This is a genomic window from Streptomyces lacrimifluminis (assembly GCF_014646095.1).
Classification (GTDB): Bacteria; Actinomycetota; Actinomycetes; order Streptomycetales; family Streptomycetaceae; genus Streptomyces; species Streptomyces lacrimifluminis.
Map to the genome: position 1 here is coordinate 1 of NZ_BMMU01000015.1, position 56281 is coordinate 56281.

Annotated in this window: 58 protein-coding genes and 2 pseudogenes; 27 read left to right on the plus strand and 33 right to left on the minus strand. The window is 69.2% G+C overall.

Features of this window, described 5'->3' with window-relative positions:
* Positions 1-137 precede the first annotated feature (137 nt).
* The 5 genes from IEY89_RS22105 to IEY89_RS22125 all read left to right on the plus strand — a co-directional run bounded on the left by IEY89_RS22105 (position 138) and on the right by IEY89_RS22125 (position 4071).
* On the plus strand, positions 138-506 hold the full coding sequence (locus IEY89_RS22105) for an STAS domain-containing protein (protein ID WP_189149205.1): 369 nt from the start codon (positions 138-140) through the stop codon (positions 504-506).
* Positions 507-950: 444 nt separating this feature from the next.
* Positions 951-1976: an ArsR/SmtB family transcription factor gene (locus IEY89_RS22110; RefSeq protein WP_189149206.1), complete on the plus strand. Its 1026-nt coding sequence runs from the start codon at positions 951-953 to the stop codon at positions 1974-1976.
* A gap of 124 nt (positions 1977-2100) precedes the next feature.
* Complete coding sequence (locus tag IEY89_RS22115; protein WP_189149207.1) at positions 2101-2598, plus strand: hypothetical protein; 498 nt, start codon at positions 2101-2103, stop codon at positions 2596-2598.
* 104 nt (positions 2599-2702) lie between these two features.
* Positions 2703-3251 (plus strand): hypothetical protein, encoded by a 549-nt coding sequence (locus IEY89_RS22120; RefSeq protein ID WP_189149208.1) that lies wholly within the window; start codon positions 2703-2705, stop codon positions 3249-3251.
* A 400-nt stretch (positions 3252-3651) separates the two neighbouring features.
* Entirely contained in the window at positions 3652-4071 is a 420-nt protein-coding gene (locus IEY89_RS22125; protein WP_189149209.1) for a VOC family protein, read from the plus strand.
* A gap of 359 nt (positions 4072-4430) precedes the next feature.
* On the opposite strand, the gene IEY89_RS22130 is transcribed toward IEY89_RS22125, so the two are convergent.
* The 3 genes from IEY89_RS22130 to IEY89_RS22140 form a co-directional block, all read right to left on the minus strand.
* Positions 4431-5291: a DUF1963 domain-containing protein gene (locus tag IEY89_RS22130; protein ID WP_189149210.1), complete on the minus strand. Its 861-nt coding sequence runs from the start codon at positions 5289-5291 to the stop codon at positions 4431-4433.
* Positions 5292-5456: 165 nt separating this feature from the next.
* Positions 5457-6101 (minus strand): dihydrofolate reductase family protein, encoded by a 645-nt coding sequence (locus IEY89_RS22135; RefSeq protein ID WP_189149211.1) that lies wholly within the window; start codon positions 6099-6101, stop codon positions 5457-5459.
* A 274-nt stretch (positions 6102-6375) separates the two neighbouring features.
* Entirely contained in the window at positions 6376-7245 is an 870-nt protein-coding gene (locus IEY89_RS22140; RefSeq protein ID WP_189149212.1) for a UbiA family prenyltransferase, read from the minus strand.
* 146 nt (positions 7246-7391) lie between these two features.
* On the opposite strand from IEY89_RS22140, the gene IEY89_RS22145 reads away from it, so the two are divergent.
* The 4 genes from IEY89_RS22145 to IEY89_RS22160 all read left to right on the plus strand — a co-directional run bounded on the left by IEY89_RS22145 (position 7392) and on the right by IEY89_RS22160 (position 11298).
* Positions 7392-8477, plus strand: a complete 1086-nt coding sequence (locus IEY89_RS22145) for a type III polyketide synthase (protein WP_189149213.1) — start codon at positions 7392-7394, stop codon at positions 8475-8477.
* Positions 8478-8513: 36 nt separating this feature from the next.
* Positions 8514-9053 (plus strand): isoprenylcysteine carboxyl methyltransferase family protein, encoded by a 540-nt coding sequence (locus IEY89_RS22150; RefSeq protein WP_189149214.1) that lies wholly within the window; start codon positions 8514-8516, stop codon positions 9051-9053.
* Positions 9050-10063: an NAD(P)/FAD-dependent oxidoreductase gene (locus IEY89_RS22155; protein WP_189149215.1), complete on the plus strand. Its 1014-nt coding sequence runs from the start codon at positions 9050-9052 to the stop codon at positions 10061-10063. The genes IEY89_RS22150 and IEY89_RS22155 overlap by 4 nt, the downstream gene beginning before the upstream one ends.
* 194 nt (positions 10064-10257) lie before the next feature.
* Entirely contained in the window at positions 10258-11298 is a 1041-nt protein-coding gene (locus tag IEY89_RS22160) for a LacI family DNA-binding transcriptional regulator (RefSeq protein ID WP_229695363.1), read from the plus strand.
* Between the two features lie 76 nt (positions 11299-11374).
* Here IEY89_RS22160 and IEY89_RS22165 read toward each other — a convergent pair whose 3' ends face one another.
* Positions 11375-12859: a ricin-type beta-trefoil lectin domain protein gene (locus tag IEY89_RS22165; protein WP_189149217.1), complete on the minus strand. Its 1485-nt coding sequence runs from the start codon at positions 12857-12859 to the stop codon at positions 11375-11377.
* Between the two features lie 534 nt (positions 12860-13393).
* On the opposite strand from IEY89_RS22165, the gene IEY89_RS22170 reads away from it, so the two are divergent.
* On the plus strand, positions 13394-13885 hold the full coding sequence (locus IEY89_RS22170) for a hypothetical protein (protein WP_189149218.1): 492 nt from the start codon (positions 13394-13396) through the stop codon (positions 13883-13885).
* 52 nt (positions 13886-13937) lie between these two features.
* Positions 13938-14348 (plus strand): annotated as a pseudogene (locus IEY89_RS40820) (TetR/AcrR family transcriptional regulator); the annotation flags it as partial.
* A 439-nt stretch (positions 14349-14787) separates the two neighbouring features.
* On the opposite strand, the gene IEY89_RS22180 reads toward IEY89_RS40820, so the two are convergent.
* From IEY89_RS22180 to IEY89_RS22205, 6 genes are all read right to left on the minus strand, one after another.
* Positions 14788-15600 (minus strand): transthyretin-like family protein, encoded by an 813-nt coding sequence (locus IEY89_RS22180; protein ID WP_189149220.1) that lies wholly within the window; start codon positions 15598-15600, stop codon positions 14788-14790.
* A gap of 540 nt (positions 15601-16140) precedes the next feature.
* Positions 16141-17340: a PP2C family protein-serine/threonine phosphatase gene (locus tag IEY89_RS22185; protein ID WP_189149221.1), complete on the minus strand. Its 1200-nt coding sequence runs from the start codon at positions 17338-17340 to the stop codon at positions 16141-16143.
* Positions 17341-17908: 568 nt separating this feature from the next.
* On the minus strand, positions 17909-19072 hold the full coding sequence (locus IEY89_RS22190) for an oxygenase MpaB family protein (protein WP_189149222.1): 1164 nt from the start codon (positions 19070-19072) through the stop codon (positions 17909-17911).
* Between the two features lie 26 nt (positions 19073-19098).
* Positions 19099-20151, minus strand: a complete 1053-nt coding sequence (locus IEY89_RS22195) for a polyprenyl synthetase family protein (RefSeq protein ID WP_189149223.1) — start codon at positions 20149-20151, stop codon at positions 19099-19101.
* Positions 20148-20426, minus strand: coding sequence for a polyprenyl synthetase (locus IEY89_RS22200; protein ID WP_189149224.1), 279 nt, complete (start codon positions 20424-20426; stop codon positions 20148-20150). Before IEY89_RS22200 ends, IEY89_RS22195 begins: the two co-directional genes overlap by 4 nt.
* 497 nt (positions 20427-20923) lie before the next feature.
* On the minus strand, positions 20924-21427 hold the full coding sequence (locus IEY89_RS22205; protein ID WP_189149225.1) for a MarR family winged helix-turn-helix transcriptional regulator: 504 nt from the start codon (positions 21425-21427) through the stop codon (positions 20924-20926).
* 142 nt (positions 21428-21569) lie between these two features.
* On the opposite strand from IEY89_RS22205, the gene IEY89_RS22210 reads away from it, so the two are divergent.
* Complete coding sequence (locus IEY89_RS22210; RefSeq protein WP_189149226.1) at positions 21570-22157, plus strand: NADPH-dependent F420 reductase; 588 nt, start codon at positions 21570-21572, stop codon at positions 22155-22157.
* A gap of 190 nt (positions 22158-22347) precedes the next feature.
* Here IEY89_RS22210 and IEY89_RS22215 read toward each other — a convergent pair whose 3' ends face one another.
* On the minus strand, positions 22348-22518 hold the full coding sequence (locus IEY89_RS22215) for a hypothetical protein (RefSeq protein ID WP_189149227.1): 171 nt from the start codon (positions 22516-22518) through the stop codon (positions 22348-22350).
* A 450-nt stretch (positions 22519-22968) separates the two neighbouring features.
* Between IEY89_RS22215 and IEY89_RS22220 the strand changes: the two genes are divergently transcribed.
* Positions 22969-23310, plus strand: a complete 342-nt coding sequence (locus IEY89_RS22220; RefSeq protein WP_373287275.1) for a hypothetical protein — start codon at positions 22969-22971, stop codon at positions 23308-23310.
* Between the two features lie 199 nt (positions 23311-23509).
* A complete protein-coding gene (locus IEY89_RS22225; protein WP_189149228.1) occupies positions 23510-23881 on the plus strand; it encodes an ArsR/SmtB family transcription factor in 372 nt (123 codons plus the stop codon).
* Positions 23882-24013: 132 nt separating this feature from the next.
* On the opposite strand, the gene IEY89_RS22230 is transcribed toward IEY89_RS22225, so the two are convergent.
* The 3 genes from IEY89_RS22230 to IEY89_RS22240 all read right to left on the minus strand — a co-directional run bounded on the left by IEY89_RS22230 (position 24014) and on the right by IEY89_RS22240 (position 27764).
* Positions 24014-25648, minus strand: a complete 1635-nt coding sequence (locus IEY89_RS22230) for an alpha/beta hydrolase (RefSeq protein WP_189149229.1) — start codon at positions 25646-25648, stop codon at positions 24014-24016.
* Between the two features lie 784 nt (positions 25649-26432).
* Positions 26433-27389, minus strand: a complete 957-nt coding sequence (gene ppk2 / locus IEY89_RS22235) for a polyphosphate kinase 2 (protein WP_189149230.1) — start codon at positions 27387-27389, stop codon at positions 26433-26435.
* 132 nt (positions 27390-27521) lie between these two features.
* Positions 27522-27764, minus strand: coding sequence for a DUF6411 family protein (locus IEY89_RS22240; RefSeq protein WP_189149231.1), 243 nt, complete (start codon positions 27762-27764; stop codon positions 27522-27524).
* Positions 27765-28015: 251 nt separating this feature from the next.
* Between IEY89_RS22240 and IEY89_RS22245 the strand changes: the two genes are divergently transcribed.
* From IEY89_RS22245 to IEY89_RS22260, 4 genes are all read left to right on the plus strand, one after another.
* Positions 28016-28573 (plus strand): hypothetical protein, encoded by a 558-nt coding sequence (locus IEY89_RS22245; protein ID WP_189149232.1) that lies wholly within the window; start codon positions 28016-28018, stop codon positions 28571-28573.
* 61 nt (positions 28574-28634) lie between these two features.
* Positions 28635-29174: a hypothetical protein gene (locus IEY89_RS22250; RefSeq protein WP_189149233.1), complete on the plus strand. Its 540-nt coding sequence runs from the start codon at positions 28635-28637 to the stop codon at positions 29172-29174.
* Between the two features lie 115 nt (positions 29175-29289).
* Positions 29290-30174 (plus strand): nuclear transport factor 2 family protein, encoded by an 885-nt coding sequence (locus tag IEY89_RS22255; protein ID WP_189149234.1) that lies wholly within the window; start codon positions 29290-29292, stop codon positions 30172-30174.
* Positions 30175-30235: 61 nt separating this feature from the next.
* Entirely contained in the window at positions 30236-30856 is a 621-nt protein-coding gene (locus IEY89_RS22260; RefSeq protein WP_189149235.1) for an NADPH-dependent FMN reductase, read from the plus strand.
* 590 nt (positions 30857-31446) lie between these two features.
* Here the strand turns inward: IEY89_RS22260 and IEY89_RS22265 are convergent.
* Positions 31447-32148, minus strand: coding sequence for a TetR/AcrR family transcriptional regulator (locus tag IEY89_RS22265; RefSeq protein WP_189149236.1), 702 nt, complete (start codon positions 32146-32148; stop codon positions 31447-31449).
* Between the two features lie 141 nt (positions 32149-32289).
* Between IEY89_RS22265 and IEY89_RS22270 the strand changes: the two genes are divergently transcribed.
* The 6 genes from IEY89_RS22270 (at position 32290) to IEY89_RS22295 (ending at position 39440) form a co-directional block, all read left to right on the plus strand.
* On the plus strand, positions 32290-33534 hold the full coding sequence (locus IEY89_RS22270) for an acyl-CoA dehydrogenase family protein (protein ID WP_189149237.1): 1245 nt from the start codon (positions 32290-32292) through the stop codon (positions 33532-33534).
* Positions 33535-33564: 30 nt separating this feature from the next.
* Positions 33565-34146: a flavin reductase family protein gene (locus IEY89_RS22275; RefSeq protein ID WP_189149238.1), complete on the plus strand. Its 582-nt coding sequence runs from the start codon at positions 33565-33567 to the stop codon at positions 34144-34146.
* Between the two features lie 134 nt (positions 34147-34280).
* Positions 34281-35639 (plus strand): acyl-CoA dehydrogenase family protein, encoded by a 1359-nt coding sequence (locus tag IEY89_RS22280; protein ID WP_189149239.1) that lies wholly within the window; start codon positions 34281-34283, stop codon positions 35637-35639.
* Entirely contained in the window at positions 35636-36151 is a 516-nt protein-coding gene (locus IEY89_RS22285) for a nuclear transport factor 2 family protein (protein WP_189149240.1), read from the plus strand. Before IEY89_RS22280 ends, IEY89_RS22285 begins: the two co-directional genes overlap by 4 nt.
* A gap of 263 nt (positions 36152-36414) precedes the next feature.
* Positions 36415-37746 carry an acyl-CoA dehydrogenase family protein gene (locus IEY89_RS22290; protein ID WP_229695364.1) on the plus strand — a complete coding sequence of 444 codons (1332 nt, stop codon included), beginning with the start codon at positions 36415-36417 and terminating at the stop codon, positions 37744-37746.
* A 362-nt stretch (positions 37747-38108) separates the two neighbouring features.
* The gene (locus IEY89_RS22295) at positions 38109-39440 is read left to right on the plus strand and encodes an MFS transporter (protein WP_189149241.1); all 1332 of its coding nucleotides are present in this window, start codon (positions 38109-38111) and stop codon (positions 39438-39440) included.
* A 441-nt stretch (positions 39441-39881) separates the two neighbouring features.
* On the opposite strand, the gene IEY89_RS41705 is transcribed toward IEY89_RS22295, so the two are convergent.
* The 8 genes and pseudogenes from IEY89_RS41705 to IEY89_RS22335 all read right to left on the minus strand — a co-directional run bounded on the left by IEY89_RS41705 (position 39882) and on the right by IEY89_RS22335 (position 44315).
* Entirely contained in the window at positions 39882-40151 is a 270-nt protein-coding gene (locus tag IEY89_RS41705) for a gas vesicle protein K (RefSeq protein ID WP_308437461.1), read from the minus strand.
* A 143-nt stretch (positions 40152-40294) separates the two neighbouring features.
* Positions 40295-40480, minus strand: coding sequence for a gas vesicle protein (locus IEY89_RS22305; RefSeq protein ID WP_189149243.1), 186 nt, complete (start codon positions 40478-40480; stop codon positions 40295-40297).
* Entirely contained in the window at positions 40477-41322 is an 846-nt protein-coding gene (locus IEY89_RS22310; protein WP_189149244.1) for a GvpL/GvpF family gas vesicle protein, read from the minus strand. Before IEY89_RS22310 ends, IEY89_RS22305 begins: the two co-directional genes overlap by 4 nt.
* Positions 41312-41677 (minus strand): gas vesicle protein, encoded by a 366-nt coding sequence (locus IEY89_RS22315; protein ID WP_189149245.1) that lies wholly within the window; start codon positions 41675-41677, stop codon positions 41312-41314. Before IEY89_RS22315 ends, IEY89_RS22310 begins: the two co-directional genes overlap by 11 nt.
* Positions 41674-41961, minus strand: coding sequence for a gas vesicle protein GvpG (locus tag IEY89_RS22320; RefSeq protein ID WP_189149246.1), 288 nt, complete (start codon positions 41959-41961; stop codon positions 41674-41676). The genes IEY89_RS22315 and IEY89_RS22320 overlap by 4 nt, the downstream gene beginning before the upstream one ends.
* Before the next feature lie 65 nt (positions 41962-42026).
* A complete protein-coding gene (locus tag IEY89_RS22325; RefSeq protein WP_189149247.1) occupies positions 42027-42740 on the minus strand; it encodes a GvpL/GvpF family gas vesicle protein in 714 nt (237 codons plus the stop codon).
* Between the two features lie 785 nt (positions 42741-43525).
* Positions 43526-43751 (minus strand): annotated as a pseudogene (gvpJ, locus tag IEY89_RS22330) (gas vesicle protein GvpJ); the annotation flags it as partial.
* A gap of 237 nt (positions 43752-43988) precedes the next feature.
* Complete coding sequence (locus IEY89_RS22335; protein WP_189149248.1) at positions 43989-44315, minus strand: gas vesicle protein GvpO; 327 nt, start codon at positions 44313-44315, stop codon at positions 43989-43991.
* Positions 44316-44888: 573 nt separating this feature from the next.
* On the opposite strand from IEY89_RS22335, the gene IEY89_RS22340 reads away from it, so the two are divergent.
* Genes IEY89_RS22340 through IEY89_RS22350 form a run of 3 tightly spaced genes read left to right on the plus strand, consistent with a single transcriptional unit; the run spans position 44889 to position 47114 of the window.
* Entirely contained in the window at positions 44889-45404 is a 516-nt protein-coding gene (locus IEY89_RS22340) for a flavin reductase family protein (RefSeq protein ID WP_189149249.1), read from the plus strand.
* Positions 45401-46336 (plus strand): fumarylacetoacetate hydrolase family protein, encoded by a 936-nt coding sequence (locus IEY89_RS22345; RefSeq protein ID WP_189149250.1) that lies wholly within the window; start codon positions 45401-45403, stop codon positions 46334-46336. Before IEY89_RS22340 ends, IEY89_RS22345 begins: the two co-directional genes overlap by 4 nt.
* Position 46337: 1 nt before the next feature.
* Positions 46338-47114 (plus strand): cupin domain-containing protein, encoded by a 777-nt coding sequence (locus IEY89_RS22350; RefSeq protein WP_189149251.1) that lies wholly within the window; start codon positions 46338-46340, stop codon positions 47112-47114.
* A 38-nt stretch (positions 47115-47152) separates the two neighbouring features.
* On the opposite strand, the gene IEY89_RS22355 is transcribed toward IEY89_RS22350, so the two are convergent.
* The 10 genes from IEY89_RS22355 to IEY89_RS22400 form a co-directional block, all read right to left on the minus strand.
* Positions 47153-48043, minus strand: a complete 891-nt coding sequence (locus tag IEY89_RS22355) for an IclR family transcriptional regulator (RefSeq protein WP_189149252.1) — start codon at positions 48041-48043, stop codon at positions 47153-47155.
* Positions 48044-48191: 148 nt separating this feature from the next.
* A complete protein-coding gene (locus IEY89_RS22360) occupies positions 48192-48845 on the minus strand; it encodes a 3-oxoacid CoA-transferase subunit B (protein WP_373287276.1) in 654 nt (217 codons plus the stop codon).
* The gene (locus IEY89_RS22365) at positions 48842-49576 is read right to left on the minus strand and encodes a CoA transferase subunit A (RefSeq protein WP_189149253.1); all 735 of its coding nucleotides are present in this window, start codon (positions 49574-49576) and stop codon (positions 48842-48844) included. Before IEY89_RS22365 ends, IEY89_RS22360 begins: the two co-directional genes overlap by 4 nt.
* Before the next feature lie 28 nt (positions 49577-49604).
* Positions 49605-50312, minus strand: coding sequence for an SDR family NAD(P)-dependent oxidoreductase (locus IEY89_RS22370; RefSeq protein ID WP_189149254.1), 708 nt, complete (start codon positions 50310-50312; stop codon positions 49605-49607).
* Positions 50305-50721, minus strand: coding sequence for an SRPBCC family protein (locus IEY89_RS22375; protein ID WP_189149255.1), 417 nt, complete (start codon positions 50719-50721; stop codon positions 50305-50307). The genes IEY89_RS22370 and IEY89_RS22375 overlap by 8 nt, the downstream gene beginning before the upstream one ends.
* A gap of 61 nt (positions 50722-50782) precedes the next feature.
* Positions 50783-51433 carry an NADPH-dependent F420 reductase gene (locus IEY89_RS22380; protein ID WP_189149256.1) on the minus strand — a complete coding sequence of 217 codons (651 nt, stop codon included), beginning with the start codon at positions 51431-51433 and terminating at the stop codon, positions 50783-50785.
* Positions 51430-52188, minus strand: coding sequence for an ABC transporter ATP-binding protein (locus IEY89_RS22385; RefSeq protein WP_189149257.1), 759 nt, complete (start codon positions 52186-52188; stop codon positions 51430-51432). Before IEY89_RS22385 ends, IEY89_RS22380 begins: the two co-directional genes overlap by 4 nt.
* Positions 52185-52961, minus strand: a complete 777-nt coding sequence (locus IEY89_RS22390) for an ABC transporter ATP-binding protein (RefSeq protein WP_189149258.1) — start codon at positions 52959-52961, stop codon at positions 52185-52187. Before IEY89_RS22390 ends, IEY89_RS22385 begins: the two co-directional genes overlap by 4 nt.
* A 2-nt stretch (positions 52962-52963) precedes the next feature.
* Positions 52964-54952, minus strand: a complete 1989-nt coding sequence (locus IEY89_RS22395) for an ABC transporter permease (protein ID WP_189149259.1) — start codon at positions 54950-54952, stop codon at positions 52964-52966.
* Positions 54953-54981: 29 nt separating this feature from the next.
* Positions 54982-56229 (minus strand): acyl-CoA dehydrogenase family protein, encoded by a 1248-nt coding sequence (locus tag IEY89_RS22400; protein WP_189149260.1) that lies wholly within the window; start codon positions 56227-56229, stop codon positions 54982-54984.
* Positions 56230-56281 lie beyond the last annotated feature (52 nt).

The window sequence follows — 56281 nt, forward strand, 5'->3', positions numbered from 1 at the left end:
GCTCCCGTAGCCACGGCGCTGTCGCTCGCCCCTTGAGGATTACGGGACAACCCTTAGTGTGCATTCCACCATGGCGGTGGGGCAGAATCATCCGCGTACGTCCTGCCCCGGCAGGCCTTAGCACAGTTGAGGAGACGGTGGCTGACAACCAGAAGGCCCACCAGCCCGACCGGCTGTCCGTCGAGCGCGAAGTGGTCGACGGTGTCCGTGTCGTGATCGTGCGGGGCGAGATCGACCACGACGTCAAGGACGTCCTCAGCGAGGCCCTGCTGTCCGCGGACGGCACGGTGCTGCCGCAGCGGATCGTGGCGGACCTCAGCGGTGTGACCTTCATGGACTCCAGCGGCATCAACGTCCTTGTCGCCGCCTTTCAGCAGGTGAGCGCGGCGCAGGGCTGGCTGCGTATAGCCGGCGCCCAGGAATCCGTCCTGCGTGTCCTGACGCTGGTCGGCGTCGACACCTTCATCCCGTGCCACCCCACCATCGAGCAGGCCATGAACACCTGACCGCTTCACTGGGCTGGTCCGTGGCCTACGCTCGACGCAGCCCGGTTCCTGGCCCCCGAAGCGGTCGCGGAGGGTCGCCGTCCTGAATGACGACGGACACCGGTGGATGGCCGAGGACCCCGCACCCGCCGCCGAGATCCTCACAGTTCCTTCGCATCGGCAGAGCCCAACTGGCCGACACCCCGACCGTGTTGGACGTCGCGGCGGCACCAGCAGACGCGGTAGGCGCCTGATGATGAACCTCTCTCAGCGGGTGCAAGGGGGCGGGGGAGCTGCGCAACGGTGTATCCGACGGCGGTCGAGAGGCCGGAGGAACCGGCGCGGCCCCGTGAAACCAGTGAGGTCCGGGTGGCCGAATGCCGTCTTGCCGGAACCCGTGGGCTCGGCCACTGTCGTGAGGCACGGCCCGCCCACCCGGTGACCGACCACCATCGGAGACTCCCCATGCTGCGGGTGCACTTCACCGCCGAAGACCTCGTACGCGTTCGCGTCGCCGCCGCCCCCGACCCGCTGTGGGAACTCACGAACAGCGTCCAGGTTCTGGCCACCGACGAGAGCGCCCTCGCGTACGGGGAGTGGCGACGGCTCGTCCGGCCGGGCCGGGGCCCTGCCGACGTGCTGCTCGCCGGGCTGATGCCGTCGCGCGGCTACGCACCGGACTTCCTCACCCCCGCCCTGAGCGGCTCCCCCGCCCTGGACAGCGCGATCGACACGGTCCTCAGCACGCCTCGGACAGTCCTGCGTGACGATCTGGTCAGCCTGGCCGCCTCCACCGAGCGATCACGCCCGCTGCCGGCCGCGACCCGCGCCCTGGCCGACGGTGACGCGAACGCCCTGCGCTGCCTCGGCACCGCACTGCACGCCTACCACCGGCGGGCACTCGCTCCGCACTGGCCGCACATCCGGGCGCAGGTGAGCGCAGATGTCGCCGTACGCACCCGGGCAGTCCTCGACGGCGGCGCCGACGGGCTCCTCGCGAGCTTCGCTCCCCTGTTGCGCTGGCGGTCACCCGTACTGGAGGCCGAGTACCCGGTCGACCGCGACATACGGCTCGGCGGGCGCGGGCTGTTGCTCCAGCCGTCCTTCTTCTGCCACCACAAGCCCGTCATGCTCGCCGAGCTGCGGGCCGACCTGACACCGGTCCTGGTCCATCCGATCCAGCACACCCCCGGCTGGGCGGGGGCGCGCGGTGCGGGTGGTGCGGGCGGACAGGGAGCGGAGTTGGGCGCGCTGCTCGGGCGGACCAGGGCGGCGATCCTGGAGGACGTCGTGACCGGCCGTACGACGGGTGAACTCGCGCGGCGGTTCGGGATCTCCGGGGCGGCGGCGAGCCAGCACACGGCGGTACTTCGCCGGGCAGGCCTACTGCTGAGCATGCGCCGGAACAAGTACGTGGTGCACACCATCACGCCCACGGGCCTGGCCCTGCTCGCCGGCGTCCCCAGCGTCCGCCCGGCCCCTGACGGCTGAGACGTCGTTTAAGCCATGCCTTCAAGGTGTGGTGACGGTGGGGCGGCGGCCGACAGCCTGGTCATGCGGGGCCGCACCAGGGCCCGCGAGCTCCGTACGCCACATCCCGAGGGGGAACCACACCATGCCCAGCAAACGCTCCGCGCTCGCCACGCTCGGCGCCCTGGTCTGCCTGCTGACAGCCATGTTCGCCACGACGCCGGCCCAGGCGGCCGTGCCCGCGGGCGACGGCCCGGCCGGGCGGGTTCTGGTCCTGCCTCCGGCGCCCTCCGGCGCCTCGGCGGTGTCCGCCAGGTCCGCAGCCGCCAGCACACCCACGTCCTCTCCGGCCGTGCGTACGTCGCACATTCGGCCGGGAGCCACCTACACCTGCGCCAGCGGCAACCTCTGCGCCGTCGTCTGGGACCCGACCACGTCCGACTACAAGGTCTTCTTCTTCTACTCCTGCAACAGGTACTCCCTGTCCGGCTGGAACGGCACCGGCACCTACTTCGACGCCCAGACCGGCGGCGTGACCTCGTACTTCTACGGCCAGAGCGGCAACGTACTGAAGTCGTTCACCCCGGACTCCACCAACCACAGCTACAACTGGACGCCCGTCTGGTCCATCCGCAACTGCTGACCGCACGATGACGCGGGCCCCGGTGCCACCGCGCGAGCGGAGAGCCGGGGCCTTCGTACTTGTATGGCGGGCCAGGTCTTTTCGTACGGTGCACAATCAACCCTGTGGACCAGGGACTTGCGGCGGTGCTCGGGGCAACAGTGGGCGTTCTCGGCACGGTCTCCGCATCGGCGATATCCGGTTGGTCGGCCCGCCAACAGGTGCAGAGCCAGGCGAAGATCGAGCATGCCCAGTGGCGCAGACAGACACGCCGCGATGCCTACAGTGCTTTTCTGGCGCCGGCCAACGAGGCGCGCACCACACTGAAGATCGCCGCACGCGCGCTGATCGGCGACAACCCGGACCTACCGGAAGCCGATCGCAGACTCCAGGTCGCCCAGGAACAGCTGGCTGTCGTGCAGGCGGCCTGGGCCGGCCTGGCGGTGGAGGGACCCGAACCGGTGGAACAAGCAGCCCACAGTGTTCGCACAGGGCTCCACTCGATGCGCACGACTCTTCTCGCATGGCGCGACTCCATGGGCGCCCCGGACCTCAACGTCACCTTCGTGGAACGCCACGCCGTCGAGGCGACCAGAATCTCTGAACGCATCGGCAGATTCACCGCAGCAGCACGGACTGCCCTGGACGATACGGAATCGCCATCAGGGGTCTAGCCGCGGCTCTCCGCGTTCAGTTGGGGCTCTGCCGGGAGTCGTCTGCGAAGGTCGGCCTCCTTTCCTGGGGGGCGCAACCACTCCCACGGAGGTCGCGGCGGCCGACAAGTGGACGGTCGAGAGGTTCGACACCAGCTACGTCGAGCACCGCATCCCTCTCGCCCCGCGCGGAGGGTTCCCCGACCGCGGCACGCTCCCCATCGCCGGGGACGACGACACGGCCGACAAGTCCGTCATCATCCTGCTCGATCGTCTCAGCCGCGACCTGCCAGGTGTGGATCCGATACGGGTGCTCATCACCCGATCCCGGCCCCTCCCCCGGTATCCACCTGCGGATCCGCCGTGCCGGAGCCCGCTCCGAACGCGGCCACCTCGTCGAGCGCGCCGAAGCGGTGACCGCGTGAGCCGACCGACGCACGGCACGCTGCATCACGTCGAGCTGTGGGTTCCTGACCTCCACCGCGCGGTCGCCTCGCTCGGCTGGCTGCTGGAGATGCTGGGCTACGCCCTCTTCCAGAGCTGGGACGGTGGCCGCAGTTGGCGGCTCGGTCCGACCTACCTGGTCGTCGAGCAGTCCCCGGCCCTCACCGCCGAACAGCATGACCGCTGCCGCCCAGGACTGAACCACCTGGCGTTCCACGTCGAAGATGCCGCCACCGTCGAAGAGTTGGCTGCCGACGCCCCTGCGCACGGCTGGCACCTGATGTTCCCCGAGCAGCACCCCTACGCCGGCGGCAGACAGCACCACGCCGCCTACCTGGAGAACGACGACGGCTTCGAGGTCGAACTGGTCGCGATCAAGTCACCCGAACGAAACTGAGATCAACCGATCCGCAGGTCTTCACGATCACCCCGCGGTCGCCCCGTCTGGACAAGGCGGCGCTCGCCGTCATCAAGGCGACCCCGGTATCCGGACCAAGGGTGCCGGCGGACGTCAGTGTGGTGAGCTTCGACGACACCTCCGCAGCCGCGATCTCCGCTCCGACCGGCGGCCGACAAGCCCCTGGACGTCCGCCGGGAGGACTTGCTACCCCCGCTTCTGGTCCGAGCCTCCGCCGCCCCACCTGCCGCCGGTCGCGAGGGCGGGGAGCAGTCAGCCACGCCCGGTCGCCCGCGAGCCAGGGGCGACCCAGGAAGCCCTGGCCCCAAGGGGCACCGCAGAAGCCGCCCAGGCACCTATCAGGGGTTCCAGAAGACCGAGGTGAACGCGTGGTCGAAGCGCCGCGCGGACAGGTCCTCGCGTTGGATCACCCAGTGGACGGTGGCGCTCTCCCAGCCCTGTACGTCCATGCCCGCATACCAGTCGGCCAGGAGCACCCAGTCCGAGACGTCACCCGAGACCGGCCTGTCCCACCGGCCCGCCTCGGCCGCCTTCACCGCACGGGACACGGCAATGGCGAGGGGGTCGGTGTATATGGCCTCCTCCCAGGCGTAGCCCCCGATCTGCAACGGCCCCTCGGGAGCGATGGCGTCATGGGTGCTCTCCCAGACCTCGACGAGTTCCTCGGAGCGGGGATGCCCGGGAAGCGGCCCGCTCCCGGGTCCCCCGGGAAATTCCACCGCGTGGTGGTAGGGCAGCGACACACTGGCCGTCGCCTGTAGCGGGCCCTGGGGAAACTCCTTGAACATCGCCTGGTAGTCGTCGATGTCGAAGGAGTTCCAGGCGTTCCGGTCCCGTTCCGTCACGGCCGAGCCGGCGGGGACGTACACCACGCTGCCCATGGTTTCGTAGTCGTCGGCGGTCTCGGGGAAGGCGAACAGCAGCAGACGGCCGTCCGGAGGCAGGGCCAGGTCCGTCGCGTCGGCGGGCAGGGCCGCGAGGTCGATGGAGGCGACGAAGGGGTAGGCGGGGTCCGGGACGTCGGCCGGAAGCAGGAGCGGACCGCCGAAGCACCCCACGACCGCGCCGCCTCCCTCCCGCGACAGCACCGCGCAACGTCGAGCGGTGCCCAGCCACCGCTCGACATCGTCGACGGGTATGTCCCGCGCGATCGCCTCTTCACGGAACGGACGTAACAGGTCCCACAGCCCAGAAGTCATGGGCAGACCGTAGAGGAAGGGACTGACACGGCGGCGTCGAAGCCGCGGGCGGACCGCCGGGCGAACTCCCGGCCCCTCGTCCCGGTGAACCCGGCACGTCGGCGGTCCCGCCACCCACCGCGGTCGCCGACCGCGTTCGACACGGCGGGACGGCGCGCGGGGCCTTCAGTGGTCGCGCCCGGCACCGCGATCGGGTGCGCTCATGTCCCCCGTCGCGGGCGTGCCCTCGGCGAGCCCGTAGCGCAGGTACACGGTGCCCTTCGGGTCGGCTACCGGCGGTTCGAGGAGCTTGATGTTCGTGGGCACCGCGCCGCCGTCGAACACCTTCTTCCCGACGCCGAGCACGATCGGGTGGACCCAGAGGTCAAGACGGTCGAAGAGCTTCTCGCGCAGGAGCGTCTGCACCAGGTCCAGGCTCCCGACGACCTTGACGTGCTCGTGCCGGTCACGGATCTCGCGCACCGCGCCGACCAGATCCGGGCCGAGCTGCGTGGACCCGGCCCACGGGAGGTCGGGCTTGGCGCGGGACGCCACGTACTTCGGGACACTGTTGAAGAGCGTGGCGATCTCGTTGTCCGCGCCGCCCTCCTGGTACGGCCAGTAGGCGGCGAAGATGTCATACGTCCTGCGGCCGAGCAGGAGGGCGTCCGTGCCCTCGTACGCGGCAAGGATCTGCGACCCGGCGACGTCGTCCAGGAGGGGTGCCTGCCAGCCACCGAACGGGAATCCCTCCGGGTCCTCGTCAGGACCGCCGGGCGCCTGCCCGACGAGGTCGAGGGTTGCGAACAGCTCGATGTGGATGAGTCCCATGCCGTACTCCCGATGAGTGGGTTGTGCCGGTCGGAAGGTAGACCTGTGGGCGCCGGCAGACTCATCGCTGCGACGGCACCCGGCTTCATACTCGTCGACCGCCTCGCCCGGTGCATCGGTCACCACCCGGCCTCGCGGTCTGCGTCCTCACGGCAATCGGCACACAGCACCCGGCTCGGCAGGCATGCCGTGCGCCTTCGGCCAGGGCCCGTCGATCCATCTGAGACACGTCCGTCGCAGCCGCCGACCGTCGCGTCGCAGGCCCCCGGCGCCTTCAGGCGATCCCGGTGCCGCGCAGCAGCAGCAACGTCACGTCCACCATCGCGACAGCGACCGCCGACGCGAACGCCAACCGTTCCCAGCGGCGTCCCAGCACCGTCCCCGCCGTCGCCATCAGAGCGGTCACCACGAGCGCTGCCCATCCCCACCTGCCGGGTGGTCCGGCAGGCCCCAGCACCAGCACCCCGGACGCGGCCACCAGCGGCACCGGCAACAGCAGCAACGCGCGGTCCCGGCCCAGCCGCTGCGGCCAGCCCCGTACGCCCGCCGCCAGATCCGCGCGAATGTCCGGCAGTACGTCGCCCAGATGGGCGCCGATCCCCAGCAGCGCCCCGGCGGTGACAACCCACCAGGCCGGCCATGGCTGCCCCGGCAGGCCCAGCGCGACGAACGCCGGGAGGCCGGCGAAACCCAGCGCATAGGGTGCCCAGGACCACGCTGTCGCCTTGAGCCGCAGATCGTACGCCCACGCCGCTGCCACCCCGGCCAGGTGAACAGCGCCCGCCCACAGGCCACAGGCGAACGACAACGGCACGCACAGCAGCAGCGCGGCATACGCGGCCACCCACACCTCCGTCACACCGACCGTGCCCGCGACGACGGGTTTGCCCCGGCGGCCGGCCTCGATGTCCCGGCGCGCGTCGAAGGCGTCGTTGCACCAGCCGACGGACAACTGCCCGGTCAGCACGGCGGCACCGGTGAGCACGCAACGGGCGGCGCTCTGGCCGGCGGTCAGGGCCAGCGCGACCATCAGGACAGTGACCGCCACGACAGGCCCGGGGTGGCAGGACCCGGCCAGGCCACCCACCCGGCCGGCCCAACTCACCGCCGGTCCCTCGGCCGTCAGCTGCTCGGGAGTGCCCACCCGGCCGATCCTAGGCGTGCCCGCCCCACCCGGCCCAGGACGCGCCCCGGGAGGACCGGCCGGACGGGCGATTCCTGGTGTCGATGTCCCGGTCCGGGGAACACGTGGGGAGCAACTGACCCAGTCGGTAACCGGACGGGACCCCTATGACGCGGATCGCCGCAGTTCACGGTGTACTCGCACCGCACCGTCGCACCCAGTCCGAAATCACCGACATGGTGGCCCGCACGTGCCTGCCCGAGGGAACCGACCGCGGGGTCCTGGACCGGCTGCATCGCAGCGCGAAGGTCGGCTCGCGTCACATGACACTGCCGCTCGAACGGTACGCGGAACTGGACGGATTCGGGGCCGCCAACGACGTCTTCATCGCCGCCGCCACCGACCTGGGAACCAAGGCGGTCCGGGGCGCTCTGCACGCGGCCGGCCTGACCGCCGCCGACGTGGACCTGCTGATCTTCACCTCCGTCACCGGCGTCGCCACCCCCTCGATCGACGCACGGCTGGTCGGCCGCCTCGGACTGCGGCCGGACGTCAAACGGCTGCCCCTGTTCGGCCTGGGCTGTGCCGGTGGCGCCGCCGGACTGGCCCGTATGCACGACTACCTGCTGGGCCGGCCCGACCACGTCGCTGTGCTGCTGTCGGTCGAACTGTGTTCGCTCACTTTCCAGCGCAACGACGCCTCCATGGCGAACCTGGTAGCCACCGGGCTGTTCGGCGACGGAGCCGCCGCGGTCGTCGCGGTCGGCGCGAACCGCCCGGATCGCCCGGCGAACCCGGAGAACCCGGGCGCAACCGTCGGTCCTACGATCGTGGACACCCTCAGCCACCTGTATCCGGACACCGGGCACGTCATGGGCTGGGACATCAAGGACACCGGCTTCCAGGTCGTCCTCGACCCGCAGGTTCCCGATGTGGTGCGCCGTTACCTCGCCGACGACGTCGAGGGGTTCCTCGGCGAACACGGCCTGAAGCCGAAGGACGTGACCGCCTGGGTGTGCCACCCCGGCGGCCCCAAGGTTCTGGAAGCCGTCACCGAAGCCCTCGGCCTCCCCGACGACGCCCTCGATGTGACCTGGCGTCACCTCACGGACGTCGGCAACCTGTCCTCGTCGTCGGTACTCCACGTACTGCGCGACACCCTGGCCCAACGCCGCCCGCCGCCGGGCACGCCGGGTGTGCTGCTGGCGATGGGCCCCGGCTTCGCGAGCGAACTCGTCCTGCTGCGCTGGTAGTTCGGACCGTCGAAGGACACGAAGGGCACAGGACACATGATCTGGTACGGACTGCTGGTCGCCGCCGTCGCCGCCGAGCGTGTCGCCGAACTCGTCGTCGCCCGCCGCAACGAACGATGGAGCACCGCCCGCGGCGCGACCGTGACCGGGCAGGGCCACTACCCGGCCATGGTCGCCCTCCACACCGGCCTGCTGGTCGCCTGCCCGGCCGAGGTATGGCTGGCCGACAGCCCCTTCGTCCCCGCCCTGGCCTGGCCGATGCTGGCCGTACTCGCGGGTGCCCAAGGACTGCGGTGGTGGTGCATCCACACCCTGGGACCCCGTTGGAACACCCGGGTGATCGTCGTGCCCGGTCTGCCGCTGGTGACGGGCGGTCCCTACCGGTGGCGGTGGCTGCGGCATCCGAACTACGTGGCCGTCGTCGCCGAGGGCGTGGCCCTGCCCATGGTGCACACCGCCTGGGTCACCGCGACCGTGTTCACGGTGCTCAACGCCGCCCTGCTCACCGTCCGCATCCGCTGCGAGAACCGGGCGCTGGCCGCCGCGACCGCGCCGACCACATCCGTTCCGGCGTGATCGACGTACTGGTGGCCGGCGGCGGACCCGCCGGACTGGCCGCCGCCATCCACGCCGCCCTCGCCGGCCTGGAGGCCGTCGTCGTCGAACCCCGGACCGCGCCCGTGGACAAGGCCTGCGGCGAAGGACTCATGCCCAGTGGCGTCACCGCGCTGCGAGCCCTGGGCATCGAGGCCGACGGACGCGAACTGCGCGGCATCCGCTACGTGGCCGGCGCCACCCGCGCCGAAGCGTCCTTCCGCGACCACAGCGGGCTGGGTATCCGCCGTACGACGCTGCACTCCGCACTGCATCAGCGCGCGCTCGGACTCGGCGTGCGCATCCTGCCGGGCAAGGTCGGCGAGGTGCGCCAGAACGCCGACACGGTCACCGCCGCCGGAACCACGGCCCGGTGGCTGATCGCCGCCGACGGCCTGCACTCCCCGGTGCGCCGAAGCCTGGGGCTGGAGCTGCCGGGCCGCCCCCACGGCCGCTACGGACTACGCAGGCACTACCACGTCGAACCGTGGACGGACTTCGTGGAGGTCCACTGGTCCCGGCACGGCGAGGCCTATGTGACACCGGTCGGCGACGACCTGGTGGGCGTCGCGATCCTCACCCGCAGCCGCCGCGGGTACGACGAGCACCTGGCCGATTTCCCGACGCTCACCCCCTCGCTGCGCGGACCGGCCGCGACGGAGGTACGCGGCGCCGGACCGCTGCTGCAGCGGGTGCGGCGCAGAACCGCCGGCCGTGTCCTGCTCGTCGGTGACGCCGCGGGCTACCTGGACGCTCTCACCGGCGAGGGCATCGCCCTCGCACTGGCGACGGCCGGGGCCGCCGTCCGCTGTCTGGCCGCGGGACGCCCGGACACGTACGAGCGCGCCTGGGCCCGGCTGACCCGGCGCCACCGACTGCTGACCGGAGCCCTGCTGGCCGTCGGCCGCCGGCCGGGCACCGCCCGCCTCATCGTCCCGGCAGCGTCCCGGATGCCCCCGGTGTTCTCAGCCACCGTTCACGCTCTGCAGTAGCGGCCTGTCCCTTTCCCACACCGAAGCGGCTACGGCAGCGGGGCTCCCGGTGAACCCGCCGGCCCGCACCGTCCGCCGTGGGGACTCCCTGCCGAGGTATCTCGCACCGCAGACGCCCTGGGAGGGGGCCTAGGCTGTTGTCAGGGCCCGAGAAACAGGGGAAACAAGGGATCATGGCGATTGGGGACAAGCCCATGTCCGGACGACCCCGGCCGTCGATGGCGGATGTCGCCCGGCACGCCGGCGTCGCGCCGCAGACGGTTTCGCGCGTGTCCAACGGCCACACCAACGTCGACCCGGCGACCAGGCAGCGGGTCGTGGAGTCGATGCAGGCACTGGGCTACCGGCCGAACGGCGCCGCACGCGCGCTCAAGAGCGGGCGGTTCAACACGATCGGTGTCATCACCTTCACGCTCAGGACGTTCGGAAACACCCGCACGCTCGACGCCATCGCCGAGGAGGCCGCCCGCGCCAAGTACGCCGTCACCCTCATCCCCGTGTCGGACCCGACCATGGGCAGGGTCTCCGGCGCCTACGACCGACTCAGCGAGGCGGCCGTCGACGGGGTGATCCTCGTCTTCGAGGCGCATCTCCTGGACGATGCGGAGTTCAGCCTCCCCCCAGGGGTTCCGATGGTGGTTGTCGACTCCGACACCGGGCCCGGTTACACCGTGGTGGACACCGATCAGGCACAGGGCGCTCGTCAGGCAACGGAACATCTGCTGGAACTCGGCCACCAGCAGGTATGGCACATCGCCGGACCCCCGACCTCGTTCTCCGCAGCCCATCGGGTCGAGTCCTGGCGGCGCACCCTTCAGGATGCCGGCATCGTCCCGCCCCCGGTGCTGTACGGCGACTGGACCACCCGATCCGGTTATCGGCACGGGTTGGCTCTGGGGCGAAGGCCGGAGGTCACGGCGATCTTCGCCGCGAACGACCATATGGCGCTCGGTGTCATGCGTGCTCTGCACGAGCTCGGCCGCCGGATCCCCGAAGACGTCAGCGTGGTGGGGTTCGACGACATGGAGGAGACACATGCCTTCTGGCCGCCGCTGACCACCGTTCGGCAGGACTTCGCCGCGGTCGGCCGGCTCAGCCTTCAGAAGCTGCTGAGCAAGATCGGCCGTACGGGGCCTGACACGATCGACAAGACCTTGGTCCCGACCCGGCTGGTGGTCCGCGCGAGCACCGGAGCGCCACCGCCCTCGCTGCAAGGCGAAGAGCGGCGGCACTGACCCGCACGGGCCCGGCGAGTACCCTCGCCGGGCCCGTGCGGGTCGGATCAGCGGTCGCCCGGCACAGGTGCCGGCATCAGCTCCTGGACCACTGCTGGTTGCTTTCTCCGCTGCAGTGCCAGACATCGACCGCCGTGCCGTTGCCGGTGCCCTTTTCGACCGTGGCCAGGCAGAGCGCCGGGTTCGCGACGCTGGTCACGGTCAGGTCCGCGTTCACGTTCCACTGTTGTGCCGCCGCGCCGGTGCAGTCGGAGATGACCACGGGGTCTCCCGCCGTCGTTCCGGTGCCTCCCACCGTCATGCACTTGTTGCCGTAGACGGTGAGTTGTTTGTCCGCGTCCCAGTTCCAGGACTGGTTGCCGCCGTCGTTGCAGTCCCAGAGGTCGAGTTGGGTGCCGTTCGTCGTGCTGAATCCGGGCACGTCGACGCAGCGGCCCGAGCCCACTCCGCGCAGGACCTCGCCGGGAGGCGCGGGCGGCAGGTCGTTGACGGGCGGGGTCTTGCCGAAGCCGTAGCCCCAGCGCAGCTGCGCGACTCCGCTGGCGTTGTTGTCCACCAGGTTGCCCTTGGCGTCCAGCGACTCGATCGAGTAGGCGTCGTCGAACCTCAGCCCCGGCCAGTACACCAGGCCCATCCCCTTGCTGCGGGCGGTGTTGGTCACGGCCGCGAGATACGACGTGTAGATGTTGCCGTCCCACGCGCCGTAGTTCAGACCTGTGGTCATCGGCGAGCCTGCCTCGTCGATGATGGTCCGGCCGGCGTACTTGCCGATCCTGGCTTCCAGGTCGGCGACCCAGTCCGCCTGCTTGGTGTGGCTGGCCCAGAACCCGTAGAAGTGCAGCGACAGCAGCGTTCCCCGCAGTTCACGGGCCGCGCCGACACCGGTGACGTTGTCGTTGTAGCCGGTGCCGCTGATCACGACACGGCCGCGCGGGACGTCCTTGTGCCGGGCCAGCCAGCCGCTGGTGACGCCCACCCACTCGTCCAGGGTGTAGCCGTGCGGCTCGTTCATGGGCTCGAAGTAGACCCGTGGGTTGTGCTTGTACTCCCGCACCACGGTGTTCCACATCTTCTTCCAGGCGGCCGTGTCGTCGACCATGCCGTCCTTGCTGGTGTTGGCCTCCCAGTAGCTGACGATGACCTTGTCGCCGTAGGCCGTGGCCGCGTCGATCGTCGCCCGGTACGACTTCCACCAAGTGGTGCCCACGGTCGCCGGGTTGATCGGCAGTCGCAGCGTGTTGGCGCCCAGGTTCTTCTTGAATCCGCGCACCATGCGGTCCGTGGTGCGGTACACGGTGCGGTAGTTGTCGGTCACCTTCAGCCCGCTGGGCACCACGGCGTCACTGGCGTAGTTGTCCCGCGGGTCTGCCCAGTTCACCCCGCGGAAGTCACTGGTACCGCCCTTCGACGCAGGCTTCACCGACGCGTGCGCGGCAGCTGGTGCCGCGGTGGCCGACTGGGCGAGGGCGGGGGCCGGGGCGGTCAGGAACATGAGTGTCGCGCCGAAGCCGGCCATGATCACGCTGGCCAGTCTTCTCGACCTCGTCGGGGTCTTGGTCATGTCGTCTCCAGTGACGGGGATCGCGGAGGGCGGAGTGCGGGTTCTCCACGTGAGCCGAGGCAGTGATGAACCAGGGTCCGTATACAGACGCTCGGACCCGTGTAAACCGGCCATGGTTACGTAACCATGGCCGGACACTGGCACGGCGCCCGCTCTGATGACAAGACCCGTGACAGTTCCGAAATACGACAGACTCTTTCACCGGACCCGGAGGACCCGGAGGCGCGGGTCGTTGGCCGACGGTTTCGAGAGCGGCAGTTCGGCGGGCCGTCCGGCGGGCAGGCGGTGTCTCGCTTCGGGCTGCCGCCGCCAGTCGGCACCATCTCCGCACCCCAGAACGCGGCGTCGGGCCCTCGATCAGGGGCGGCGGGTCCTCTTCCCCACCCCGGAAGTGCAGCCGAGATTCGCGTGGCCGCGGCCCGAACCCGACGTTCGACAGCCCTGGGGACCTCGCCGAAGCGCACCTGGCCTGGGGCGCATCACGCAGCAGCAGCCGAAGGCCTGAGCCCCACAAAGGTCAGGTAGAACAAACGAGTGAACATACTGTGCTGCGCCGCCTGCGGGCTCCGTCTGACCGAGCCCGTCCGGCGGATCGACGAGATGCCCGAGTACCCCGGCTGGGACGGCAGGCCCGACGCGGAGGGGCGACGACACGGCCCGGCGAGCGTGCCGCGCGGCGTCTATGTGGTCGATCCACTGCCGTACGGGGCGCCTTTCGAGCCGTGCGAGGACGAGGACACGTACGACGGGATGGTGCCCGGTGGGATGTGGATGTCCGACGAGCGGGGCTCGCTCGTCTCCGCCGGGCCGTGCGGCACATACGTCCTGCACCCGCTCGACGTCGTCGACCTCGGCCTGCACCCCGACACCTCGCGCCTCAGTGGTTGCTGTGGCCTGAGTCCGTTCGACGGAGTCAATCGCGTCTGCTCGTGCGGAGCCGAGGTCGCCATCGATGCCTCCGACTGCTCGGGCGGTTACGAGACCCGGCTCGTTCCGGACGCCGTCCGCGTGGAGCCCGCCCCGTGACTCCCATCGGCGCAACACCGCACCGCTCCGCGAGGAGGTACTCGCCACGGCCATGGAAATGATCGCCGAGCGCGGTCCGGAGAAGCTCACCGTGGCGGCCCTGAGCCTCGATGTCGGCATGAGCAGCAGCCGCCTCTACTACTTCCGCTCCAAGGACGAGTTGCTGCTGCGCACCCTGGAGTGGAGCGCGGGGCGGCTCGGCACCGAGCGCGGGCGGCTGCTCGTGCGGGCGTCGCCGACTCGCGAACGGCTCGACGCCTACGTCGGCCTGCGCGTCCCCGACGGCCAGCGCGACCCGCACTGGACCCTCTGGCTGGAGGTCTGGAACCGCTCGAAGAGCGCCGCCGCCGACGACGCGGACGCCCGAGTGCGCGACGCCGCCATCGAGGGCGCCTGGCACCGCGACCTCGTCGCACTGCTCGTCGAGGGCACCTTGCGACTGGCCGGGGATGTGCGGGACGTGATCGACAGGCTCTTCCACCCCGCCATGGAGCAACTAAGGATGCGGTGACGTCTCTTTCGCCACTCCTGAACGCTTGACGTCGTTCAGCGACACCTCGGCACTGCCGCACGACCAGGTCCGACTCCGGCCCGCGAAGGGGCACTCCCCCTTCGGCACGGCCACGCCGGCCCGGCCCCCGTGCGGCCCCCTGGCTCTTGGCATCAGTCCTCGGGTCAGCCGCCCGGACTGCGGGCGACAACCTCGAACACCTGATCCGCCGCAGGTCAGATGGGTCAGAACTCCTCCGAGCACCACGGACTCACCACCCATGAACAGTGGATCCAGTCCGTTCGGGTACAGCTCACCTGCGCTGGTGCGAGGGTGACCCGTAGCCGGGGTCCATGGGCTCTTTTCCGTGGGGCCACGGCCTTCTCGGGCCGAAGTCCCGCCGTCTGGAGGGCTACCTGCGAGCGAGCGAGGTGTTGGTGATCGGAAGCGGCTTGGTCGCGCCCGCCACATAGAGGTCCCTCGGAGCCGTGCGCAGCGTGAATGTGTCGTCGTAGTCCCGGACTCGCACGGACAACACGAAGAAGCCGTCCTCCTCGGCGGTCGTCTTCACTCGGTACTCGTTCTCCCAGTAGGTCTGCAGGAAGACCTCGGTGCCCTCGGGCTCGACGCCCTTGGGGAGAGTGACCTTGCCCTGGACCGTGAGGATGGTGCCCTTCTTCACTTTGTTCGTGTTGACCTGGTAACTGACGGAGCTGTACTTGGGCTTGGTGGCCACGCTGGTGGCCGTGTAGTAGCCGTCCTGCGGGGTGTTGAGGTCGCCGTCCTCGTCGAAGGAGGCCGTGATCTGCACGTTGCGCTGGACGTTGAGCAGGCTGCTGCCGGCCACGTGGTCGATGTCGACCTCGGGGATGGTGAACTGCCCCTTGGCGTCGGTGACCGGCTTGCCCAGGTCGCGCGGCTCGTAGTAGTTGGGGTCGATCGGGTCGCCCCACGGATTCCAGGTGGTGAAGCGGATGACCTCCTGGACAGTGACAGGGACGTTCGGCGCCGGGGTCCCGTCGGCCTTGGTGACGGTGCCGGTGACGTCGACTTGGCGGTTGTTGTAGTTGGTGTTGGTCGGGTTGGTGGTCACGGTCAGCACATAGGCGCGGCTGGGGGCGGCGTCGGAGGGCTTCGCCGAGGCGGAGGGCCCGGACACGGCGCCTGCGGTGAGCAGGAGCGCGGCGATGACGGCAAGGCGCGTCGGCAGGGGCTTCCTGAGCACAGGTCAACTCCAAGTTCGGTCGAGACTAGAGGAGTCGCGCCGGGCGGCACCGGTTCCACCGCGACGCAGGTGTGCGACACACCAGGTTCGACCGGCGGGGTGGGGGGAGAGTTGTATCTGTTCGGCCACTGTTACACGGCTGTGGCCGGAGGCGGTTTTGTACGGGTTCGAGGTCGCCTCAAACGTCGACTGCAGGCCGCCCTGAAGCACCAACCTCACGACTCCGTGCATCGCACGCGACGTCGAGACCACGCTCCGCTGCACCAGCGTGCGGCGTACTGGGGGACCGCGGGGCGTGGTTCAAGAACAAGGCCACGCGCCCGCGCCCGGGATACACGGGCCCCGGGCAGGCAGCCGCATTCGAAGAATTCCCGGCCCGACAATCCAGGTCGGCGAGCAGTGAACGGCATCGGCTTCGGTGGCGGCTCCGTGCTGCCCCGAACCTCCGGCAGACCAGATCAGAAGCAGTTCACGGCGATGCGCGCGGGAGGTCGTCAATACCGGTCTGGTTCCCTCTCACCCACCGAGTCGTAGTCGTCCTCATCTCACAAGGCCGTAGGAGTCGGACGTGTCCGCCGGTCTGCTGCGCTTGCCGTGCCAGTCCAGTATCAGGACCGTGGCATCGTCCCTGAGGTTGCCGTGGCAGGCGTCGAGCACCGAGGCGGTCAGGCCCCGGACGGCTTCGCGCGGGTGCAGTGCACGTGTGTGGTGAACGATCGCGGCCAGGTCGACGGCCGCGGCACCGCGCTCCTGCATTCCGTCGGTGAGCAGGACCAGGCGGTCTCCCGGACACAGCTGCAGTTCCTGTAGACGGTAGGAGCTGGAGGCCGCCACGCCGAACGGCAGGTTGACGCCGAGTTCCAGCTCTTCCACGGCGCCGCCGCGCAACAGCAGTGGCCGCGGATGGCCGGCGTTGACCAGTTCGCACAGACCTGTCTCGAGGTCGACGCAGAACAACTGTCCGGTGGCCAGACCACGGCTGTGGCTCAACAGGGCCTCGTGGGCGTGCCGGGCCTGCTTGAGAGCGTCACAGCCGCTCCGGCGAGCCCGCCGCAGCGCGCCGACGAGCAAGGTGGCCAGCAGGGCGGAGTCCGTGTCGTGGCCCATGGCATCGGTGATCGACAGGTGCAGGGTGTCGCGGTCGAGCGTGTAGTCGTAGGTGTCGCCACCGATGTCGTCGGCCGGAACCAGCCCGGCGGCCAGAGTGAACTGCTCCGCCTCGCAACAGGGGGCCGAGGGAAGCAACTGGTGCTGGATCTCCGCGGCCAGGCTGGGCTTGGTGGTGCGCCGGCCCAGATGGTAGAGATCGGTGAAGCGGCGGTCGGTGACGATGATGTAGGCCAACGCGTGCGCCGCGTCGCGGACCTGGCGCAGTACGGTGTCGTCGGCTGACTGCAGCGTCACCTCCAGAACGCCGATGCAGTCGCCGCGGTTGGTGACCGGCGTGATGACGTGCCGTCCGCCCTGGCCGTCCGGTTCCACATGCTGGCGTTGGCTCCGCAGAACGCCGTCGTAGACACTGCCCTGCAGAGCGACCGGGCCGGCATCGTCGAGAGCTTCGTCATCGGACGCGGCGAGCCGAACAAGCCGCTGGCCGATCAGGTCGACGAACAGGAAGGACACACGCTCGGCACCGAACCGCTTCTGCAGGTCGTGTGCCACCACGTCGACGGACTCACCGGGCGGGGCCGCTTCCGCAGCGGCCAGCAACTCGCCCAGTTCCAGATCTTCACCCTTCACGACAACCTCCTGTCTGCTGCCGCACCTTCTTCCCCGAGTCCGCGCAACATCACCTGTTCCCCTGATTTTGCCTGGTCAGAGAGCTGCTCGGATCGGCACGAGCGGCTCCCGGGCCCGTCGGCCGACGTCCGTGGGCAGCCGGGCGGAGCGCCCGCCCACAAGGCAGGCGGGCCGGCGCGGTGTGCCGATCGCGTCCAGCAGTGGCTCGCGGCGGTAGCGCGAGGCGCCCCTGTCGACAGGCGAATTCCTGGGACTTTGAGGGCCGTTGCACAGCATGGAACGGGACAACACGGAAAGCGCTCCTCGCGCCGTCGTCGAACGAACCCGAGGAGACCCACCCCGTGCCCACTGATGACCACGGATCGCTGCCCCTGACCTCAGCGGCATGTGCTTCGCGGAGGGTGACGGGTGGTACGGCAGAGCCCGGCCTGTCGGCCGCCGTTCCGGCTGGAGACGGTCGGCGTGAGCGGTTTCGCGCATCGCTGTCGGTTGGAGGGAAGCGAGCCGTCCGCCTTTCCTGATGGGGTGGGCGGACGCGTCCCGCGGAACGATCGGACCGCTTGTTGTCCTACTGGCTGATGGTCATCGGCGGCGGGGTCCAGCGGCCCTTGGGTGGGATGGTGGTGCTGACTCCGAAGTCGTTCTTGAGCTGTTCGGGGATGGCGTAGTGCATGACGCGGCCACGGGTGAGGGAGGACAGTTCCAGGACGCTGGTCAGGTGGCCGAGTCGGTCAAGGGCCCATCCCGCCAGGGGTGAGTGGTCCTCGACGGTTTCCAGCACGCCCAGCAGGGCGGGGGCGACCTTGACGACGGTGTCCCAGGTGGTGCGGGGCACTTGCAGCCAGTCGGCGCAGGTGTCGCCGATCAGGTAGCGGATCAGGGCGGACACGATCGGATCGAAGAAGGTGCCGGGCACGACCTCCTCGTAGAGGTCGATGAGCTGGCGGGTGAGCTGGGCTCCTTCCTCACTGGGGCCCATGTGGCGGGTCATGTAGAGGTCGGAGAACTCTCGTGCTGTCTGCAGGTCCTGGGGGACGTGGTCCTGGTCGATGCCAAGGATGGCGCCCACCACGCGCCAGGCGTAGTAGTAGGACTCGGCGCCTTCGTTGCTCATGTGGATGCCAAGGCGGTGCAGGGCGTCGAGGACCTGGATGGAGAACATCATCTGCCCGCCGATCATGTCTTCCTGACAGATCGGCGTACCCAGGGCGGCGGTGTCCCAGCGGTCCTCCCGCTTGAGGTGGTGACGGATGGAGGCATGCAGCAGCCGCACCTTCTGGGCTGCGGGGATGAATCGGCTGCCGGCTTCGAACGCGCCGGGCTGCATGAGGTAGACGGTGAACTGGCCGGTCTCCGCCATCCGCTTGGAGGGGTACTTCAGCGAATGGGTGGACGACAGCAGCTTCGCCACGTGGGGAAGGACGTAGCAGGCGGGCATCGATGCGAACGACAGCGCGGTGGAGATGTGCACGTTGTTGTCGATGAAGAACAGCCGCGCCTTCTCCATCTCACCCCAGTCGACCCAGGCCGGGGGCGTGCTGGTGGCGTTCAGGTACTCGCGGGCGACGTCGGGCAGCCCTTCGGGCAGGTCCTGCCCGACGGTGGAGACGTAACGCATGAGCGTGTTGAACTTGCCGACCTCCCCGCGCTCGAACAGGGTCGCCACTGTAGCGTCGGCGAGTTCGTCCCCTTCGGTGCGCAGGGCGTCCATGGACGCTTGGGTGTAGGTCATGGTGCTCCTCCGGTGGGGGTGGCCGGTCAGTACGTGCGGATGACAGAGACAGTCGCCAGAGCCGACAGTGCGTGGCGTGCTTCGATGGCCAGATCGGCGCCGGCCAGGGCGTCCTGGGCTTCCCGCAGCCGAGCGGTGATCATGTCTTCGACGCGGGCGACGGCGCCGGTGCGGTGAGCGATCTCCCGCGCCCGTTCCACCTGTCGCTCGCTGAGGTTCGCCTGCCCGAGCAGGAGGTTCAACTCGGCATGTTCCGCCTTGGTCGCGCCGGTGAGAGCGTGGGCCATCAGAGCGGTGGGCCGGTTCCCGGCCAGGTCATCGGCCGGGTCCTTGCCGGTCTGCTCAGGATCGCCGAACAGGCCCAGCAGGTCGTCGCGCAGCTGGAACGCCTCGCCCAGCGGGACGCCGTATTCGCTGTACGCCCGCAACAGCCGCGGTGGGGCACCGGCGAGCAGGCCGCCGATCTGCAGAGGGTGTTCGACGGTGTATTTGGCGGTCTTGTAGCGGATCACCTTCACCGATGCGTCCGGGTCCGGCTCGGCTCCGGTGCGCAGGACTTCCAGGCACTCACCTGCCACCAGTTCACGGGCGAGAACCGCCCACAGAGGCCGGGCCCTGCTCAAGTAGGCGCCGGGCAGGCCGGAGGTGGTGAACAGTTGCCCGGCCATGGACATCAGCAGATCACCCACCAGCATGGCCAGGGCCCGGGCGCCGGCCCTCGGCCGCGCATGGCCGGTGAGGATCTCACGCAGGGCGATGTGGCCGGTGGGCCGGCCGTGCCGGGTTCGGCTGTGGTCGATCAGGTCGTCGTGCACGACGGCTGCCGCATGGATCAGCTCGATCGCGCCGGCGGCGCGGACCAGCGCCTCGCTGTCGGGCTGGCCGGCCCCGCGCCAGCCCCAGTAGCAGAACGCCGCCCTGAGCCGCTTGCCGTGCTCGGTCGCGGCATGAAGCTGCTCCGCGACCGGCGCCAGACAGTCATCGATGTCGGCCAGCGCCTGTGCTTCCGCGGTGACGAACGCTCTGAGGACCTGGTCGACGCGCTGCCTCAGCAGGGCGTGGTCTTCCCCTTCACTCACTGCCCCTCTCCCTCTGAGCGCGCGGTGACGGTACGGGCGAGGACCTCCATGTGAGCCGGCGGCGGGGCTCCGTGCCGGTCCAGGAGGAGGCGGCCCCGTGCCTTGGTCTCCTCCTGACCGTCAGCCAGAAGGTCCCCCAGATCGGACCGGCGCAACAAGCCCTTCACGCTTCCCACGGCGCCGCTCAACCCGCATACGGCCAGATCGGCAAGGCCGGCCACCAGGGCCACCGTGTCCTCGGCGAGGCCCGGCTTGCGACCGTCATGGTGTGTCACAGCATGTCTCCCTGAAGGCGAGGCCCGCCCCGGCTCCGGCTGGTCGGCACGGAGCAGCGCGTAGCGATGTTCGTCACGACCCGCTTCGAGTCTGACGATCGAAGACGCCCCAGGCAGCCCTGATGCACCATCGAGTGATCTATTTCAAAGATCCGGACAGGCAGTAGACGACACCTGTATGGGACACGAACCTCACAGCATGCGGGCAGCTGTCGGACGGTCACCCCACAGTGAGCAGCTGTCCGCCCTGGGATGGCTGTATGACTTCCCACGCCAGCGACCGGTGTCGAAAAGGTCCTGTTCCGGCCTCGCACATCGCGCCGTGACCCCGTCGGCACTCGGCCGTCGGCGTCATTTCCAGAGGCGCCGCCACCGGCCCCGCCCGCGCACGACAATGGGTCCTCCGCCTCGAAGGGGCGACGACAGGGTCTGCCGTCCGACAGCCTTCGAGGTGACCGAGCGACAGGCCGCCGGCAGTCTCCCGGCTCGCCCCCGTCCTAGAGGACGCCCCTGGCCTTGCGAGGCGGGGTGACAGGGACGGTAGCGCGCAGGTGGGCGCTGGTGATGTCCATGATGTCGGCGAGCTGGGCGATCTGCTCGTGGCTGAGGATGTCCACGAAGCCCTCGCGGACTGTGGCCAGATGGCCGGGGGCGGCGGCTTCGAGGACCCGCTCGCCCTCGTCGGTGAGGATCGCCAGCACCCCGCGCTCGTCCTCGGCGTCGGTCTCGCGGCGCAGCAGCCCGGCCTTCTCCAACTGGGCGACCTGGTAGGTCATTCCGCTGCGCGAGAAGACCATCCCCGCGGCAAGCTCGGTCATCCGGTGCCGTCGGCCCGGGCTCGCGTGGATACGGGTGAGGATCTCGTACTGGACCCTGCTGACCCCGCCTGCCTCGCTGAGCTGAGCGTCAACCACGCGATCCATCAGACTCGCGGTCACGAGGAATCCGTTCCAGGCGCGCATCTCCGTCTCGTCCAGCCAACGGGGCTCGGGTTCGGTCATGGCACCACCCTACCCTTCTACTTCGAACTCGAAGCACTTGCTTCGAGTTCGAAGCGTGACTACAGTCCTGGACATCGAACAAGAACTTCGAATTCGAAGCATCTGCCGACCAGGCAGCACAGCCATGCCCCAGGGAGCAGTCATGAAGATCGTCGTCATCGGTACGGGCAATGTCGGTTCCGTCCTCGCCCGACGGTTCACCGAGAACGGACACGAGGTCACCACCGCCAACTCCACCACCGACCCGGCCCTGCTCGCCGCAGCTGCCGAGGCCGCCGAGGTCACCGTGCTCGCCGCGCCCTTCGGGGCGGTCGCCCAGCTGGACCCGCAGGTGAAGGCCGCCCTGTCCGGCAAGGTCGTCGTAGACGCCACCAATCCCCTGGCCGCCGACTTCATGTCGCTGACCGTGGGCCACACCACCTCGGGAGGCGAGCAGAACGCCGCGACACTGCCCGGCGCCCGCGTGGTCAAGGCATTCAACACGGCCATGGCCACCACCATGGAGACCGGCATGGTCGGCGATCGCCCGCTCCTCCTGCCCGTGGCCGGCGACGACGAGCCCGCCAGAAAGACGGTCCTCGAACTCGCCGCCGAGCTGGGCTTCGATGCCGTCGACGCGGGCCCACTGAGCAACGCCCGCTACACGGAGCCCGCCGTCGAGCTGCTGATCCAGCTCGCCTTCGGTCAAGGCCTGGGCCCGGGCATCGGCTTCACACTGGCCCGCGCCTGATCCGATGCGTACGAAAAAGCCGCTTCCACCGATCAGCGGTTTGGCAGGAGCAGCAATTCGACCGTACGCCTGCTGAACTCCGTTACTCGGCCAGGGGCCAGGGGTGCGAAGGCGCACGCGGTACCCGTGCGGGCATTGGGGTGGGGTGAGGCGTCGTCATTGCCTCACCCCACCCCGGATTCCGACTATGTCAGCGCCTGCGGCCGGACCAGCCGCTCCCGATTCCCGCAACGTGCAGGGCCAGGAGCATCAGGCCGAGGAGCATGACGTTCGTGGAAGAGAAGACATCGTTCGTGGAGATCTCAGCAGCGTTGATCAGGAACGCGATGAAGAACAGTACTGCTGCGGCTATACCAAGCATGGAGCGGTTCCTCTCGAAAGGGTGAGATCCGTGTGCCCCTTTATCCCTCTCTTACGCCTCTGGCGATGGCGTCCCGTCGAAGGGTGCGGCCTGCCAAGGGTCGGGAACGCATGGGTGCCCGCGCGGGCGTCACCCGCCATGGGTGAGCACTCCGCGAACAAGAGCAGGCCGTCGCGCAAGTCCCCCTGGTGAACGGGGAGTTCAACCGACGGAGCGCACGGTGGCCTTCAAGGCTCACAGCGTCTGCCATTCGCCGAGCAGGAGCGGTCGCAGATATAGCATCATCCGACTTTTTTGAGGCTCCCTCGGCCAGTACCGGAACAACAAGGCTGCCGGCCGCCGGCCCTACGTAAGGTCCGGGACATCGACGAGGCATGCGACTCCCGCGCCTCGCAGGGAGCAAAAGGGGATGTCGGTATCAGCAATGTGGAGATTTGCCTCAAGGAGATCATGGCCTCGATCGAGGGCTCGTTAGGAACTGCTCTCGTCGACTACACCAGCGGTATGGCGCTGGGCACGCTCGGAGGTAGCAAGGACCTTGACCTGACGGTCGCCGCGGCGGGCAACACGGACGTGATCCGAGCCAAGACCCGCACCATGGAACACCTCGGACTCAAGGGCGAGATCGAGGACATCCTGATCACACTCGGCAGCCAGTACCACATCCTCCGGCCGCTCAAGGGCCGCGGTGGCAACGGCTTGTTCCTCTACCTCGTGCTCGACGCGAAGAAGTCCAACCTCGCGATGGCCCGCCACCAGCTCAAGAGTGTCGAGGCGCAACTGGACGTGTAGGAAGCCGCGTTCTCCATGGCCTCGCACGCCCACGACTTGAAGATTTCTTCAACTGGGCACATCCGGATCAGATCAATCCCATGGGCGTGCGAGGCCGGATGCACGAGGATCGGTCCCCGAGACCGCCTGCGGTGGCACCTACAGGGCCACCGGGCCCGGATGCAGCCCGTCGAATGCGGCAGGGAGCGAGCGATTCACCATGCAGGTCCCCCTCTACCAGGCCAAGGCCGAGTTCTTCCGGATGCTCGGCCACCCGGTACGCATCCGGGTCCTGGAACTCCTACAGAACGGCCCCGTCCCCGTACGGGACCTGCTCAGCGAGATCGAGATCGAGCCCTCCAACCTCTCCCAGCAGCTGGCCGTACTACGCCGCTCGGGGATCGTGGTGTCCATCCGGGAGGGCTCTACCGTCAGTTATGCCCTGGCCGGTGGCGACGTGGCCGAGCTCCTGCGCGCGGCCCGCCGGATCCTGACCGAACTGATCTCCGGCCAGAGCGAGTTGCTCGCCGAACTCCAGCAGGCAGACCCGCAACCGGCCCTCACCCCCAGCGGATCCGTCCACCGCTCCTGACCCCCCGGGCTCTGTGACCCACCCCGCGAGCAGCAGAGCGCTCCACGGACCGGACCTGTCCCACCGTCACCAGCAAAGCCCGAGGCGCCGGTCGGGGAAGACCGGCGCCTCGGGGTCGGGGCAGTGAGAACGTCAGTTCACGGAGCCGATGCGCTCCACGCGCTCGTCGACACCGTTACGGAGTTCGCTGAGCGTCGTACCGGGCGGGGCCGTCCTGGGTGTGGAGGAAGGCGGCTGCGTCTCGTCGGCGCAGGTCGTGCCCGAGGCCGGGACCTTGAGATCCACCAGGTAGGCGATGACCGCGTCCGTCGCGCAGGCACTGCGGCCGAACGCGGTGTGCCCCTCGGCCCGGAAGGTGAGCAGCGAGGCGTTGTCGAGCTGCCGGGACAGCGCCACCGAGTCCTGGTACGGGGTGTCCGGGTCTCCGGTGGTCCCGAGGACGAGGATCGGCGCCGAGCCCTTCGCCCGGTAGGAGCCGTCGTAGCGGCTGACCCGCTCGCCGGGCCACTGGACGCAGGCGGTTGCGTGCTGATGGTCGTACGTGGGAGGGCCGTACGCCATCGCCGGGCCGAGCAGCGGAGCCTCCTTCGCGAAGGCGGTGACGTTCCGCTTCAGCAGGCGCAGGTCGCGCGGGTAGTCCCGGTCGACGCACTCGACGGCCACGTTCGGGCCCAGGAAGTCGAAGCTGGCCGGGGACGGCGGTCGCAACAGGAAGGACGTGTTGTCCCGCAGCTGGGCCTTGCGCAGTGCCGCGCCGAGCTCGGGCCAGATGACCTTGCCCTCGTTGATGTTGAACATGAGCCGGTAGACCAGCGTGTAGCCGTTGGCCCGGCCGCCGTTCGCGGTCGTCACGGGGTTGGCGTCCAGGTCGGACTTCAGCTTCTCGAACGCCGCGCGCGGATTGCCGTCGCCGAACCCGCAGGTGGCCTGGTCAGCGGCGCACCAGTCGAGGAAGCGGCCCATCGCGCCGTCCAGCGCCAGGTACTGCGGCCGGTCGTAGGCATACGGGCGGTTGGCGTAGTGCACCGGGTCGTACCCGCCGTCGAGGGTCAGAGCCCGCACCCGCTTCGGGAACATGGCAGCGTAGACGGTCCCGATGTACGACCCGAACGACCGCCCGTAGTAGGTGAGTTGCTTCTCCCCGAGGGCCTCCCGCAGCAGGTCGATGTCCCGGGCGACGTATTCCGTGCCGATGTAGGGCAGCAGCTCGCCCGTGTTGTCCACGCAGGCCTGGTCGAATTCGGCGGCCTGGCGCAGCGCCGGCTCGAAGGCGTCCGGGCCCGGCACGCCCTTCGCCTCCGTGACGGCTCGCGTGTACCGGGCGTCGTCGAAGCAGGTCAGCGCCGAACTGCGGCCGACACCGCGGACGTCGTAGCCGAAGACGTCGAAGGAGTCGCGCAGTGCGGCCGGCAGGTCCGCGTGGTTGTTCCGCACGAAGTCCACGCCGGAGTTGCCGGGTCCTCCCGGCTGCATGAACAGTGTGCCCTTGCGCTTCGTCTGGTCCGCGGCCTTCTTACGGACCACCGCAAGGGTGATGGTCTTACCGTACGGCTTGCGGTAGTCGAGCGGAACGTCGGCGTTCGCACACTCGAAGCCGCTCTGACAGTCGGTCCAGGCGAGCGACGGCACGGGCGGCTTCTGCGGCGTCTTCGACGAGGCCGCCACCTGAGTGGCCGTCCCGGTCACTGCGGCCATGAGTGCTGTCAGCGCGGCTCCGACAGCCGTGATCCGTCCGAAGCGTCTCGGTTTGCGACGTGGAGTGGTCATGCTTTCCTTCCCCCTGGGTCAATGCTTGGCCAAGCGCTCACTGTGCACAGCGAGTTCGGCTATCTGAACAGACGGAAAAGTAGCGAGAACGGTGCCATGCCGATCAACTTTTTCTTCATCTGATCTCGATCCGAGGACGCGGCTCGGACGCCTTCCACCACATTGGAGGCGGCACCTGGCATCAGCCGACGCACAGCCCCGGGTCGAACCACTGCCCTCCGGGAAAACCGGGAGTCCCCTGCTCGGAACGACGAATGGCGTCAGCTCCCACGTACAACCCCCCACCACTACGGGACATGCGCAGCCCTCAGCTATCACGAAGGTGGAGGCGCTTCGCACCGTCGACGATCCGTGGACCTCCGCCTGGAGTCCAACTGCAGGCGCTCGTCGGCACGTACCGGTTCCTGGCGGCCGTACTCACCAATGCCGGGGCAGCGCTGGAAGAGTGGCGTGCCGAACGTCGCCCTGCCGACCGCGACCGTCGCAGGGGGGGACCACGCACGGCGGGCGATCAGAACGAGAAGATCCATGTGCCTCGGCCCAGGCAGGGCGGACTCCGTCACCTGCTGCCCGGCCTGGGACGGGTGGCGCGTCGGCCGGCAGGAGCACGGTTCGTCGGCGGTCGGCGACGACCATGCCTTCGAACCGGAACGGCCACCGGATCACTCGCGTCCCTTGGCGCGCCGACCAGGTGGGCGGCCGGTTCCGGGCGAAGTGGTGTCGCGCCGCTGTAACCCGCTCAGCACGGGGAGCGCTGCGCCTGCGGAAGGCTCGACCCCTGTCGTCAGGTGGTTTCCGGGTGGCTGCCAGGCCCGCTGGTGCGGGGAGCCAGCGGAGTGGGCGACAGAGTGGTGTCCTCCTCGCCGGGCTCCAGGAGGGTGTTGGCTGCGCCGACGATGAGCGGGTCGGGGGTACCGACCGCCTCAGGATCCTTGCTGGTGTACTCGATGCGCGACAACAGACTGCGCATGGCTTCCAGCCTGGCACGGCGTTTGTCGTTGCTCTTGACGACGGTCCAGGGGGCGCGTTCGGTGTCGGTGGCGCGGAACATGTCGACCTTGGCCTCGGTGTAGTCGTCCCACCGGTCCAGCGAGGCCAGGTCGGTGGGTGACAGCTTCCACTGGCGCACCGGGTCGACCTGCCGGATGGCGAAACGGGTGCGCTGCTCGGCACGGGACACGGAGAACCAGAACTTCACCAGCAGGACGCCGTCGTCGACGAGCATCCGCTCGAAGGCCGGACACTGCTCGAGGAACAGCTCGTACTGCTCCTTCGAGGAGTAACCCATCACTCGTTCCACGCCGGCCCGGTTGTACCAGGAACGGTCGAAGAAGACGATCTCTCCCGCTGTCGGCAGGTGCTGGATGTACCGCTGGAAGTACCACTGACCCGCCTCGCGCTCGGTGGGCTTGTCCAGGGCGACCACGCGCGCGCCACGGGGGTTGAGCCGCTCGATGAGACGTTGGATGGTGCCGCCCTTGCCCGCCGCGTCGCGCCCTTCACACACGACGACCACGCGCGCGCCGGTTTCCTTCACCCACCGCTGGAGCTTGAGCAGCTCGATCTGCAGGACGCGCTTGGCCCGCTCGTAGTCGTCGCGGCTGACCTTGCGGTCGTACGGGTGGTTCTCACGCCAGGTCTTGAGGGGGCGGCCGACTCCGTCCAACAGGATCGGTCGCTCTTGCCGGCTGGTGTCCACGGTCAGCCCGTCCAGCAGCCTGTCGGCCGGTTCAGCGTTCATCACACCACTCCCCCATGAGCCTGGGTACTCAGTTCCGTACGGTCCCGCCGACTGTCCGGGCAGGACCCGGCCCGACGATGAAGGCCTCACCCGCTCCGGACAGCCACGCCGATCGACATGGCCTCGGCGAGGTCAGAAGGGCATGCGGCGGCGGGTGCGGCGGCCGGCCGAGCCGCTCCGGCCCACGGCGCGGGAACTCGAGTTGAACGGCTTGCTGAAAAGCCGGCCCAGGACGCCGGGCGCCTTGCCACCGGCCCGTGCACCGGCGCCGAGCGTACGCTGCGTACCGCGTTCGGGGTGGCGGGAGAGGCGCGGGATGAAGAAGGCCAGCACGGCCAGGATCACACACACTCCGATGACTCCGGCAATGATCATGAGTCGGCTCCTTTAAACGGTAAATGGTCGGGAGAACACGGGTGCCCCCTCACGCGCTCTCCATGTATTCGGTACCCCTGGTGGTTTCGGCCGGTCGGCCGACGGCGCCCGGCCGAACGCAACATCGCCGACACCTGCGCGGCCGGTGGGCCTGACCGCGGCGCTTTCTCCACGAATCACTGTTTAAAGGACGAAACGTTGGTGACTCCCCTAAATAAGGATATGCAGGGCGCACGTTAGGTGGTCTGCCGATGTCAACAGGGACACTTCTAGCGATCATCATTTCCATCGTGGTGGTGATCGTCCTGGCTGCCGCGGCGGCCTGGTTGCTCATGCGCCGTCGGAAGCTGCGTGAGCGTTTCGGCCCGGAGTACGGCCGAACAGTGGAGGACGCCGACAGCCGCATGGCCGGGGAGCGCGAGCTCAGGGCCCGCGAGAAGCGGCACGACTCGCTGGACATCAAGCCGCTGGACGACAGGGTCAGGGATCGGTACACCCGGGACTGGACCAGCGTGCAGGACGAGTTCGTGGACCGTCCAGAGGACGCCGTGCACGACGCGGACCGCCTGGTGACTTCCCTGATGCACGAACGCGGCTACCCGACCCAGGACTTCGATCAACAGCTCAGGGACCTCTCGGTCGAGCACGGCCGCACTCTCGAGCACTACCAGGCCGCCCACGACGTCAATGTGCTGAGCACCCGTCACGAGGCGACCACCGAACAACTGCGGGGTGCCATGGTGCACTACCGGACCCTGTTCGACGAGCTGCTCTCCGACGACGGCGGACCCCGCCACACCCCGGCCTGAACGGCTCGGACAGCCCATCGTCCCGATCCGGCAGGCCCAGGCGCCCAGGAACGGAGAAGAGATGCACCGCGAAGACGCACCGGGCACCGCCGCCGCAAGCGGCCTGTCCACCGACGACCTTGCCCACCCTCGTGACACGTACGCGCAGGAGGACGCGGCAAGCACTTCGGCCGACATACCGACCTTCCCCGGCGAGAGCACGAACACACCGGACATGCCCGGCGAAGACGAGCCCACGGGCGCCGACCCGGGCACCCGGGACGAGGAGAGGGGAGCCGACTCACACACCCAGCACCAGGCGACAGACCCGGGCGCGCGTGCCGAGGACGAGGCCCCCCAGCTCCTCACCCCGGAGGATGAGGAGGGGTTCCGCACACGCTGGCAGGAGGTGCAGAACGAGTTCGTGGACGACCCGCGCGACGCCGTGCACACTGCCGACGCCCTCGTCGCCGAGGTGATGCAGAAGCTGGCCGCGACGTTCGCCGACCACAAACAAGAACTCGAAGGACAGTGGAACCGGGGCGAACAGGCGGACACCGAGGACCTGCGTCTGGCACTGCGCCACTACCGCTCGTTCTTCAATCGCCTGCTGGTCACCTGACGAGACGTGGCGGCGCGGCAGCAGAGGCGGAGTGGTCCTCGGCCAGAGAGGACGTCCCCGGTCCCGGAATCCAGGCGGTTGACATTGAACTGGACGGTACAGTTTAGTTAGCTGTATGGCTTCACCACTTGAGCAACAGCCACACACGAACAAACTCCTGGTCGGCCGGTTCCTCACCGATGTCTTCGGCGCGAGGAACGCCGACGCGGTCGCCGACTACGTCGCGCCGGACCTGGTTCAGCACGGTGCCGACGTCCCGGACGGCGCACAGGCGTTCGCCGATCTCCTGCGCCGCGACCTCGACCGCGGACCTGCGGCGGACCATGGCGCGGCCGATGCCTCAGGGCCGCTGGACCCGGTGTTCGTCATTGGGGAGAACGACCTCGTCTGCATCTGCCACTACATGCCGCAACCGGACCCGGACTCCCCCGGCCGCACCTTCGACTATTACGCGTTCACCACCTACCGCATCCGCGACGGACGGATCGCCGAGCGTTGGCCGTCCCACAACAAGATCGCCCCACCACAGCTCCCCGCACCGGGTACACCGACGCGGGCGACCACCGTGTCGTCATCCCCTTCGACCGACATCGAGGCGAACAAGCGCCTGGTGGTGGACTTCTACCGCTGTGTCTTCGACGCGCAGAACCCGGATGCGGTCAAGGACTTCGTGTCCGAGGACTACCTCCAGCACGTCTCGCACTACCCGCCAGGCAGGGCGGGGCTGGAGGAGTTCGTGCGCAGCCGGTTCCCCGACGGCCCCGTGCCCGCGCCCGCCGAGCCCCTCGTTCCGCCCGCGCTGATCGTCGCCGAGGGCGACATCGTCGTTGTCGCCGGACTACTGCCCCAGGCCGAACCCGACGGAAGCGGCGCGCTCTACCCGTACTACGTGTACGACGCCTACCGCGTGCGCGGGCAACAGCTCGTGGAGCACTGGAGCGGCATCACCAAGTCCGCCCCGCCCATGCCCCCCGGTCCCCCGGCCGCCGCCGGGACTTGACCGGTCGCCGACTCCCTCGGCCTGGTCGCCCTCGAACACACATACTCGGAAAGACTCATCCATGCCGAAACTGCACGTCGTCATCGGAAGCACTCGTCCCGGCCGACTGGGACTGCCCATCGGCGAGTGGGCGGCCCGGGCCGCGAAGCAGCACGGCGGCTTCGACGTCGAACTCGTCGACCTCGCCGCGCTCGGCCTCCCGCTGCTCGACGAGCCCGGTCATCCGCGGGCGGGTCAGTACACCCACGAGCACACGCTCAGGTGGAGCGCCATGGTGGACGAGGCAGACGCCTTCGTCTTCGTCACGCCCGAATACAACTACGGTCCTCCTGCCGCGCTGCTCAACGCCCTTTCCTTCCTGTACCGGGAGTGGCTCTACAAGCCCGTCGGATTCGTCAGCTACGGCGGCGTCGCAGCCGGTCTGCGCTCCGTTCAGATGCTCAAGCAGGTCGCGACGACTCTCAAGATGATGCCGATTCCCGAGGCCGTCGCCATACCGTTCGTCTTCAAGCTCATGGACGAGGGCGGTTTCCGGGCCGACGAACCCCTGGAGGCCGCAGCCACGACAATGCTCGACGAACTCCTGCGGTGGACCGAGGCCCTGCAGCCCCTGCGCCTGAACCCGCCGCCACAAGCGCCCGCCGCGCCGCCGACGCCGGGAACACCCGTGTCACGGGTCTGACGCTCCAGCCGCCCTTTGACGTTTCGCCTGGCCGGCCGCCTTGGGGAGCGTAGCGGGGTGATGCAGGAGACGGGACCGATCCGGGGGGAGGGGGCGCGGTGTGGCCGGCGGGGCGGAGTAGCGCCGTTGCACGCCGGCATGTCGGGCATCCTCCGCCTCTCCCCCGGCCGCCTTTCGCCGGTCGGACGGCGGCCTGCGCGAGGGCCTGGTCCGGCGCCGACGCGCAACGCCACGCGATGTCATGTCCCACGTGATCCTCGGCGGCACCATGATCGAATCCGACCACCTCGCCCGCGTCCGAGGCGAAGGCAACGCCTGTGGTGCAGCCGGGACACGAGTCACGCCGGCTCCCGTCCAGGTCCTGTCAGCCCCGGACGGAGTCGGGGCCGCTACGGACGTTCACTCGGGATGGCACCGCGGCACCACAGCGTCCGTCTCATTGCTCCCCTGGGTACCGAGATTCGTGGCTCCCGTACTCCGAGTTCCGGTGACGAGGCCGGGCACCATCACCGGGTTCCTCGGCCCGGACGGTGCCGGCGAGTCCCTCACCAGGCGTGTGTCCGGCGGCTGGACGCACCGTCCAGTGCCTGTCAGGAGTTCGCCCGCGACAGCCACGGGAAGACCTGACTGATCGCAGAATCGGGGGCATCCGGCAGGTCGTCGGAGCGCAGGCCCCGCAGGAAGATGGCCGTCACCCACCGGGCGTACGCCTCGAAGTGGACCGGGTCCCGGTCGGCCTCCAGGTCCAACAGCGCGTCCATCTGCGGCCCGGCCACCGTCATACGCACGAACAGTCCCGCATGGACCTCCGCGTCGGGAAGGACACCGCCGCGCTGCCGCGCGTCCTCGCGGAGCGCCGCGGCCACCAGACCGACGACGTGGGGTACACCGAGGGACCGAAGCGTCTCGGTCAGTTCGGGGCGGCGGGCCGCCTCGACGGTCAGGACACGGATGAAGGCCAGATAGTACGGGGCGGTCGTGGCCTGGAGGAGCTTCAGGACGATGCGCGCCAGCCTCTCCTGGGGATCATCGACGGAGGCCAGCATCGTCTGGTCAAGGTCGAAGTCGAGGGAGGCTCCTCCGCAGGCGATCACCGCCCGGAACAGCTCCAGCTTGTCGCCGAAGTGGGCGTAGACGGTCGTCTTCGAGACTCCGGCCTGCGCCGCCACGGCATCCATCGAGGTTTGGTCGAAGCCGAGTTCGAGGAACAGCTCGACGGCCGCGTCGAGTATGGATTCCCGTTTGCTCCGTCCACCCGCGCCCGCGCGCTGGGGACGCCCCTGTGCAGCCATCTCACTCCTCGCCACGTCCCGGCCCAGGTGAGAGCCGGTATATATCTCATGCCTTGACCTTTTACTGAACCCTACCGTACGGTTCAACTGTACTGAACAGTGCAGTTCAGTTCGGTTCGGTTGGACCATGAAGGAGCTTCCATGAGCAGGCCCCCCTCTCCGCACCTCAGCGACCGCGGTCGCCACATCCGGGACGAGATACGCAGCCTCATCCCCCTGCTGCGGGAGGAAGCGCAGGCGGGAGAAGAGCTCGGTGCCCTCTCCCCTGAGACGCTGAGGGCGATACACGAAGCGGGGGTCTTCAAGACCGCCCTGCCTGTCGAACTGGGTGGCTACGCGCTCGGGGCGCGAGACACCGTGGAGATCATCACAGCGCTCGGCGAAGGCGACGGATCCGCCGCCTGGACGGTCTTCGTGGCCGGCGGCATCCGCAATGTCCTCCGTTTCCCCCAACAGACCGTCGACGAGACCTTCAAGGAGATCGACACCTGGATCGGCCCTCTGGTCGTCGGTGCCTCCGTGTTCTCCACCAGCGTGGGATCGGCCCGCCGGACGGACGGCGGGTGGCTGGTTTCCGGCAAGTGGGCGTTCGGCAGCGGGTGCAAGCACGCGGCCTGGGCGGCCGTGGGCGTGACCTGCGAGGACTCGCAAGGCCGACCACGCCGGGCGATGGCGCTGCTGGGCCGCGAGCAGTACACGATCCTGGACGACTGGAAGGTCATGGGCCTGAAGGCCACCTCCAGCAACAGCATCACCGCCGAGGAGGAGGCGTTCGTACCCGATCACCGCTTCGTCGACCTGGCCGACTTCCCCGCGGTCATGGACAGCGTGCGGGACCGCTACACCGGCATCGGGTTCCGCAACGACACCCGCGCGCTCATGCTGATCACCTGTCTCAGCAACGTGGCCGTCGCGCTCGGCATGGCCCGCGGCACCCTCGACTGCTTCGTCGAGCAGGCCAAGGCCCGCAAGCCGTTCAACCTGCCCTACCCCACCGTTGCGGACATGCCGTCGACCCAGGTGACCGCCGGAACGGCCCGCGCGATGATCAACGCGGCGGAGGCGACCATCCTCGGCCATGCCGACGAAGTGGACCGCCGCGCCCTGGCCGGAATCGGGTTCACGGGTGACGAGGAGTCCGAGATCACGATGGACCTCGTCTACGCGGTGCGACTGTGCGCGGACGCCATCGACAGGCTCCAACTCAGCCTCGACTCCTCCACGGTGAGCCTCAGGAACCCGATCCAGCGCTTCGCGCGGGACGTACGCGTGCTGGCCACCCATGGCGCGATCCGCTTCGACCCGCTGGCAGAGCTCAGCGGCCGACAGCTCCTCGGGTTCGAACCGTTTCCCATGTTCGCCGGTGGCGTGCCCCAGGTGGGCTGAGCCGATCGGCACAGATGAAGAAAGAGAGGGATGACCATGTCGATCAATGAGCACGGGCCCCGTGGGCCCGTCAATGCGAACTCCGGCCTCCAGCCGCAGCCCGTACCAGTGGCACCGACGGACCCGCAGGCCCTGCGAGAGGCATTCGGCTCCTACCCCAGCGGGGTGATCGCGGTGTGCGGAATGGTGCAGGATCACCCCGTCGGAATGGCGGTGAGCTCCTTCACCTCCGTATCGATGGCTCCGCCCCTCGTCTCGGTGTGCCTCCAGACCTCGTCCCGCACCTGGCCGAAGCTCAGGCAACTGCCGCGACTGGGCCTGAGCGTCCTGGGCGAGCAGCAGGGTGCGGTGTGCCGCGCACTGGCAGGGGCCGAGGAGAACCGGTTCGCCGAGGTGCACTGGGAGACGACCGGCGAAGGAGCGGTGGTCCTTCCCGGTGCGGTCACCTGGTATGCCTGCACGCTCCGCGCCGAACTCCCGGCGGGTGACCACACCATCGCCCTGCTGGAGATAGATCGCCTGTGGGCGCTGCCGTCGGCCGAGCCCTTGGTCTTCCACGGAAGCCGTTTCCGGCGTCTCGACAACAGCGACCGGTCGGCCGTACCCGCCTGAGGCGGGCCGCCATGGGGTTGATGCCGGCGCCTCCGGGTGCCCTCGCGATCCGTTTCCCGACCTCTTCACCTTTATTCACACCCACAAACTGAACTGCACAGCTCAGTGCACGAAAGAGAAATGACGGTGTTCCGATGCCCCCCGCACCCCCGCCGCGCTCACCCAACGCCCAACTGCCGCCGCTTCCACCCCCGGTGCCCACCTCAGCCGTCGTCTCCCCGTGGATCAGCGACGAGGGCCGCCGGATCCGTGACCGGGTGCGCGACCTGATCCCCCTGATCCGCTCGCAGGCCCGCGAGGGAGAGAAGATCGCGGCGCTCACTCCCGAGGTCCTCCTAGCGATCGACAACGCCGGTGTCTTTCGCATGTCCATGCCCGTCGAGTGGGGTGGGTACGGCCTCGGCGCACGGGACCTGGTCGAGGTGATCAGCGCGCTCAGCGAGGGCGACGGCTCCGCCGGGTGGGCCGGGTTCGTGGGCGTGGGCCTGAAGAACCTGCTCGCGATGGATGCCCAGGTGGTCGACGAGGTGCGCGCCGAGACCGAGGACTGGGTCGGGCCTGCCATCGTGGGTGCCTCCGTGTTCGCGACCAAGGTCGGCACTGCCCGACCCGTCGACGGCGGATGGATGGTGCAGGGCAAGTGGGCGTTCGGCAGCTGCTGCAAGCACGCGAGCTGGGCGCTGGTCGGCGTCGAGTACGACCCCGCGGAAGCCGGAGGGGGCAGCGGACGCGGCATGGTCGCGTTCCGCCGGGAGCAGTACGAGATTCTCGACGACTGGACAGTCATGGGGCTGTCGGGATCGGCCAGCAACAGCCTTCGCGTGCAGGAAGAGGTGTTCGTCCCGGCGCACCGTTACATCGACCTCGGCGACTTCCCCCTGCGGCTGCAGCAGGTGCGTGACCGCTACACAGGCGTCGGCTTCGCCCAGCGCGGTCTGGCGCTGCTGCTCTGCGCGTCACTCGCGAACATCGCGATCGCTCTGGGAATGGCGCGGGGAGCGCTCGACTGCTTCACCGAACAGGCCGCCAAGCGCGAGCCCTTCACCCTTCCGTATCCCACGATCGGCGACATGGCGTCGGCCCAGGTCGCGGCGGGCAAGGCGCTCGCGATGATCAACCTCGCCGCCGCTGCCATCGAAGGCACGGCCGACCAGATCGACGCGCGGACGGCGCAGGGACTCGACTTCACCCCGCCGGAGGAGTCCGAGATCAGCCTCTCCATCGCGTACGCGGCGAACATGTGCGAGGACGCGATCAACCTGCTGCAGAAGACGATCGGCTCGTCCACCGTGAGCCTGTCGAACCCGATCCAGCGGTTCGTCCGAGACGTCCGCGTCCTCACCTCGCACGGCGCGATCCGCGTCGACCCGCTGGCGGAGCAGAACGGGCGCCGGCTCCTGGGCCTGGCCCCCTTCGCCATGATCGGCGGCGCCGTCCCCGAACGCCGTAACCCAACAGATTCGCCCCACGACAAGGAGCCCGTCCGCGCATGAACGACTTCAGCATCATCGACGGCATCGCGCACATCACCGATCCCGCGCTGTACGAGACCTGGCTCGACCGCGAGGACTACAAGGCCGCCGTCGCTCAGGCCGAGACGCCCGAGCGGACCGCCCTCAAGCGTCTGCTGGTCGACTTCGAGGCGGACCTCGCCCGCATGGTGCGCGACGGCACCGTGGAGGAGAACGTCGTTGACGTGATGAAGCGTTACATCGTCGAGGACTACATCCAGCACGACCCGAACGCGCCCGGCAACGGCCTGGACAACCTCATCGAGCACTTCCGCCACGTGCCGACCGGCCACGGCACTCCGCCGCCGGTGGTGAACGTGGTCCTGGAGGGCGATCTGGCGTGCGTCATGATGAAAGCGCCGACGCCGGACCCGGTGAGCCCCGACAAGACCTACGACTGGTACATCCTGACCGTGTTCCGCGTGCGTGACGGCAAGCTTGCCGAGCACTGGAGTGCCTTCCGCAAGATGGCCGCGCCACTGCCGGGGAACTGACGGGCGAGCCCGGCCCAGTCACAGATCACGGCCGCAGCACATGCTCCGGCCACGTCGCGCTCCCCACCGAGCAGCGGACGTACAACAGCCCGGTGGCGCACGGCGGTTCCGAGATCGGCCAGCTCGATCCCGAAGGCCGCGCCCAACGCCCGTAGCCACGCGGCCGAGGCGCTCCCGCCCCTGTATCTGAACCGTCCGCCGCCGCCCTTGCGCAGTGAATGAGCGCGTCCGGCGATGCCCAAGGACGAAGAAAGAGAACCGAGATGACCATGACGTTGCCCCAAGTGACCAGGTTCCCCGAGTCGCCCTATCTCAGCGAGGAGGGACGGCGAATGCGCGACGCGGTGCGCGCGGCGGCGCCTGGCCTTGCCGAACGTGCCCGCGAGGGGGAGCTGCGGGGCGCACTCGCCCCGGAGACGGTCTCGGTACTGCACGAGATCGGCGTATTCCGCATCACCATCCCGGTGGAGCTGGGTGGGTTCGCACTCGGCGCACGCGACACCACCGAGGTGGTGCGTGAGCTCGGACGTATCGACGGGTCGGCCGGCTGGACGGTGATCGTGTCCAGCGCGTCCCGGAGCGCGCTCGCACTCGACGACCGCGTGAAGGACGAGGTCTTCGCCGACATCGAGACCTGGCAGGGACCGCTCCTGTTCGGAGCCACCGTGTTCGCGCCGAAGGTGGGCGACGGGCGCAAGGTCGAAGGCGGCTGGATGGTGAAGGGCCGCTGGGCGTTCGGCAGCGGCTGCAAGATCGCGAAGTGGGGCTCGGTCGGGTTCGAGTACGACGACCCCGACACGGGAGAACGCCGTCGTGCGATGGGGCTCCTCTCCCCGGAGCAGTACACGATCGTCGACGACTGGCAGGTCATGGGCATGAGCGCCACCTCCAGCAACAGCGTGCAGGTCGACGAGGAGGTGTTCGTCCCCGAGTACCGGGTCATCCACACCATGGACATGCCCGCGCGGATGGACGCCCTGCGCGGCAAGTACCAGGGAGTCGGATTCATGCACTCCGCGATCGGAACCATGGTCGCCACGACGACGGCGTTCGCGGCGCTCGCTCTGGGCATGACCGAGGGAGCTCTCGACGCGTTCGTCGAACAGGCCGCCAAGCGACCGCCGTTCAATCTGCCGTATCCGAACATGGCCGCCATGGCCTCGACGCAGGTCGTGGCGGGCAAGGCCAGGGCCGTCATCAACACCGCCGCGGCGGTCATCGAGCGGCAGGTGGACGAGATCGACCGGCGCGCGGTGGCGGGTGAGGACTTCCACCCGTGGGAGGAACCGGAGATCACGATGGACCTCGTCCATCAGATCCACGAGTGTCTCCGTGTGATCGACGGACTCCAGCTGGCGCTCGGTTCCTCGACCGTCGGCCTGTCCAACCCGATCCAGCGGTTCGTCCGGGACGTGCATGTGCTGGCGACCCACGGCGCGTTCCGGATCGATCCGATGGCCGAGATCAACGGTCGGGACATCTTCGGGTTCGAGCCGCTGCCGGTGATGGCAGCCCTCAGTTCGCCTCCTCCCGGGAAGCTGCCCCCGAACCCCGTCAACGGCAACGTCCCGGGCCCGGTGCCGCGCCCCGCGTGAATCGATTCCGCTCGTCGCGACGCCGGAGCCGCGTCACCCGCTGATCCGGGCAGCGCTGCCACCGACACGAAGGGCGAAGCCACAGCGCTGGTAGGCGGGGCCTGCGGCAGGAGCGGATCCCGCAGTCGGCCTGCCGCAGGCCCCTCTTCCCGGGCCCGGCTCCACCAGGTTCGGTACCGGTGCGCGGTCGGGCCCAACAGGTCAACAAACATGAGCAGTTGACGCACGCTGCACCCCGAGCGACGGGGAAGAACATCGCCGCCGGCACAGCCCCGCCGCCGTGCCCATGACCGATCGAGCCGACCTCTGACATAGCTGCCGCGCCAATGGGGTCGCGGCGCATCCGTAACGGAGGCTTTCCCATGACCACTTCCGTGCCGACGGACGACACCGTCCCGTCATCGTCCGAAGCAGGCTGGAAGTCCTATCTCGCCGACCTCTGGAATGCACCACCGAGTGCCAAGGCCGCACTGGCCGGCTGTCTTCTCCTCATGCTGGTGAGTCCTTCCGGGCTGTCCGCGATGACGACGTTCGTCGTGCCGTCGTTCGCCGAGGACACGGGTGTCGCCGAATCCGCGGGCATCCTCGTGTTCGTCACCTTTCCCCTACTGATCGGGCCGATCACCCTGCCCTTCGCGGGCCGTTGGGTCGATCGACTGGGCGCGCGCCGGGTCGCGATCCCCTCCGCCGTCCTCTACGCCGGGCTGACGGCCCTCGTCCCACTGTGCGGGTCCAGCGTGCCGTTGCTGGCGGTCGTGCTGAGCCTGGCGTCCACGTTCGGTTTCATGTCAGGGCTCGCTGTCGTCTTCAAGGTCGTTTCGACCTGGCTGCCGCAGCACAAGGGAGTCGGATTCGCCCTCATCGGTGTCGCCTCCAGTCTGGCCGCCGCCGTGTTCTCGCCCGTGTTCCAGTGGCTGATCAGCGGCAGCGCCGGCCTCGGGTGGAAGGGGGCCTACCTGCTCGTGGCCGTGGTGATCGCACTGGTGGCGGTCCCCACGGCCATGTTCCTCATCTCGGAGCCGACAGCGCCGCGTGTGACGGGGCCCGAAGTGAAGCTGCCACGCCTTCCGGGTATCCCGCTGAGCAAGGCGGTCCGGACGCGGGTCTGGATCTCCATCACGATCTCCCTCGCCTTCGCGGCAGCCGGCCCTATGACCGTGCGGCAGAACGCGGTCAGCTTCTTCAGCGAGCGCGGATTCAGCGAGGCCACGGTCTCGCTGTCCTTGTCCGCGCTGTTCGCCGCGTCCGTCGTCGGACTCCTCGTCGGTGGGATGATCCTGGACAGGACCGACCGGCCCCGGGTGGTGGTTCCGATGCTCGCGGCAGTGCCGGTAGGACTTGGCATCGCCTTCGTGAACCACGGCTCGATGCCGCTGCTGTTCCTCGCGATGATATTCCTCGGCTTCGCCACCGGCGCCGAGTCGTCGCTTGGCCCCTTCCTCATCGCGCGGTACTTCGGCCTCGCCTCGTTCGCACAGCTGCAGGGGTTGACGCTGGCCATCTCCACCCTGTCGCTCGGCATGTCGCCGTTCCTGGTCAGCGCGGTACAGACCGCGACCGGAAGCTACTCGGTGCCGGTACTCGCCCTCACCGCGCTGACAGTGGTCGCCGTCGCCCTGGCGGTGTCACTGCCGAAGTTCCCGCCGCAGTGGAAGATCGGCAACGCTCCCGATCAGACCACCGGGTCGGCGTGACAGCCTGACGGCGTCCGGCGGGGCGCCCCGGCCCACGCATTGCGGCACTCGGCGCCGTGAGGGATGTCCGAGCGAGCCGGGTGTAGCAGGCCACAGCGGCGCGGGCGGGTGTCCCGACGGGTCCGCCGAGCAGGGCGGACGGCGGGACAGGGTATGCCCGCAGCGTCCAGAGCGATCCGGCCTACGACCCCGGTCTCCCGCCGTGCCGTCGCTCCACGCCCTTCTGGCCTGACCGCCTCTGTGCGCCGTCGCCATCAACACCCGAGAAAGGGGGGGTGCGGGCCGAGTGCGGCAGAACAGGGGAGCCAACGCGGCTTCCGTGCCGCTGGGTTGAGACCTCCGGACACCTCCCCAGCGGCACGGGGTCCGCGCTGCGCACCTCCTCGACGTCACCCGTCCATACCCTTCGGTGGCCGCGCCAGGAAACTCGGTACAGGAAACTCAGTAGTGGCCCTCCTGCCGAGGCAGGAGGGGCCCGAGTGGGCCGAGGTCGAGGTTCAGGTCTTCGGGGCTCAGGCCGTAGCGCTCGCGCAGTTCGGTCATGCGGTCGTCGAGAATCATGAGTGTCATGCCGATGCGCTCTTCCTGTTCCTCGGTCAGGTTGTTCTTCTCGACTCGACGGATGGCCTGCCGTTCCATGAGCTGGCGCAACAACTCCACGACGGTGAGTACCAGTCGGACCAGATCGCGTTCGACCGTGTCCTTGTCCAGGTCGAGGCGTCGGGCCGGGGACTGTCCGGAGTCCGGGGCCTGCTCCGCCCAAGCGCCGAGGGGAAGGGGGCATTCCGTGTCGGCAGGCGGGGGCGACGTAGGCGCGCCGGGGAGCCGGGCGGGTCCGGGCTCGGCGTGTGATGTCACGTCAGGATTCCTTCCGTGGCTGCCTCGACCGAGGTGAGCAGGGCTCGCAGGGAGATGCGGACCAGTTCCACGTCGGCGATGCAGAGGCTGAGGTCTCCCGTGATGACGACACCGCCGGCCAGGAGCCGGTCGAGGAGATCGACCAGAGCGACCTCCGCGTGGGGCGGGCCACCGGCCGTCACGGCGTCACCTGTGCGATCGCGGGGTCCGCCCTTTCGGACTGTTCGGGCGGGGGCGAGGCGAAGGAGTACGGGGCCCAGGGACCGGTGATCTCGAGCCGGACGCCGACGGTCCCGGCGGCGAGCAGCTCCACACGGTCCTGGAAGCTCCGCGTGTGCTCTCGCGGCACGAGATAGGCCGCGTTGACGACGTTCTCCCCCGGTTCCGCGGACAGGGCGGCCGGCTGGGGACGATGGTGCCGTACGTCGGTGACCAGGTTCGCCTCCGCGAGCGTACGGTCCACTCGTGCGCCGAGGTCGGCGGCGGCCTGAAGTGCCAGGTCGTGGCCGTCCCGGCTGGTGCGGCGCGCGCGCAGGTAGTCACGCCCGGAGCGTGGCCGGTCCCCCGGGGGCGGGGTGGTGGCCTGCGGGCGGGCGTAGATCTTGACGCCCCATTCGTCGTGGCCCTCCAGCCGGTTCAAGGTGGCGCGGAAGTGGCCGTCGTCGGCGTGCAGACGTCGCAGCAGGCTGTCGTCGTCGAGGTACACCGTGGCCAACCGGAGGGGTAGTACCGCCGTTCGGGAGGCCAGTGCGGCGATCACCTGGTGATGGTCGCGGGCCAGGCGTTCCAGGTCGGTGATGTCGTCGAGCCGTTGCGCGATGGCCTCCTCGGTGAAGGCTTCGGCGGGTACGTCGCTGACGACTGCGGCTGTGCCGGTACCGCGCAGGATCCGGACCGGCAGCCCATCGACGCCGCGCAGTTCTCGGGCGCTCCGCTCGGCCGCCTCGTTCAGCAGCAGTACTGCGTAGGCGTAGACCGCGTCCGGGAGGTCTGTTGGGGGCGCGGTGTCGTGCTCAGAGATCATCGGGTTCCTTCAACCGGGCGTTGAGCGACTGGAGTTCGGCGCGAAGGCGTGCGTTCTCGGCGGCGAGTTCCGCCGTGCGGGCGGAGTCGGGTGACGGGGCGGGACGTACGGCGCGGGAGGACAGCGTCGGGTCGTGCTCCCACCAGTCGATGCCCATCTCGCGCGCGGTGTCGACGGAGACGACGAGCAACCGCAGCTTGATGGTGAGGAGTTCGATGTCGAGCAGGTTGATTTTGATGTCTCCCGCGATCACGACCCCTTTGTCGAGGACGCGTTCCAGAATGTCGGCCAGATTGCCCGCGCTGCCCGGTTGGGGCGACAGACCACCTGACCGCCGCGTGAGGGAGTCGGTCACTGAGGGCCTTCCTGTAGGGCCGGACCGCCGGAGCCGGCCGAGTCCTCGCCGCTGTCGTTCGTGATCTGTTCGAGACGATCCAGCAGTTCGTCCTCCCGAAGGCCGAACTCCTCCTCGGTGATACGCCCAGCCAGCAGATCGGTCTCCAGTTCAGCCAGCTCGCGGTGGATGGGTGCCGGGTCGGCGTACTGCCGTTCCGCTTCCTGCACCACTTGTTCCAGCACCCAGCCGACCCCGCGCAGCGGAGCCAGTGGCAGACCGAGCAGGCCACTCAGCAGACCCATTACGGCTCTCCTTCCGGTCGGGAGGTGGTAGTGGTGGGGCGAGGTGCGGTTGCGCGGTTGCGCGGTCAGACGAAGCTGTAGGGCGGAAGAGGTCCGGTCACCCTGAGTTCCAGCCCGTGACCGAGGCTCTCGGCGATCCGGCCCACGGACGCGGCGAACGCGTCGGCCCGTCCGCGTTCGATCAGCAGGCTCAGGTTCAGGAACACCTCGCCCGTCGGATCACCCGCGGCGGTGCGGTGAGCCAGCGGCTCCAGTCTGCGGGCGATGTCCTGGGCGTGCTGCGCCTGGAGCGCCTCGACCCCGGCTGCGACGACCGTGCCGAGGGCCACCTGGTCGTCGTGCGAGCCTGCGCCGTCCCGCGTGAGGGCGCTCAGGCGGCGGGCTTCCGCACTCTCCCGCAGGACATCGCGCAGGGCGGTGTCCTCGTCCTGCAGGGCCTTGACGTTGAACTCGACGCGGTCCCCGACCTCTCGGAGCCGCTCGGTGAACAACGACTCCTGGTCCGCCAGCGCGCGGCGCACCGCACCGTCGTCGGGGGCAAGTGTGCCGAAGCGCAGGGGCAGCACGGCACCCGCGGCCCCGAGCATCAGCAGCACATTCTGATGGGCGATCAGATCTCTTCGCTTGGCGCGTAGTTGTGCCGGCGCCTCGCTGACGACGGCGGCCACCCGGGCAGCGCGCACCGCCCTCAGGGGGGCGGGCGAGGCCCCGATTCCGGTGGCACCGTCGACGGGCAGCGGATGGTCCACGTCCGTGACCGCATAGAGGTAGAGCGGCATCCGTCAGGCCTCCCCGCCCTGGTGTCCCTTACCGCCGCCCCGGGTCCTGCCGCGTGCGGTGGTGGGGGCTTGCTCGGGTCCGGCTGCGGTCGTACCCGGGGCGTCGACAACTTCCTGCGTGGCGGGCGCCGTCGCCTGCTCCACGGCACCGATCTCGCCGACGCCGTGTACCACGGGATTCGTCACGGGGACCGCGACTCCGGCCGCCGGGGCCACAGCGCTCACCCCGGTCGCCGCCACCGGGGCCACACCGCCCACTCCAGTCGCCGCCACCGGGGCCACACCGCCCACTCCAGTCGCCGCCACCGGGGCCACACCGCCCACCCCGGTCGCCGCCACCGGGGCGACGGCCCCCACCACCGTGCCGGCCGTCTGCCCCACGGTGCCAACCAGTCCGCCGACGGTCGGAGCCACGCTGCCGACCACTCCGCCTACCGCCGGCGCCACACTGCCGACCAGCCCCCCGACCGCCGGCGCCACGCTGCCGACCAGTCCCCCGACCGTCGGAGCCACGGCGCCGACGACGCCACCGACCGTCTGTCCGACCGTACCGAGTGCCTGACCCACCGTCTGTCCCACCGTCTGTCCCAGGTTCCCGACGACCGGGACCGCCGCACCGGTGCCGGACGGCCAGGCGGTGACCGGCTGTCCCTGCATGACGACACCTCCGGGAGCGGGAGCCGTCGCGAAGCTCGGCGCACCGACCGCCTGACCGCCGGATGCCACGGCAGTGGGCAGGCCCGGCGTGAACACCGCGGGCGCCGCGGCCACCACGGGAGTACCGCGGTTCTCCAGGTCGAGGCGGTTGGTCGCCGCCGCGAAGCGCAGGTAGGTGTCGACGCTGGCGATGACAATGCGGATATCGACACGCAGGACCTCGATGCCGATCACCGACACCCGGATGAAGACATCGATCACGAGTCCGCGGTCAAGGATCAGGTCAAGGATGTCGTAGAGGCCTCCGTCGGTCTTCTGGGCGCGGGGGGCGGCGGTCTGGGTCAGTACGGTCATCGGGGAGTTCCCTCTCAGAGATGGGGGGCGAGGGTGGGCAGGGCGGGCGCCGGCGGTGGGCTGTCGGGCGGCAACGGGAGTGAGCTCCCGGACCGGCGCAACCGGGTCGGAGGAATGGGGGCGTGGCAGGCATGGACGCTGCGACGGCAGTCGAGGCAGTCGAGGCAGGGATCCCCTCACCCGGAGGGAGACGACGGACCGGTATGTCGGTCACTGCGCGAGCCGCCTCGCACACCGTCACTGCCGGTCGACCTGGCCTCGGGTGTAGCGGCGGCTGCGGGCGTAGCCGAGAAGAAGACCGTCGGCGTCCAGCTTCACTCGGTAGACAGCGAGGACACTGGTGGAATCGGGGATGCGCTCCAGCTCCACAACCTCGACGTCGACCTGCCAGCCCGTCCCGTCGCGGCTGATGGCCGAAACCGACTCCGGTGTACGGCCCAGGAGTTCGGCAAGTTGGGCGCGCGCGTTGCGCATCGCGCCCACGGCCCCGACCGCCGGGGTCCCGGCGGCGGGTGGCGCCGACGTCGAGTGCAACGCCGGGTCGGGTAAGTCGCTCGTGCTCATAGTTCGTCCGGTCCGTCCAACTGGAATGTACGCGTGCACCAGGTGACGACGCGTCGACAGGCCCTTCGTGCGTCCCCCGAGCGCCACGTCCGACATGCTCCGACTCACCCAGCGTTGTGCACATGATCTCAACACGTCATGTCCACGCGGTACCCACAAGTCCGCCACATTAAGCCCACGAATTTTCGCGGCCCCGCCCGTCACGCGCGCCAACTGCACCCACAGGGCCCACCGAAGGACAATCCGGCCGCGGTCCACAGGCCTGACCACCGTCCGGCCGGCTTCGGCCGCCACCTCCGCACTCTGTACGGGGAGACGGCGCAACCCCTTCCGGACTCACCCGCCCCGCCGAGTCCGGCTCAGAGGCGTCCGCCCTTCGGGGACGGGTCCCGACGTCCGATCCGACCGCTGGAGAGCCGCGGGCCGAGCCTGCCCTGCCACGCGGAGACCGGCCAGGAGGGGCATGCGCCGTGCTTGACGAGCGTGGCACACGTCACTACATTTACGGAATCAGATTCCGGCAGATGGAATATGAACATGACTCTACGAAGAGACCGAACCTCCATCACCCCCATGGGATCCCGACGCATCGAGCCGACCGAGTTCCGCAACGTACTCGGCCACCTCCCCACCGGAGTGGTCGTGCTCGCGGGCACGACCACCCGCGGGCCCGTGGGGATGGCCGCCAACTCGATCACCTCCGTCTCGCTCGACCCGCCCTTGATCGCCGTGTGCGCCGCACGCACGTCGAGCACGTGGCCGCTGATCCAGCGCGAACAGCGCTTCTGCGTCAGCGTGCTGGCCTCGCACCACGAACAGGTCTCGCGGAAGTTCGCACGATCCGGCACAGACCGATTCGCCGGGGTCCGCTGGCACCACCGCGCCACCGGGCCGGCACTCGACGACGCGATCGCCTGGCTCGACTGCGAGCTGGTCGCGGAACACGACGCCGGCGACCACACGATCGCTGTCGCACGGGTGGTGGACCTCGCATCCGCGCAGGACGGACGGGCCCTGGTCTTCTTCCGGGGCCAGTACGGCCGGTTCGTACCGGCCGACCTCGACCAACCCCGAAGGGAAAACGCGTGAAACTCCTGTTCTTCAATGACTTCCGGCTGGGCGTCTACGACGGCGACTCCGTCATCGACGTGAGCAGCGCCGTCGCGGACCTGGCACCGGCGCACCCGCAGGAACTGCTGACGACCGTGATCACACGATGGCCGGAGTTCGAGGACAAGATCCGCCAGGTGGCCGGGCGGGGAACCGGTGTCCCGCTGGACTCCGTCCGTGTCCGGCCGCCGGTCCCGAGGCCGCTGAACATCGACTGCATGGCACGCAACTACATGGAGGGCGCCACCGAACGTCCCCCCATCAACGGCTTCCCCAAGACACCCAACTCGATCGTGGGCCATGGCGACCGGATGGTGCTGCCCGACGTCCCCGCCACGGTGTTCGAAGGGGAGGCCGAGCTCGCCGTCGTCATCGGACGCAGGGCACAGAACGTGTCCGTCGACGAGGCGCTGGACCACGTCTTCGGGTACACCAACCTCATCGACGGCTCTGCCCGGGGCATCCCGCCCCGGCAGAACGCCTTCTACCAGATGAAGTCCCGTGAGACCTTCTGCCCCATCGGCCCCTTCCTCGTGACCGCCGACGAGGTGCCCGATCCGCAGAACCTTCCGGTCCGGCTCTGGACCAACGGCACCCTGATGCAGGACTTCACCACCGACGACATGGCCTACGGCATCGCCGAGTCGATCGCGTTCGTCTCCTCACTGCACACTCTCGAACCCGGCGACCTGGTGGCCACCGGAACCACCCATGGCGGCCTGCACCCGCTCATGCACGGCGATGTCGTCGAGCTGGAGGTCGGCGACCTCGGACGTCTGCGCATCGACGTGCACGACGACCACAAGCGCATCTGGAAGCGCGAGACGCGTCACGACCGTGCCCTTGCCGGCCTCAAGGGCACACCGCCGCAGCAGAGCGGCAAGTACACGCCGGAAACGGTCCAGGCCTGACGTGCGTGTCCTGCAGGTCACTGACGTCTCCGGAGCCGCGGATGTGCGTCAGGTCCTCCTCCCCTACCGCGATGCCAGGGACAAGGGGCCCTACGACGCCATCCCGGCAGCCGGGTTCTGGCTCGCCCGGCTTCGGGCAGACGAACTGCCGGCGCTCCCAGCACTCGGCTGCCACCTTGTCGTGGTGCTGTCCGGTCGCGTCGAGCTCTCCGTCAGGGGGGAGCACGCGAGCGAACTGGAGCCCGGTGACGTCGTCTGCTTCGATGTCGGCGCTTCCGGCGACGTCACCCTCAAGTGGCCGGACGACGCCTGGCTGTTCTTCGTCTCCACGCCGGGATGGGTACCGGATCCGGGTCGTCGCCAGGTGGGCTCCCACGACGACCCCCGCCCCGGTCGGCCCCTTCTGACCTGGATCCGCGACGACGACGGGCGCTCGCGCTCCGAGCCCTTCCGATGGCCGTACGCCCTCGGCTCGGTACCGCCGGTGGACGCATGGCCGGCGTCGATCGGAGCGTTCGTCACCCGACGTGCATACGGAATGGAGGGCTACGCCCCGGGGGTGTGGCACAACGGGCCGCGCCGACAGTTCGCCATCACCTTGAACGGAAGCGCCGAGAACGAGACCGGTGACGGCACCGTCACCAGCCCGGTGACCGGTGACGTCGCCCTGATCGACGACGTGACCGGAGCCGGCCATGTCACCCGCGGCCGGGGAGACCGGTGGATGATGTTCGTGACGGTCGCTCCCGGCGGCCTTGCACTGACCCCCGAGCACTGACCCGTCCACCCCCTTCGGGGCCTGGTCGCCCCCGAAGGTCAGCCTCGACCGGGATCTGAGGGGACGGCGCCGGGTGCGTCACCACCGGCCGCCGGGAACTGCGCCGGTTCGAACCCCGAGGCCGGCAGGTCGCCGGTCGCATTCAGGCGGTCGGACATCTCACGCGCCACCGACTGCAGTTGCTGGACCAACTCCCCGTCCTTGGCCGGGTCCAGCTTGCCCAGGCACATCATGGCCGCCAGGGGGCGTCCGCCGGGATCCAGCACCGGGACCGCGATTCCCCGACCGGTGTCGAACCTCTCGTAGTTGTCGACGCAGTAGCCCTGGGCCCGAATCGTGGCGAACTCACGTCGCATCCGATCGGGATCGGTGATCGTGTTCGGCGTGAACCGCCGCAGCTCCTCGGGCCCGAGGATGTCACCGACCTCGTCCTCCGGCAGGTACGCGAGCAGCAACTTCCCGTCGGCCATCGCATGGGCCGGTTGCGGGTGCCCCGGCTCGAACTCGATGAGCTCCGTGTTGACACCGGCCGAACGCGCCAGCTGCACCGTCTTGGCACCGACGAGTGTGCTCAGCACCGCGTCGTGGCCGGACCACTGGGCGATCCGGGAGAGGTACATGCGGCCGTCGTGCACGACGGGGTTGGTCACCAGCGCCACGCTGCCAAGGCCCACGGCGCCCATTCCCAGGTGATACTTGCTGGTCCGCGAGTTCTGTGCCACCCATCCGACGTTGACAAGCGTCGCCAGCAACCGGTGGACACTGCCGGGAGACAGCTGGACGAACTTGGCCAGTTCCACGATGCCCATCGGGTACGGATGCTCCGTCAGCGCGGTGACAATGCGGGCCGCGCGCTGGACCGCCCGGACATGCCCGATGTCCCGGCCCTCGCCGGGCGAGGCGGCCGAAGACGAGCGTTCTTCCTTCACATGACCTCCGATCCACCTCAGGATACTGATCTGGCGCCGTACTCGTCCCACCTGCCTGGGACCACGGCCTCAAAGGGCCCCCGATCCGGACCGGTTGCCCTTTATGTGCCGAGTAGTTGGCGTCTCTCGAGGTAGGGACCGTTTCGATTCACTGCGACCGGCACGACGTCACGATGACCGGAGCCGCGGTGGCGCCCAGCACGAGGTCGATGTCCACGCCAGGTGCCAGCTCGACCAGTCGCAGTCCCTGCGCCGTCACATCCAGCACACCGAGATCGGTGATGACCCGGTCGACCACGCCGCGACCGGTGAGGGGGAGGGTGCACCGGGGCAACAGTTTGGGCGCGCCGTCCTTGGCGACGTGCTCCATGAGGACCAGGACACGACCGGCACCGTTCACCAGGTCCATCGCCCCGCCCATCCCCTTCACCAAGAGGCCCGGGATCATCCAGTTGGCGAGATCTCCGGTGGCCGAGACCTGCATCCCGCCGAGGATCGTGGTGTCCACGTGTCCTCCGCGGATCATGGCGAACGACATCGACGACGAGAAGAACGCCGCACCGGGCAACGTGGTCACCTGCTCGGTGCCGGCGTTGATCACCTCCGGGTCCCCCCGGCCGTTCTCGGGATACGGCCCGACGGCCAGGACACCGTTCTCGCTGTGGACCACCACATGAACGTCCGGCTCAAGGTACTGGGGTACCTGGGTGGGCAGCCCGATGCCGAGGTTGACGCACTCGCCGTCGCGCAGCTCCCGCGCGGCCCGCGCAGCCATCTCCCGGCGGGTCCAGCCGACCTTCACTCGATCCTCCCGGCGTCCGCGGTGACCACTTTCTGGACGAAGACCCCCGGCAGGTGCACCGCGTCGGGATCGATCTCGCCGGGTTCCAGCACCCGTTCCGCCTCCACCACCGTGACGCGCCCGGCCATCGCCACGTCCGGATTGAAGTTCATCGCCGCGGCATGGAAGACGGCGTTGCCATGACGGTCCGCGACCGCTGCCCTGACGAACGCGTAGTCGGTGACGATGCTCTCCTCCAGAACGAAGTCCCTGGCCCGCCCCCTCACCGTGAAGGTGCGGACCTCCTTCGCCGGCGATGCCACGGTGACATCGCCGTCGGCGCCGTAGCGCCGAGGGAGTCCTCCCTCGGCCACCACGGTGCCCACCCCGGTCGGAGTGAAGAAGGCCGCGATCCCCGCACCGCCGGCACGCAGGCGTTCGGCCAGCGTGCCCTGGGGCGTCAGTTCGACCTCGATCTCGCCGGCGAGGTATTGGCGGGCGAACTCCCGGTTCTGGCCGAAGTAGGACGCGACGACCTTGCTGATGCGGTGCTCCTCGAGCAGCCGCACCAGCCCGGCACCGTTGACGCCGCAGTTGTTGGTCACGACGGTGAGGTCTTTCGCGCCGTGGTCGAGCAGTGCCGCCACCAGCCCCCACGGGACACCTGCCGTCCCGAACCCGCCTACCGCGATGCTCGCTCCGTCGGGGATGTCCCGGACAGCCGCGGCGGCGCTCTCGACTACCTTGTCCACGACGTGCTCCGACTCCTCACCTTCTCGTTCACCGCAGCACCAGCCCCCCGTCCGGGCAGATGGTCTGCCCGGTGAGGGCTCCGGCCTCCCGGGAGGCGAGGAAACCCACGACCTCGGCCACGTCCTCGGGGACCAGGGTCCGTGGGATCGCCTGCCGCGAGCGGACGCCCTCGGCAACGTTCGAGCCCAGTCCCGGCTCGGACACCGGGGGCGGTGTCATGCCGGGTGCGACACAGTTGACGGTGATGCCGTCTGCGCCCAGAGAACGGGCCAGCGCCCGCGCGGCGCCGATCAGGGCGCCCTTGGTCATGACGTACGGGAGCATGTCCGGCACCGGCGGCGGATCGAAGAACGTGTCCGACACGACCATCACGACCCGGCCGAAGTGATGCTCGGCCATGCTCGGCGTCACCTCCTGCAGAAGCCAGAGCGGAGCCTCGACGTTGACGGTCATCATCCTGCGCACGAGTGCGGCGTCGAGGTCGGGCAGGGCCGCCCGTTCGAAGTTGACGCCGGCGTGAACCAGCACGTCACAGCGTCCGTGCCGCTCCAGCACCGAGCGGGCCGCCGCACGGACCTGCTTCTCGTCCGCGAGATCGACGGCGTCCTCCCCCGCCCGGTCGAGGACGACGACACGGTGGCCCCGTGCCGTCAGTGCCTTGACGATCGCGGCGCCGATGAATCCCGCGCCTCCGGTGACCAGGGCGACAGGCGCCCCGTCGTCGGCGTCACCCATTGAAGTGTGTGTCGAGGCCGGCGAGTGCCCCGTCGATGTCGGCCCCGATACCGCCACGGGCGAGGTCCGCCATCTCGTCGGGCACGTCGACCTCGATGGCGTACTCGACATCGCTGCCGGCACCGGACCCGGTCACCGTGAACGTGGCGGCGAGCTTCTTCATGGGCGTCTTCTGGCCGGGGACGAGTTCGTAGGTGAGGGTGCGTGCCGTGTCGTCCTGGGCGGAGATCCGGTCGAGCACCGAGTCGCCGCGGGTGAAGTTGACCAGGCGGTCGCCGTCGGGACGCAGTTCGACGGAGGCGATGTGCGGCTGCCACGCGGCGTACCCGCCGAAGTCACTCACGAACGCCCACACCTGGTCGGCCGGGGCCTTGAGCGCTATGGACTTGCTGACGTTGACGATGGCCATGTCGATCTCTCATTTCCTGTAAGGGGGTGTGCGTGAAGAGGTGTGCTTGGCGCGCCGGGTGCTAACGCACCTGGTCGAGGGCCTTTGCCAGGCGGGCCCGGGCATCCGTCGGCGTGATCATCTCCAGGGTTCCGGCCAACGGACCGGACATGCCCTGCAGCCAACCGCCGGTGTGCAGGCCACCGGTGTCGACGGCTTCCCCGCCGATGCCGGCGATGAGCGCCCCGACGAGCGCCTTGGCGGCGGCGTCGTCCCCGGCGACGTACACCGCGTTGTCCTCGCCCGCCGACGAGCCCAGGCCCTTGACCAGGAACGGGACGGGCGTGGTGTTGAACGCCTTCACCAGGCGTGCGCCGGGCACGAACTCGGCGACGACCTCGCTGGAGACGCGGTCCCCGATGTCGATGAGGCCGTCGGGGCCGGGCTTGGTGCGGTTGTTGGTGGTGTCGACCACCACCACGCCGGACCAGTCCCCGACCACCGACACCGCCGCCTCGGTCCTGCCCCAGGGTGTGGCCAGAACGACGATGTCGCTCCCCGCCACGGCGCCGGGGACATCGGCAGCACTGGTGTGCTCACCGAACTGGGCCGCCAACCCGGCCAGTGACTCGGGGCCTCGCGAGTTCGCCAGCACCACGTCGTGGCCGGCCGCCACGAAGAGACCTGTGAGCGCCTGCCCCATCCGGCCGGCCCCGATCATTCCGATCCTCATTGTGTTTCTCCGTCTCGTTCTTCTTCACGATCAGCTGGGGGTGTCCACTCCTGGCCACCCAGATAGCTGGCCTGGATCACACTGCGGTCTCGCCGCAGTACCGCGGCGTCGTGGCTGTCGCTGCCGGCACCGTGGGCCATCAGATAGGCCCGGTCCGAGATCTCGAGGGCGAGGTGCACATGCTGCTCGACCAGCAGGACGGCGCAGCCGCTCTCGTCGGCGTAGGTCCGGATCACCGGCAGCAACCGCTCGACGATCACCGGTGCCAACCCGAGGCTGAGCTCGTCGAGCACCAGCAGTGAGGGCCTGCGGGCCAGGGCACGTCCGACCGCCAGCATCTGCTGCTCGCCGCCGGACAGCACGCCCGCCCGTCGGTCGGCGATCGCCGGCAGCGCCGGGAAGTACCGGTAGGCCGTGTCCGGGTCGAGTCGCTCGCCGCGCGGTCCGAGCCTGAGATGCTCCGCCACCGTCAGACCGCGGAACAGTCCGCGGTCCTCCGGGACGTGCGCGATGGCACGGCGGGCCCGTGCGGCGGGTGTCAGTCCGGTCAGGTCCTGCCCGTCCATCGACACGGAACCCGCCGAGACCTTCACCAGACCGGAGAGCGCGCGCAACGTCGTGGTCTTGCCGGCCCCGTTGGGGCCCAGCAGGGCCACCACCTCACCCTTTCCGACCTCCAGATGGACGTCGCGAACGACATCGGCCCTGCCGTATCCGGCGGTCAGCCCTTTGATGCGCAGTACTGGTCCGGTCACGTTTCCTCCCCGACCCTGATGTCGTCGGAGGCGGCCGATCCCAGGTAGGCGGAGACCACCTTGGGGTCACGGCGCACGTCCGCCGGGTGGCCCGTGGCGATGACCTGGCCGAACTCCAGGACGACCACGTGGTCGCAGATGGCGAACACGAGGTTGATGTCGTGGTCGATGAGCAGCATCGGGGTGCCCTGATCGCCGATTCGTCGCAGCTGCTTGCCGAGCTCCGCGCTCTCGTCGGTGTCCAGGCCTGCTGCCGGCTCGTCCAGCAGCACCACTTTCGGATCACCCACGAAGGCCCGGGCCATGCCGACCAGCTTGCGCTGCCCCTCCGAGAGCTCCCCGGGCATCGCGTCTGCGAGGTCCACGATGCCGAGCGCCTCCAGGGCGTGGCCCACCGGGGGCTTGGCCGTGTCGCCGTTGACCACCAGCTCACGGAGTGTCGTCCAGACCGTGGGCCGGCGGGCGGCGACAGCCAGGTTCTCCGCCACCGTGAGTGCGTCGAAGAGTTCCACGGCCTGCCACGTCCGGCCGAGGCCCACTCGTACTCGGGCGTGTGGGCGCATCCGCCCGACATCACGGTCGGCCACCTCGACGCTGCCCGTGCACCGTACGAAACCGGTGACGGCGTCGATGAACGTGGTCTTCCCCGCCCCGTTGGGGCCGATCAGGCCCACGATCTGGCCGGGACACACCTCGATGTCGACGCCGGAGAGCGCCTGTACCCCGCCGTACCGTACGCCGACACCGCGCGCGGACAGAACCGGACTCGGCATGCTCACACACCTCCCTGCGGCTTGGCGCCGACCACGGACAGCGATTTGTCGGCGCGTGAGACCCGCGCACGTCGCTCCCGCTTCAGCGCCGAGGACACCAGCAGTCCGTCGGGGCAGAACCTCAGTTGGACGAGCAGTCCGGCCCCGATGATGAGCTGCATGTAGATGGAGACCCGGTTCTCCGGCAGGACCCAGGTCTGGAGGACGAGCGGGATCACGGCGCCGGCGGCGCCGAATCCGGCGAGCACCGCGCCCTGGCCCAACGTCACCCCCAGGACGTAGACGCTCGCGACCAGAGCGAGGGCGGTCATGGTGTCGTAGCTGTTCGCCGACACCGTGCGGAAGTCGTAGGCGTACAGCACGCCGGCGACGCTGGCCAGGAAGGACGCGATGGCGAAGCCCTGGATCTTGACGGCCCGCACATTGACGCCGGCCGCCGCGGCGGCCCGTTCGTTGGAGCGCACGGCCAGCATGCGGCGGCCCAGGTCTCCCCTGCGCAGATTCGCCACGAACAGGTAGAGCGACACGGTCACCACCAGAGCCAGGAAGCCGAAGACCGGACTGGGCTGCGACCCGTCCAGGCCGCGGAAGGAGGCGTCGGTGCCGAGGTTGAAGCCGAACAGCGTCGGTGACTCGACGGAAGCTCCTGTCTGGCCGCCGCCCCAGCCCGGATTGGCGAAGATGAACTGTTCGATGGCGATCGCGGCAGCCAGTGTCACCACGACCAGCGTGACTCCCCGCACCCTCAGCGCACTGGCCCCGATGAGCACCCCGAGCACGGTCGCCGTGGCGACCGCCAGGATCGGGGCCAGGGGAAAGCCGATGCCGTACTCGGTCCCGAGGCGCGAGAGGGCGAATGCCGCGACGCCGGCCAGCGCCAGCTGGACGACCGAGAGCTGACCGACGTAGCCCATGATCACCACGAAGGAGAGACACAGGACGGTGGCCACCAGGCCGGTGATGACGGCCTGTCGGAAGTCGGAGGGAAGCACCACGAGCGCCACGGCGCACGCGATGGCCACCGGGGCGACCCGTACGACCAGACGGTCCTGGTCGGGCACCATCGGCAGGGACCGTTCGACCAGGTCGCCGCGGAGCGGAAGGCCGGAGCCCCGCCACCACAGGGCGATGACGATGAGGAGGAACTCGGCCATCTGCTGCACTCCCGGAATGGCGGAGCCGTTCCGGGTCGGGAACCACGACTCGTTCGACGCCTGGTAGAGCAACGACTCGCTGATCCCGATGAGCAGGCTGACGGCACATGCGATGCCGAACGAGGTGAACCGCGCGAGCAGCGCCGCGGCCAGCGCCGGGATGATCAGCAGGGGCAGCGTCGTGGCGCTCAGCCCGACGATCGACGCGGCCAGCACTCCCACGAACCCGGTCGCCACATGCCCGAGGACGGAGTTGCCCAGTGAGATGGCATCGGGCGACAGCCCGGCGAGAGCGGCCGAGCTCTCGCTCTCCGAGGCGGCCCGCGTCGCAAGCCCGAAGCGGGTGAAGCGGTAGAGAGCCGCGAGACCGCCTGCCAGCACCACCACGATCCCGGCGAGGATGAACTGCGCTTCGGGCACCGCCACACCGAAGACGGACACCACGTCGCTGGTGAGCACCGACGGGCTGTTCAGCGGCGAGGTGCCGAAGATCAGCAGGACCAGCGCCTGAGTCAGCAGCAGCACGCCCAAGGACGCCACGAGCTTGGCGAGCGGCGAGGCGCTGCGCAGTGGTCTCACGGCCACCAACTCCACGACCACGGCGTACAGGGCCATGAACAGCAGGGTCAGGACGATCGCCGGGACGGTCTGCAGCGCGAACCCGAAGAACCCGGTTCGCAGCGCCCAGAACACATAGCCGGCGACCATGACCGTGGCGCCCGCCGCCAGGTTGATGGAGCCGCTGCCTCGCCAGCTGAGCACCACACCCAGCGCTATGCCGGCGATGACCGCGCCCGGACCGAGCCCCAGTAGCGCGAAAAGAACAAGTGTCTCCATGAACTTTCTCCTTCGGCCGTGCCGCCGGCTCAGACGAGCCCGTCGGTCTTCAGACCGAAGTGCTCCTTGGCCAGCGCGGTGGCGAAGGTCTCCCACTGCAGCCCGACATTGGTCCGCGCGGTGGAGATGTCCCGGTAGTACCGCTGCATGCGCGAGCCGTTGCGCCCTCCTTCGCTGGTTCCGGAGGTGCGGAACAACAGCTCGACCGCTTCCCAGGCGAGGTTGACGGCGTGGTGGGTGCTGGCGTGGATCCGCATCAGCTGGTCGGGGGCGAACCCCGTGTCTTCGGCGACCGACTCCCGGCAGAGTTCCATGTAGAACTCGCTGCTGCGCAGGAGCACGTCCTCGGCCGCGCCGGCCTTGCCGCTGGCCAGACCCCAGTAGCGCTGGTAGTCGGCCGTCTGGAACCGCGGAACGCCGTGTGGTCCCGGTGTCTTCTTGGCGCGGATGATGCGCTCGTACTCGTCCAGCGCCGCGTAGGCGCAGCCCACCAGCACCGAGGTGATCTCCAGCTGGAGGTAACCCATCGAGTGCCCGGCATACATGGGATTCCCGTGCAGCCGGTAGCCGGGCGTGTCCGGTTTGCCGGCGAACCCCAGCGGGTTTCCCCGCACGAGGAACTCGTCGGGTATCACGGCTCCGTCGACCTGGATGCTGTTGGATCCGCTGCCGCGCATCCCGAACGAACGGTGCCGCCAGTCGTCCATCAGCGTCCAGTCCGCGCGCGGCACCAGCGCCAGCCCCTGGGCGCCCGTAGGACCGTCGCCCTCGTCGAGGCGGACCGCGAGCATCGCATGGGTGGAGTACGGCGAGCCCGAGCAGTAGTCCCACGTTCCCGCGATCCGCCACGAGCCCTGCTCGGTTCGCGTGGCCGTGCCCATCGGGATGCCGCGCATGGGTGCGGCGAAGTCCCCGTCGGGCCCGATGGCCGCGGCCTGGGCGGCCTCGCCGTAGAGTCCGCCGATCTGCAGGCCGTGCCCGGACGCGAGGCACAGGCCCCAGCCGGTGCCGGGACATCCGCGGGCGATCTCCACGATCACCCGCAGGAACGTGGGTACGTCGAACTCGAATCCGCCGTACCTGCGCGGCAGGAGAGTCCGGTAGAAGCCGGCCTGCCGGAAGAGCTCATGGGTCTTCGGCGAGTAGGCGCCTCGCTCCTCCGTCGCTTCCTGCTCGTCCAGAAGTCGGTCCCGAAAGGCCGCCGCACGTTGCACCAGGTCTTCGGGGCGCGGATTGGGCTCACGGGGCCGGATCGTGGCGCTCGCTGGGGCGCTCATGCTGTCTCCTCGTCTCGCCCGCCGGCATGCGGGCATGGGTGGTCTGCAGGGG

Excerpts from the sequence above, each read along its gene's own strand:
- IEY89_RS22110 (WP_189149206.1), top strand. The coding sequence starts at position 951 with ATGCTGCGGGTGCACTTCACCGCCGAAGACCTCGTACGCGTTCGCGTC.
- IEY89_RS22115 (WP_189149207.1), top strand. The coding sequence starts at position 2,101 with ATGCCCAGCAAACGCTCCGCGCTCGCCACGCTCGGCGCCCTGGTCTGC.
- IEY89_RS22130 (WP_189149210.1), bottom strand. The coding sequence starts at position 5,291 with ATGACTTCTGGGCTGTGGGACCTGTTACGTCCGTTCCGTGAAGAGGCG.
- IEY89_RS22135 (WP_189149211.1), bottom strand. The coding sequence starts at position 6,101 with ATGGGACTCATCCACATCGAGCTGTTCGCAACCCTCGACCTCGTCGGG.
- IEY89_RS22145 (WP_189149213.1), top strand. The coding sequence starts at position 7,392 with ATGACGCGGATCGCCGCAGTTCACGGTGTACTCGCACCGCACCGTCGC.
- IEY89_RS22150 (WP_189149214.1), top strand. The coding sequence starts at position 8,514 with ATGATCTGGTACGGACTGCTGGTCGCCGCCGTCGCCGCCGAGCGTGTC.
- IEY89_RS22160 (WP_229695363.1), top strand. The coding sequence starts at position 10,258 with ATGTCCGGACGACCCCGGCCGTCGATGGCGGATGTCGCCCGGCACGCC.
- IEY89_RS22165 (WP_189149217.1), bottom strand. The coding sequence starts at position 12,859 with ATGACCAAGACCCCGACGAGGTCGAGAAGACTGGCCAGCGTGATCATG.
- IEY89_RS22190 (WP_189149222.1), bottom strand. The coding sequence starts at position 19,072 with ATGACCTACACCCAAGCGTCCATGGACGCCCTGCGCACCGAAGGGGAC.
- IEY89_RS22205 (WP_189149225.1), bottom strand. The coding sequence starts at position 21,427 with ATGACCGAACCCGAGCCCCGTTGGCTGGACGAGACGGAGATGCGCGCC.
- IEY89_RS22210 (WP_189149226.1), top strand. The coding sequence starts at position 21,570 with ATGAAGATCGTCGTCATCGGTACGGGCAATGTCGGTTCCGTCCTCGCC.
- IEY89_RS22215 (WP_189149227.1), bottom strand. The coding sequence starts at position 22,518 with ATGCTTGGTATAGCCGCAGCAGTACTGTTCTTCATCGCGTTCCTGATC.
- IEY89_RS22220 (WP_373287275.1), top strand. The coding sequence starts at position 22,969 with ATGGCCTCGATCGAGGGCTCGTTAGGAACTGCTCTCGTCGACTACACC.
- IEY89_RS22225 (WP_189149228.1), top strand. The coding sequence starts at position 23,510 with ATGCAGGTCCCCCTCTACCAGGCCAAGGCCGAGTTCTTCCGGATGCTC.
- IEY89_RS22230 (WP_189149229.1), bottom strand. The coding sequence starts at position 25,648 with ATGACCACTCCACGTCGCAAACCGAGACGCTTCGGACGGATCACGGCT.
- ppk2 (WP_189149230.1), bottom strand. The coding sequence starts at position 27,389 with ATGAACGCTGAACCGGCCGACAGGCTGCTGGACGGGCTGACCGTGGAC.
- IEY89_RS22240 (WP_189149231.1), bottom strand. The coding sequence starts at position 27,764 with ATGATCATTGCCGGAGTCATCGGAGTGTGTGTGATCCTGGCCGTGCTG.
- IEY89_RS22245 (WP_189149232.1), top strand. The coding sequence starts at position 28,016 with ATGTCAACAGGGACACTTCTAGCGATCATCATTTCCATCGTGGTGGTG.
- IEY89_RS22250 (WP_189149233.1), top strand. The coding sequence starts at position 28,635 with ATGCACCGCGAAGACGCACCGGGCACCGCCGCCGCAAGCGGCCTGTCC.
- IEY89_RS22255 (WP_189149234.1), top strand. The coding sequence starts at position 29,290 with ATGGCTTCACCACTTGAGCAACAGCCACACACGAACAAACTCCTGGTC.
- IEY89_RS22260 (WP_189149235.1), top strand. The coding sequence starts at position 30,236 with ATGCCGAAACTGCACGTCGTCATCGGAAGCACTCGTCCCGGCCGACTG.
- IEY89_RS22265 (WP_189149236.1), bottom strand. The coding sequence starts at position 32,148 with ATGGCTGCACAGGGGCGTCCCCAGCGCGCGGGCGCGGGTGGACGGAGC.
- IEY89_RS22270 (WP_189149237.1), top strand. The coding sequence starts at position 32,290 with ATGAGCAGGCCCCCCTCTCCGCACCTCAGCGACCGCGGTCGCCACATC.
- IEY89_RS22275 (WP_189149238.1), top strand. The coding sequence starts at position 33,565 with ATGACCATGTCGATCAATGAGCACGGGCCCCGTGGGCCCGTCAATGCG.
- IEY89_RS22280 (WP_189149239.1), top strand. The coding sequence starts at position 34,281 with ATGCCCCCCGCACCCCCGCCGCGCTCACCCAACGCCCAACTGCCGCCG.
- IEY89_RS22285 (WP_189149240.1), top strand. The coding sequence starts at position 35,636 with ATGAACGACTTCAGCATCATCGACGGCATCGCGCACATCACCGATCCC.
- IEY89_RS22290 (WP_229695364.1), top strand. The coding sequence starts at position 36,415 with ATGACCATGACGTTGCCCCAAGTGACCAGGTTCCCCGAGTCGCCCTAT.
- IEY89_RS22295 (WP_189149241.1), top strand. The coding sequence starts at position 38,109 with ATGACCACTTCCGTGCCGACGGACGACACCGTCCCGTCATCGTCCGAA.
- IEY89_RS22310 (WP_189149244.1), bottom strand. The coding sequence starts at position 41,322 with ATGATCTCTGAGCACGACACCGCGCCCCCAACAGACCTCCCGGACGCG.
- IEY89_RS22320 (WP_189149246.1), bottom strand. The coding sequence starts at position 41,961 with ATGGGTCTGCTGAGTGGCCTGCTCGGTCTGCCACTGGCTCCGCTGCGC.
- IEY89_RS22325 (WP_189149247.1), bottom strand. The coding sequence starts at position 42,740 with ATGCCGCTCTACCTCTATGCGGTCACGGACGTGGACCATCCGCTGCCC.
- IEY89_RS22335 (WP_189149248.1), bottom strand. The coding sequence starts at position 44,315 with ATGAGCACGAGCGACTTACCCGACCCGGCGTTGCACTCGACGTCGGCG.
- IEY89_RS22340 (WP_189149249.1), top strand. The coding sequence starts at position 44,889 with ATGGGATCCCGACGCATCGAGCCGACCGAGTTCCGCAACGTACTCGGC.
- IEY89_RS22370 (WP_189149254.1), bottom strand. The coding sequence starts at position 50,312 with ATGGGTGACGCCGACGACGGGGCGCCTGTCGCCCTGGTCACCGGAGGC.
- IEY89_RS22375 (WP_189149255.1), bottom strand. The coding sequence starts at position 50,721 with ATGGCCATCGTCAACGTCAGCAAGTCCATAGCGCTCAAGGCCCCGGCC.
- IEY89_RS22380 (WP_189149256.1), bottom strand. The coding sequence starts at position 51,433 with ATGAGGATCGGAATGATCGGGGCCGGCCGGATGGGGCAGGCGCTCACA.
- IEY89_RS22390 (WP_189149258.1), bottom strand. The coding sequence starts at position 52,961 with ATGCCGAGTCCGGTTCTGTCCGCGCGCGGTGTCGGCGTACGGTACGGC.
- IEY89_RS22395 (WP_189149259.1), bottom strand. The coding sequence starts at position 54,952 with ATGGAGACACTTGTTCTTTTCGCGCTACTGGGGCTCGGTCCGGGCGCG.
- IEY89_RS22400 (WP_189149260.1), bottom strand. The coding sequence starts at position 56,229 with ATGAGCGCCCCAGCGAGCGCCACGATCCGGCCCCGTGAGCCCAATCCG.